Source organism: Pseudomonas sp. C2B4, assembly GCF_013359695.1.
GTDB lineage: Bacteria > Pseudomonadota > Gammaproteobacteria > Pseudomonadales > Pseudomonadaceae > Aquipseudomonas.
This window is the reverse complement of record NZ_JABFMU010000030.1, coordinates 1-54,874: the sequence shown is the minus strand read 5'-3', so window position 1 is coordinate 54,874 and position 54,874 is coordinate 1. Positions and strand designations below refer to the sequence as shown.

The following is a 54,874-nucleotide window of genomic DNA, read 5'->3' as shown; positions in this document are numbered from 1 at the left end:
TTGCAATAAGTGAACGGTCTCCTGCAGGAGCGAGCCTGCTCGCGATAGTCTCAAGGGCACCGCGCTCATCCAGAATGCACGCGTTATCGTTTATGCCCATCGCGAGCAGGCTCGCTCCTACAGGGGCATTAACCAAACAACCAATATCCCAATAACGTCAACACGACTACCGCCAACACCGGGCGCAGTACTCGGTAGCCCTTGGGGTTGCGACGCTTCCACTGCTTGACCACGCCACTGATCCGGTCGCTGGAGTTCTTGCTCCAGGCGTAAGCCTGATTGATGCCGCCAACACGTTCGTCATCGAGGTTTTGCGGCGCGGTGGCGCGGCCTAAAAAAGCACTGATCGAACGGTTGATGCGAGTCATCAAGCGGTTGCTCAGCGGTCGCTCGATATCGCAGAACAGGATGACCCGAGTCTTGTCGGTTTCGTTCTTGACCCAGTGCACATAGGTCTCATCGAACATCACGTCTTCGCCGTCGCGCCAGGCGTACTCCTGACCGTCGACAAAGATGCGGCAATCATCGGAGTTGGGTGTCGACAGGCCCAGGTGATAACGCAGGGAACCGGCAAACGGATCGCGGTGCGGGTTGAGGTGACTGCCGCCTGGCAAGAGCGCAAACATGGCCCCCTTGACGTTGGGAATACCGCTGACCAGGGACACGGTTTTGGGGCACAGCAGATTCGCTGAAGGCAGTGGTTTGTCATACCACTTGAGGTAAAAACGCTTCCAGCCTTTCTTGAAGAACGAGCCGAAACCGGCGTCGTTGTTCTTTTCGGCGGCGCGAATATAGCCTTCGTCGAACAGGTGCATCGCTTCGTCGCGAATGACTTCCCAATTATCCTTGAGCACATCCAGCTCAGGGAACTTGCTGCGGTCCAGATAAGGTTTGGAAGGTACGCCGGAGAAGAGGTACATCAACGCGTTATAGGGGGCGAACAGTGCCGAATGGTTGACGAACTGGCGCAGAACCGGCAACCGCGCCTTGCCGCGTAAATGCACATAGAGCGTACTGCCGAGAAACAGCAGCAACAGCGACGCCTTTGCGGCAAAGGAAAAGGTCATCAACAACTCCCTGATAATGGACACTTTACACAACGCCATTTACCCGACGTTGCAGCCGGCATGATAAACACTACCCACTTCGGGAAAAACCCGCCTGTTCCAACATTCACTCTTGAGGATTGTGTAATAAAACCCTTTTACCAGGGTCCAGCTGAACGCCCGCTGATCCGGGTCACCTATCCCGGTTCAGACTGATGTTCGGCGTATCGCGGACGCGGCCTGCCCGCGATACGCCTGATTTGGTAACCCTCCCCTTACTGCTGGTTTTCCTGCTCGGTAAACAGATCGCTGAACAGCATGCTCGACAGGTAACGCTCCCCGGAATCCGGCAGGATCACCACGATTGTCTTGCCCTGCATTTCCGGGGTCTCGGCCAATCGGACCGCCACAGCCATCGCTGCGCCGCAGGAGATACCGCACAGAATCCCTTCTTCCTGCATCAGACGCAGGGCCATGGCCTTGGATTCTTCGTCGCTGACCAATTCCACCCGGTCGACGATCGACAGGTCCAGGTTCCTTGGCACAAAACCGGCACCGATACCCTGGATCTTGTGCGGGCTCGGCTTGATCTCTTCACCGGCCAACGCCTGTGTAATCACCGGCGATACGGCGGGTTCCACTGCCACCGAGATGATCGGTTTACCTTGCGTATTCTTGATATACCTCGAAACGCCGGTGATGGTTCCACCCGTTCCGACGCCTGACACCAGGACATCAACGGCACCATCGGTGTCGTTCCAGATCTCGGGTCCGGTGGTCTTTTCGTGGATGGCAGGGTTGGCCGGATTATCGAACTGCGCCGGCATGAAGTATTTGGACGGATCGCTGGCAACGATTTCAGCGGCCTTCTCGATGGCGCCCTTCATGCCCTTGGCCGGCTCGGTCAGCACCAGCTCGGCGCCCAGTGCCTTGAGCACCTTGCGTCGTTCGATGCTCATGGACGACGGCATGGTCAGCATCAATTTATAGCCCCGCGCGGCGGCGACGAAGGCCAGGCCAATGCCGGTATTGCCGGAGGTCGGTTCGACAATGGTCATGCCAGGCTTGAGTTTGCCGGTGCTTTCGGCGTCCCAGATCATGTTTGCGCCAATCCGGCATTTCACCGAATAACCCGGGTTGCGCCCTTCGATCTTGGCCAGAATGGTCACACCGCGCGGGGCGATACGGTTGATCTGCACCAGCGGCGTGTTGCCGATGGAATGGGCGTTGTCTGCGAAAATACGACTCATGGCTGGGTCCTTGATACAGCATTTATTAAGCGCATCAAGGTATGCCTGTTGCCCTTGGGCGTCCAGTCAGGTCGAACGTCCAGTTGTCAGCGCAGTCAATGGCTTTAGATCGCCAGAGATTTGCCACCATGAAACGTCGATACCGCTGGCCTTTATGGACGTTCGCCGGCCTCGTTGTGTTGCTGATTACCCTGCACTTCGCGCTGCCCTGGCTGGTGCGCGATTACCTCAATGACAAACTGGCGAACATGGGGGATTACCGCGGTCAGATTGCGGACGTGGACCTGGCCCTGTGGCGCGGAGCCTACAAAATCAACGGCCTTAAAATCGTCAAGGTCGACGGCAAGGTCCCCGTGCCGTTCGTCAACGCGCCATTGATCGACCTTTCGGTCAGTTGGCACTCCCTCTGGCACGACCATGCGGTGGTGGCCGAAGTGCAGTTCATCAATCCCGAAGTGAATTTCGTCGACGGCGGCGCCAATAAACAAAACTCCCAGACAGGTGAAGGTACCGACTGGCGTGCGCAATTGGGAAAACTGCTGCCCATCACCTTGAACGAAGTGCGGATCGATGACGGCAAAATCAGCTTTCGCAACTTCAATTCCAAGCCACCGGTAAACATGAACGTCACCAAGGTTGATGCCAGCATCTACAACCTGACCAATGTGGTCGACACCAAAGGCAAGCGAGACGCCCGTTTCGAAGGCAAGGCCCTGCTATTGGGCCATGCGCCGCTGGAAACCAATGCGACGTTCGACCCGCTAAGCAACTTCGAGGACTTCGAATTTCGCCTGCGAGCCCGGGACATCGAACTCAAGCGCATGAACGACTTCGCCTCGGCCTATGGCAAGTTCGACTTCAATGCCGGCCACGGCGATGTGGTGATCGAGGCGAAGGCCCAAAAAGCCAAATTGACTGGCTACATCAAACCGCTGTTGAGGGATGTCGACGTGTTCAATTGGCAGCAGGACGTGGAAAACAAGGACAAGGGGATATTCCGCTCCATCTGGGAAGCCATCGTCGGCGGCTCCGAAACCGTACTGAAAAACCAGGGCAAGAACCAGTTTGCCACCCGTGTCGAACTCAGAGGCAACGTCCACCGGCGAGATATCAGCGCGTTCCAGGCGTTTTTGCAGATTTTGCGCAATGGATTCATCGAGGCCTTCAACGCGCGTTATGAACGACCGAAACCGGATGCCGGTTAACGTTTGCGCGTAACGGTATAACGGCCCGTCTCTTCAGCGGCCCGTGGCAGTCTGGATTGCTGTTGCAAGTAGTCCCAGCCCAGACATGCCAGGGCCAATGAACGCGGTACCGCTTCCCGACCGCTGCTGTATCGGCTGATGCTACGGGTACTGACCCCCAATGCTTCAGCGGCCTGATTGAGCGGTAATCCGGTGCGAGCGCGCCAGTCGATGAAAATCCGGGTGTTTTCGTCGGATGCGTTTTGCGCGAGCGCATCCAGATACAGGGTGTCAGCGCCGATCTGGATATCCAGTTCGGGCCATTCGACACACCAACCATCATCTCCCAGTGTGGCCCCTTCGAAAGCGCTCCCCAGCAATGGTTGCAACCCCGGAAAAGCCTCCAGGTCACGGCTCAAATCAAGGGTCATTTGTTGACCGTCGATAAAGGTCAGCGCCAGGCGGTAATCATTCAGCGCCCGCACCGCCGACAGCCTCGGTCGTTTCATGGGTAGCATCGTTTCCAATCCTCCAGCAATTGCGCCTGATGGGCCCTGACCCATTCCAGCGCCTCCTTGATAATCAGCGGCGGTGCCTTGCCCATCATCACCTCAACGGTTTCCAGGCTCAGCATGACATCCAGCCCGCCACCGGTCAGGTGGACGTGGGGCGGCGGATGGTCCTTTTCACGCAACTGAATGCGGTATGTATCTCGAAATCGGTATTTAGTAGACATGTTTTCGCAAGCTATCGCCAAAATGGCGATAGCTCAATGCTGGCCCGCCGCCGAGACTGAGTCAAGATGTGACGCTCCATTCAGAGACTGAATAAGCCGTCTGCGTTCACAGTCGACCGGACACCGCGTTATAGTCAGGCCTGACTATTTATTGCGCCCCGCCCTGCCTCGTTCAGGTCGGCATTATCGTTCGAGGATTAGCAGATGAAGTTCGAAGGCACCCAGGCCTACGTCGCCACCGATGACCTGAAGCTGGCGGTCAACGCCGCCATCACCCTGGAGCGACCATTGCTGGTCAAGGGCGAGCCGGGCACCGGCAAGACCATGCTCGCCGAGCAACTGGCCGAATCCTTTGGCGCCAAGCTGATTACCTGGCACATCAAGTCCACCACCAAGGCCCATCAAGGCCTCTACGAGTACGACGCGGTCAGCCGTCTGCGTGATTCGCAACTGGGCAACGAAAAAGTCCACGACGTTCGCAACTATCTGAAAAAGGGCAAGCTCTGGGAAGCGTTCGAGTCCGACGAACGGGTGATCCTGCTGATCGACGAAATCGACAAGGCCGACATCGAGTTTCCCAACGACCTGCTGCAAGAACTCGACAAGATGGAGTTCTACGTTTACGAGATCGACGAGACCATCAAGGCCAAGAAACGCCCGATCATCATCATTACCTCGAACAACGAAAAAGAGCTGCCGGACGCCTTCCTGCGCCGTTGCTTCTTCCACTACATCGCCTTCCCGGACCGCGTCACGCTGCAGAAAATCGTCGACGTTCACTACCCGGACATCAAGAAAGACCTGGTCAGCGAAGCGCTGGACGTGTTCTTCGACGTGCGCAAGGTGCCGGGCCTGAAGAAGAAGCCCTCGACCTCTGAACTGGTGGACTGGCTCAAGCTGCTGATGGCGGACAACATTGGCGAAGCGGTACTGCGTGAACGTGATCCGACCAAGGCCATCCCGCCGCTGGCCGGCGCTTTGGTGAAGAACGAACAGGACGTGCAATTGCTTGAGCGCCTGGCGTTCATGAGCCGTCGCGGCTCTCGATAAGCACCACTAAACAGGGCTCAGCACCATGTTGCTCAACCTCTTCAATGAAATGCGCGCAGCCAAGGTACCGGTTTCGGTGCGCGAGCTGCTGGACCTGATCAATGCGCTGAAACAGCGCGTGACCTTCGCCGACATGGATGAGTTCTACTACTTGTCCCGGGCGATTCTGGTGAAGGACGAACGACATTTCGACAAGTTCGACCGGGCTTTTGGCGCCTACTTCAACGGCCTGGAAAAACTCGACGACCACTTGCAGGCGCTGATTCCGGAGGACTGGCTGCGCAAGGAGTTCGAACGCTCCCTGACCGATGAAGAGCGGGCGGCGATCCAGTCCCTCGGCGGCCTGGACAAGTTGATCGAAGAGTTCAAGAAACGCCTGGAAGAACAGAAGGAACGCCATGCCGGCGGCAACAAGTGGATCGGCACCGGTGGTACCAGCCCATTCGGTTCCGGCGGTTTCAACCCGGAAGGCATTCGGGTCGGCGACGCCGGCAAGCGCCAGGGCAGAGCCGCCAAGGTCTGGGATCAACGCGAGTACAAGAACCTCGACGACTCAGTGGAACTGGGCACGCGCAACATCAAGGTCGCCCTGCGTCGTCTGCGCAAGTTCGCCCGCCAGGGTGCGGCGGAAGAGCTGGACATCGATGGCACCATCGACCACACCGCCAAGGATGCCGGATTGCTGAATATCCAGATGCGTCCGGAACGACGCAATACGGTCAAGCTGTTGCTGCTGTTCGACATCGGCGGTTCGATGGACGCCCACGTGAAGATCTGCGAAGAGCTGTTCTCGGCCTGCAAGACCGAGTTCAAGCATCTGGAGTACTTCTACTTCCACAACTTCATTTATGAGTCGGTGTGGAAAAACAACATGCGCCGCACGTCCGAGCGCACCTCGACCATGGACCTGCTGCACAAGTATGGCGCCGACTACAAAGTGATCTTCATCGGCGACGCCGCCATGGCGCCCTATGAGATTACCCAGGCCGGCGGCAGCGTCGAACACTGGAACGAAGAAGCCGGTTACGTTTGGATGCAGCGTTTCAAGGAGAAGTACAAGAAGCTCATCTGGATCAACCCGTACCCGAAAGACACCTGGGGCTATACCTCGTCGACCAATATCGTGCGGGATTTGATCGAAGACCAGATGTATCCGCTGACGTTGCGGGGGCTTGAGGAAGGGATGCGGTTTCTTTCCAAGTAAGCACGGTTGTTGTCTGTGATGCCGCCTTCGCGAGCAGGCTCGCTCCCACAATGGATCCTTGTTGTACACGAGATCCCTGTGGGAGCGAGCCTGCTCGCGAAGCTTTTTAACGGTTCAAAAACCTCTGCAGATACTCGACGTGTTCGCAATGCGCCACCTCCTGCACCACCGGCCGCAATCGCACCTGTGCCCCCGGCAGGCACTGAGCCAGACGAGCTAACGCCAACGGCGTCAACGCCCCCAAACGTGGATAACCGCCAATGGTCTGCCGATCATTGAGTAATACAATCGGCTGCCCGTCCGGTGGCACCTGGACCGCGCCCAGCGGGATGCCTTCGGAAATCATCGGTTTACCCTGATACTGCAACGCCGTACCCAACAGGCGAATACCCATCCGGTCGGCACGGCTGTCGAGGTTCCAAACACTGTTGAACGCATCGAACAGGCTTTGCCCGCTGAATTCACCGATCTGCGCCCCGAGTACCACGTCCAAAGGCGCATCAAGGTTCAGGTCCGGCCGCTGCTCTGCCGACAACTCCCGCAGCAACATCACCGAATTGCCCGAATAGCTCAAACTCGCGCCTTTGCTCAGGGCCCGGCCCATGCCATCCAGACCGCCGAGTTCCTCACGGACCACCGTCGCACTGCTGCCCAAGACTTTCGGCGCATCGAAACCACCCGGCGCGGCCAGATAGGCGCGAGCACCGAGCAATGGCTGCGTGAATTGCAAACGCTGGCCTTTGAGCAGCCTGAAACTGCGCCACGGCACCAACGGTTCGCCATCCACCTGAGCCCCCAAATCCGCCCCGGCCAGCGCCAACACGCAATCGTCTTCTGCCAGGACGGTGAACCCGCCGAGGGCGATTTCGATCACCGGGACGCCCAACCCGTTACCCAGCAACCAGTTGGCCCAGGACATCGAGCGCCAATCCAGCCCGCCACCCTGGGTCACACCCAGATGGCGTACGCCGAAACGGCCAGCGTCCTGCAACAGGCACAGCGGCGTGCTCGCTTCAATCGTCAAACGGCTCATACCTGGGCCTCCAGTGGCGTGTCGTCACCGCCCAGGTTGATGAATTCTGCGTGCCCGACCGCTTCAAAGCGCACGGTGTCGCCCGGTTGCATCAGGCTGTAGCCGTCGCGGTTACGGTCGAACAACTTGGCCGGAGTGCGGCCGATCAGATTCCAGCCGCCCGGCGACACCACTGGGTACGCGGCCGTCTGCCGTTCGGCGATGCCGACACTGCCGGCGGCGACTTTCTTGCGTGGCGTGCTCAGACGCGGCGCAGCAAGCACCTCTTCCACCAGCCCCATGAAGGCGAACCCCGGTGCGAAGCCCAGGGCGAACACCTGATACTCACGCTCGCTGTGACGGCGGATGACGTCCTCTACTGCCAATCCGCTGCGCTGTGACAACAGGCTCAGTTCCGGACCGACACTCAAGTCGTACCACACTGGCAACACATGGCAGGTGCCACGGGTACGCGCGTTGGGCGACAGGTCGATGAACGCTTCGGCGATCAATTCCCGAGCCTGGGTCGGACACAACGCGGTCAGGTCGTAATGCACCATCAGAGTCGTGTACGACGGCACCAGATCGATGAGGTGTTCACCAAACGCCGTCCGCAGGCTTTCACTGGCCGCCAGCATCCACGGCATGTTGGCTTCGGCGATTTCATCGAACAGACGCACCATCAGGCAATCGAGCGCGACCACTTCCACCCGCAAATTCATGACGCGCCCTGCTCATTCAAGGCCTGGCGGATACGCTGCACAGCCGCGACCGAACTGGCGTTGTCGCCGTGCACGCAAAGGGTGTTGGCCTGCAAATGCAGCGCGCTGCCGTCGCTGGCGGTGAGGTGGTCGCCTCGGGCAATGATCAACGCCTGCTCGATGATCTTTTCCGGGTCATGATGCACTGCCCCCGGCAGGCTTCGCGAGACCAGCATACCGGCGCTGTCATAGGCGCGGTCGGCGAAGGCCTCGAACCACAGGGTCACGCCGTACTCATCGCCCAGTTGCTGCGCGGCACTGTTGTCGCGGGTGGCCATCAGCATCAGCGGCAAGCTGCGGTCATAAGCGGCCACGGCCTGCAGCACCGCACGCAACTGCGCCGGGTTGGCCATCATGTCGTTGTACATCGCACCGTGGGGTTTGACGTAGCTGACCCGGCCGCCCTGGGCCCGGCAGATGCCGTCAAGGGCGCCGATCTGGTAATGCAGAATGTCCTGGAGTTCCTGCGTGGCGTAGGCCATGGAGCGGCGGCCGAACCCCACCAGGTCCTGATAGGCCGGATGCGCGCCGATCTGCACGCCGTGGCTGAGGGCGAGGCTGACAGTCTTGCGCATGATGCTCGGGTCGCCGGCATGGAAACCGCAAGCAATGTTGGCGCAGTCGATGAAGGGCATGACTTCCGCGTCCAGACCCATGGTCCAGTTACCGAAACTCTCGCCGATGTCGCAGTTCAATAGCAGGCGGCTCACGATGAACACTCCTGTAGGCTTTATTCTTTTTAGCTGCGGGACATATCTGTAAGACATGCCCGCAGATTATCCATTACTGGGCGTCGAGTTGCTTGCCACGGGTTTCCGGCAGGCTCAGGGCAGCGAGGATCACCACGCCATAGGACACCGCCGCAAAGGCCCCGATACCCACGCTCAGCGGCACGGTCTGGCTGAGCAGGCCGATCAGCAGCGGGAACAGCGCCGCCAGCGCCCGGCCGATGTTGTAGCAGAAACCCTGGCCTGAGCCGCGAATCCGCGTTGGAAACAGCTCGGTCAGGAATGCACCCATGCCGCTGAAAATCCCCGAGGCGAAGAAGCCCAGCGGGAAGCCCAACCACAACATCACACCGTTACTGACCGGCATTTGCGTGTACAGCAAGACGATGGTGAACGAGCCGACCGCGAACAGGATGAAGTTCTTTTTACGCCCGAGGATGTCAGTCAAATAGGCGCTGATGACGTAGCCGACGTAGGAACCGACGATCACCATCGCCAGATAACCCCCGGTGCCGAGTACGCTCAGGCCGCGTTCGTTCTTCAGAAAAGTCGGCAGCCAGGACGTAATCGCGTAGTAGCCGCCCAGCGCGCCGGTGGTCAGCAACGAAGCGCGGATCGTGGTGAACAGCATGCCCGGAGCAAAAATCTCGTAGAACTTCGAGGGGTTGCTCGGCGCTTCCTTGGCCTTGGCTTCGCGGTAGATTTCCGGGTCCTTGACCAGGCGACGGACAAAGATCACGAACACCGCTGGCACCAGGCCGAGGATGAACAGTGCGCGCCAGGCGTCTTCCGGCGGCATGATCGAAAACAGCAGCGCATAGAGAATCGCCGTCAGGCCCCAGCCCAATGCCCAACCGGATTGCACCATGCCGACCGCCTTGCCGCGGTCCTGGGCACGAATCACTTCGCCGATCAGCACCGCGCCAGCCGTCCACTCACCGCCGAAACCGAAGCCCATCAAGGTGCGTGCGATCAGCAATTGCTCGTAGTTCTGGGCGAAACCGCAGAGGAAGGTAAAGAAGGCAAACCACAATACCGTCAGTTGCAGCGTGCGAACGCGGCCGATGCGATCGGAGAGAATCCCCGCGACCCAGCCACCGATGGCCGACGCGATCAGCGTACTGGTGTGAATCAGCCCGGCCTGGCCGGTGGTGATGCCCCACATGGCAATCAGGGTCGGCACCACGAAGCTGAGCATCTGGGTGTCCATGCCGTCCAGGCCATAGCCGATCTTGCAGCTCCAGAAGGTGCGGCGCTCCTGCTGATTGATGTTGCGATACCAGTCGAAAGGTCCGGGACGAGTCGTGGCTTTCGGAATGGCGGTGGTGTCGGGCGCACTCATGGCAAATCTCCGCGCTGATTTTATTGGTATTGTTCTGAGCCCCGACGACGCCTATCGTGGGAACCGGATGGCCTGATTCTTGGGCGCACTGCCCTGCCGCGTCCAACTAATAAAAACCCGCCTTAGGCATAAGAAATCTTTATCCCCATGAACCTGAAGTTTCTCGAAACCTTTGTCTGGGTCGCCCGACTCAAGAGTTTCCGCCTCACCGCCGACAAGCTCTTCACCACCCAGGCGTCGATTTCCAGCCGCATCGCCGTACTCGAAGGAGAACTCGGGGTGAAGCTGTTCCTGCGCGATTCGCGCGGTGTGAGCCTGACGCCGGAAGGCTTGAAAGTGCTCGATTACGCCGAGCAGATGATGGACACCATGCAGGCGCTCAAACAGTCGATCGAGACCCGCTCAAGCAAGGCCGGGCGCGTGCGCATCGGCGTGATGGACACCGTGATCCATACCTGGCTCAGCCCGTTGGTGGCGCAGATGACCGATCACTACCCCCTGGTGGAAATCGAATTGGTCGCCGATACCTCGCTCAACCTCTGCGATCAGCTGCAAAAAGGCTTTCTCGATGTGATTCTGCAAACCGACCTGTTGCGCCAGGAAAGCGTGCGCAGCCTGGAACTGGCCAGCCACCCCATGGGCTGGATCGTTGCCAGCAACTCGCTGTACAACCGGGAGTATTCAGGCGTCGCCGATCTGGCGAATGAGCGGATCATTACTTATTCGAAGAACTCCCATCCGCATCAGGAAGTGCTCGCCCTGATGCAGGCCAACGGCGTGGTGTCGCCAAGGCTGAACTGCGTGAATTCGGTGTCGGCGATTACCCGGTTGCTGCGTGATGGTTTCGGTATTGGTGCCCTGCCACCCGTGCTGGTGGCCGAGGAGCTGGCGCGCGGGGAATTGACCCTGCTGGCCATCGATCAACGCCCGCCGAACCTGCAGGTAGTGGTGTCGTGGCGAGTGGGTGTGGAATGGGTCGAGGAGATTGTGGCGTTGTGTCAGCAGGTGCTGGAGGGCTATGCGCGTCGGGTGGGTGAGAATTACATCATCCTGGCTGATTGAGCGCACCTTGTGGCGAGGGGATTTATCCCCGTTGGGCTGCGCAGCGGCCCCACAACCAGCCACCCCGGAAACCCAGGTAAATCGCGCTCGCCAGTTTTACGACTGCTGCGCAGCCGAACGGGGATAAATCCCCTCGCCACATAAATCCCCTCGCCACAAGAACCGCGTCAGTCTTTACAGCCCCCGCAAATCCCGCTCTTCAATCGGCCGGCTTTGGCGCAGGCGCTTGCCGCCCAGTACGACCCAGTCGATCAGGCGGAACAGGCACTCGATACCGAACGACAAGAGCAAGGCTCCGCTCATGCCCCAGATCATCGCTTCCGGCGTCAACAGAAGCTGGTAGCTGTAGCCATTCCAGGTTTCCTTGCGAATGTCCTGATCAGCGGCCAGCACCACTTGCAGGACGCGGATGTACCACGGCCCCTGCATCGCCTGGAACTGCTTGTCCAGGGCCTGCTGGCGGGTCAGCAGATTGTTCAGGCTTTCGGCATCGCTGCGGAAGATCGGGTCTTCGCTGGCACGGTAATGGGCCACCAGTGCCTGCATGTCGCCCTTGAAGAATTGATTGGCCGTGCCTTGAAATCCGCTCAAGCCGGCCTGCGCTTCAACCAGATGCGCTTCGACCCGCTTGGCGTAATCATTGATGAACCCCGGCACCTGGACTCCGATCAACAATCCCGCCGCGAACAACACCAGCCGTAGATAACTGAGCAACATGGGGAGCAGATCCTTATTAGGTCATGCCCTGGCTGACGCATTCACCGCGTCGCCACAGGCTCCATTGACCCGGTTCGTAGCGGGTCCAGGTTTCGTTTTCGGTCAAGGGTTCGGTAGCGATCACCGTGACCACGTCGTTGGGCGTGGTTTCGGCCTGGAAATCGACAATGACGTCGACATCCTTCAGGCGCGCCGGGCCGAACGGGGCACGACGGGTGATCTGCGCCAATTTGGTCGAGCAATAGCAGAACAGCCAGTCGCCGTCGCTGAGCAGGCAGTTGAACACGCCTTTGCTGCGGTACTCGGCGCAGGCGGCGACCAGGTCCGGCAGCAGCTCTTCGACCTCCACCGGCTCGGGGAAGGCCGCACGCACGCGGTTGAGCAAATCGCAGAACGCCGCTTCGCTATCGGTGTCGCCCACGGGACGGTAGAAGCTGGTGCCCGGCTGAAAATCCGCCAACTGGCCGTTATGGGCAAAACACCAGTTGCGCCCCCACAACTCGCGCACGAACGGATGGGTGTTGGACAAACAGACCTTGCCGACATTGGCCTGGCGAATGTGCCCGATCACCACTTCGCTCTTGATCGGGTAGCGCTGCACCAGGTTCGCGACTTCCGACTCGCTGCTGGCCGCCGGGTCCTGAAACAGGCGCAAGCCCCGGCCTTCATAGAAGCCGATGCCCCAACCGTCACGGTGCGGACCGGTGCGCCCGCCGCGCTGCATCAGCCCGGTGAAGCTGAACACAATATCGGTCGGGACATTGGCGCTCATGCCCAATAACTCACACATGCTCGGACTCTCGCTTCAAGCCAGGGGCAAAGTTACAAACGGGGTTCGACCCGCATACGCTGGGGATTGCTCGGCACAGGCGGTCGGCCGTAGCGATCATCACCGGCACCGCCGAATGGATGCTCTTCTTCCGCTTCGTCGGCACGGGCCGCGGCCTTGGCAGCAGCAGCCTGTTCCTTGCGCGCATTGGCGGCGCGTTCGATGGGGAAGCGAATCGCGACGAATACCAGGTAGATGCCGAACGCGATCATGCCGTACATGAACAGATCGGAAATGGCCCGCCATGCGTTGTTACCGACCTTGAACAACAGGTCCAGGGCGGTAATGGCGATGGCCGGGGCGACCTTTTCCTTCACCGGGTCGATGATGGTCGGGCTGAACAGCAACACCGCCATCAGCACTCGCAGCGGTTCACGCAGCCAGCGCCACATCCAGCGGGTGATGCGCATCCACACCAACAGGCAGCCCAAAGCGGCAAAGGCGTAGAGGCCCCAAGCGATCAGATAGTCGTTCTCGGTCATGGTGTCCATGGCAAGGCAGGCAAAGAGGCGCTTATGATAACGGCTTTTCGCATGTCAGGCTTGCCCAATGCCAGTCGGTCGAGCATCCCCCCCTGTGGGAGCGAGCCTGCTCGCGAAGGCGGTGTGTCAAACAACAGAGATGTTTGATGTGCGACCCTCTTCGCGAGCAGGCTCGCTCCCACTGGTTGCGAAACCCCTATTTCGTATATTGATCGAGAGTCCTTCATGCCCCTATCCGCCAACGTTTCCGACGCCCCGATCGCCCGCAAGGCCGAAGGTGATGACCCGTATGCCTGGCTGCAGGAGCGCGACACCGCTGCGGTGCTCGACTACCTGAAGGCTGAAAACACCTATCAGGAGGCCCAAACCGCCGACCAGGCCGGGCTGCGTGAAACCCTGTTCGAGGAGATCAAGGGGCGGATTCTCGAAACCGACCTGTCCCTGCCCTCGCCTTGGGGGCCGTACTTGTATTACACGCGCACCACGGCGGGCGACGAATACGCCCGGCACTACCGCTGCCCGCGTCCGGCTGACGACAGCCTGAAACTCGATGAAAGCCAGGAACAACTGCTGCTGGACCCGAACGAGCTGGCCAAAGGCGGCTTCTTTTCCCTCGGTGCCTTCAGCATCAGCCCGGACCATCAGCGCCTGGCCTACAGCATCGATTCCACAGGCGATGAGATCTACACCCTGTTCGTGAAGGAATTGTCCGACGGTCGCGTCAGTGAACTGGAGTTCCAGGACTGTGACGGCAGCATGACCTGGGCCAACGACAGCCTGACCCTGTTTTTCGGCGAGCTGGACGACACCCATCGCCCGCACAAGCTGTTCCGCTATCGACTGGACGGCACAGCGGCCGAAGAAGTGTTCCATGAGTCGGATGGCCGCTTCTTCATGCACTGCTACCGTGCAAGTTCCGAGCAGCAGTTGCTGCTGTCTCTGGGCAGCAAGACCACCAGCGAAGTCTGGGTGCTGGATGCCAACCAGCCGCAGCAAGCCTTTACCTGCATCGCGCCACGGGTCGAAGACCATGAATACGATGTCGACCACGGCGCCCTGGACGGCCAATGGACCTGGTTCATTCGCACCAACCGTGACGGCATCAACTTTGCCCTGTACACCGCCGTCGATACCGGCGTCGCCCCCCTCGAATCCGCCTGGCAAAACCTGATCCCCCATAGCGACACCGTGATGATCGAAGGCATGAGCCTGAACGCTGGCGCCATGACCCTGAGCCTGCGCGAAGGTGGCTTGCCGATCATTGAAGTCTACCCACAGGACTTGCCGAGCTACCGGGTGCAACTGCCGGATGCGGCCTATAGCCTGCACGTGCAGAACAGCCTGGAATTCGTCAGCGAGCGCATTCGCCTGCGCTACGAAGCGCTGAACCGCCCAGCGCAGATCCGTCAGCTGGAACTGGTCAACGGTGAGCAGAAAGTCCTCAAGGAAACCCCGGTGCTCGGCCCGTTCGATGCCGATGCCTACGTCAGCCAGCGTTTGTGGGCCACGGCGCCCGACGGTACGAAAGTGCCAATCAGCCTGGTGGTCAAGCGCGAAGCGCTCGGCAAGCCGACGCCGCTTTATCTGTATGGCTACGGCGCCTATGGCGAAAGCCTCGACCCGTGGTTCTCCCACGCGCGCCTGAGCCTGCTCGATCGCGGCATGGCATTTGCCATCGCTCACGTGCGCGGCGGCGGTGAGCTGGGTGAAGCCTGGTATCGCTCCGGCAAGCAGGAGCACAAGCACAACACCTTCAGCGACTTCATCGCCTGCGCCGAACACCTGATCGCCAATGGCTTCACCACCGCGCCGCAACTGGCGATCAGCGGTGGCAGTGCCGGTGGCCTGTTGATCGGGGCGGTGCTCAACCAACGACCGGAATTGTTCGGCGCCGCGATTGCCGAAGTGCCGTTCGTCGATGTGCTCAACACCATGCTCGATCCGGACCTGCCATTGACCGTCACCGAGTACGACGAGTGGGGCAACCCTGAAGAACCGGACGTCCATGATCGGATCAAGGCCTACGCCCCGTACGAAAACGTCACTGCGCAAGCGTATCCCGCCACATTGGTGATCGCCGGCTACAACGACAGTCGCGTTCAGTACTGGGAAGCGGCCAAGTGGGTGGCCAAGTTGCGTGCGACCAAAACCGACACCAACCCCCTGCTGCTCAAGACCGAACTGGGCGCCGGGCATGGCGGGATGAGTGGTCGATACCAGGGATTGCGTGACGTAGCACTCGAATATGCATTTTTGTTCAAGGTTTTGGGCATTGCGTGAGGAACTTGGCCCGATGACTCGGTCTTAAGATCACTCATTCCCTGTGGGAGCGGCGGTGCGACGATTCGACTTGCCCGCGATGACGCCAGCACAATCAACATCATCGTTGCCTGTGACACCGCCATCGCGAGCAGGCTCGCTCCCACAAGGGATTGTGGGCATCCAAACCCCGGAAACCCGACACAACAATAAAGACTGCACGACATGTCAGAACCGACTCATCTGAACAACGAAATCCGCGACTGGCTGATGGACTGCGGCCTGTTCAACCAGCTGCTGCCGGCGGACTTCGCCGCGGCCTCCGGTTATTTCAGTATCAGCACCATTGCCCAGGGCGAAGAGATTTTCCACGAGGGCGATGCCGGCAGCTTCATGTGCATCATCCATACGGGCCAGGTGGCCGTGCAGAAGACCACCAGCGACGGCCAGCAGGTGACCATTGCCACGTTGCGCAGTGGCCGCTCGTTCGGCGAAATGGCCGTGCTCGATGGCGAACGCCGTTCAGCCAGCTGCGTGGCGGCGAGCCACTGCCAGTTGCTCAACCTGGGCAAGGATTCCCTGGAGAAGATGCTCAACGATGCGCCGAAAATCGCCGCCAAGATCATCCGCGCCCTTGCCGTGTCCCTCTCCAAGCGTTTGCGCATGGCCGACGGGCAACTGCTTTCGCAGCAGGTCTAGCCCCCCGGCGACTTGACCTTCGGCGGATTCTGCTCGATCCCCGGCACCGGCTGATCTTTGGTCGGCGGGCTGGGCATCTCGATGGGCACCAATGGCGGACCACCGCTGCCGGGGCCGACTTTGGGCAGGGGCGCAGGGGTGATCTGCGGATACGGCGTGGGCGTTGCGGTGCCAGGCGAACCGGGCATCGGTGCAGGACTGACGGGCGTGGTTTGCAACGGTTGGGCCTGCGCTGCAGTAATCGAGAGCGCGGCCAGGGCAATGACCGTTAGAATGGTGCGCTTCATCAATGGCTCCGTTGGCCTTGTTGTCATTTGCAGGCTACTCCCAACTGCGTCCGTTTGCCTTCCCCCTGCTGCCATTTTCTCCTCAAGTGAGCCCCATGAAACGTTTCGTTCTGCTCGACACCACCCCTATTCCCGAGAACGGCGGTGCCCTGTGCCTGTTCGAATACGGCGAGGATTTCGTCATCAAGATCCAGGGTGGTGACGGCGGACAACTGATGAACACGCGCATGCACGGTTCCGAGGATGCCCTGGCGGAAATCCCCTGCCGCAAAGTCGCCGGGCGCCCGAATTCCCGGGTGTTGATTGGTGGCCTGGGCATGGGCTTTACCCTCGCCTCGGCGCTCAAGCATTTGGGCAAGACGGCTGAAGTGGTGGTCGCTGAACTGGTGCCCGGCGTGGTGGAATGGAATCGCGGGCCATTGGGCGAGAAAGCCGGAAACCCGCTACTTGATCCGCGCACCGTCATTCGCATGGAAGACGTGGCCAAGGTGCTGCAGGCCGAGCCGCAAGGTTTCGATGCGATCATGCTCGATGTCGATAATGGCCCCGAAGGCCTGACCCAGAAAGCCAACAGCTGGCTGTATTCCGCCGGGGGCCTGAGTGCCTGCGCCAAGGCCTTGCGGCCAAAAGGCGTGCTGGCGGTCTGGTCGGCCAGCGCCGACCGGCAGTTTTCCGACAAACTGAAGAAAGCCGGGTTCAAGGCTGAGGAAGTGCAGGTCTTCGCCCACGGCAACAAGGGCACCCGCCACACCATCTGGATTGCCGAGAAGCTCAAGGGCTAGGCTAAACTTCACTCATAACCGTCATTTAGTCTTTTTACAAAGGTGAACCCATGAGTTCGTCCACCCCAACCAACACGTCGAAGCTCGATCGCATCCTCGCCGACAACCAGCGCGACAAGGAAATGGGCTACCGCGACAAGGCCCTGAAAATGTACCCGCACGTCTGCGGCCGCTGCGCCCGTGAGTTCTCCGGCAAGCGCCTGAGCGAATTGACCGTGCACCACCGCGACCACAACCACGACAACAACCCGCAGGACGGCTCGAACTGGGAACTGTTGTGCCTGTATTGCCACGACAATGAACATTCGCGTTACACCGACCAACAGTATTTCGGCGAAGGCTCGCTGAGCACGCCGAAGATTGCCAAGGCGACGCATAACCCGTTTGCGGCGTTGGCCGGGTTGATGAAGAAAGACGACTGAAGACTTTCAGCGACTGGGCCGGCCCCTTCGAGAGCAGGCTCGCTCCCACAGTGATTTTGTGTACACCACATATCCCATGTGGGAGCGAGCCTGCTCGCGAAGGCGGTATTACTGAAGCAACTCGGTATCAAGGACCTTGGAAGAATCGCCAATAACGCTTTCCGAGAGCTGCACAAAATCCTTGGTATCCAGGCTCCCCAACCGCATCGCCCCGCGCAACACATCATCCAGTGAACGCTTGTTACGGGTCTTCAGTCGGATCTCGCGATCCAGTTCCTGCAACAACACCACCGCTTTTGAAATCTGCGCCGGGCTGACCTGCTCGCCGCGCAAGGTCGTGACTTTCTGCCCATCCTTCGCCAAACGCCCCTGCAAACTCTGGTAACGCTCGTCACTCATGCCGCCGGCGCGGCGTATCAGTTCGATGGCGTAATACTCGGCAAAGCCTTCGCTGATCCAGTCACTGCGCTGCCGATCGTTGATCCGCCCGAACAGTTGCGCCAACTCGCGCACCAGCGCACTGGTGCCGCTTTCGCTGACCAGCGGCAAGCGGCTGTTCAGGTAAATGGACTCGTGCGCCGCAAGACTGCCGCGCCACATCGGATCGCTGGCGCCGACAATCAACAGCTTGGTGGGATGACGAGGAAACACGGCTTGCACTTGCGGCCAGACAAAGGTCAGCAGTGTCAGCACATCCATACGCCGCATGCCCTGCCCCTGGGGCGAGGCCACGGTGACTTCGGTTTCTCCCAGGCGGGTGCGACGACTGCCCAGGTGGCCGGCGAGCATCCAGCCGGTGGGCCGGTCGAACAAGCGGGAGACGTTGTCGATGCGGAATTTGTTCTTGCCGACTCGCGGCCAGGCGGTTTCGACGCTTTTCCAGCCGCTGGGCAACTCGAATTCGAGGCGTGAGACCAGCTCGATACCATCCTGCTGATCAAGTTTGGCCGGCGGCACCAAATCGTCACCGCGCAGCAACGCCCAGGTCGGGGTCATGCGCGTGTCGAAGCCGCCGCTTTTACGGCTGTGGCTGATGCGCACGCGATAGGTCAGGCTGGCCCTGTCGTTGGCTGGGCGCCAGACCCCTCGGGCCTGCTCGCCCGGTGTCAGCTGCCACTGGCCGTCGGCCTTGAAATCGCTGTAATGACTGCCGTCACCCAGGTTGAAGTCCAGGCTGCGGACCGCCGAGCCTTGCGCCAGCGTGAGGCGCACTTCAGCCTGGTCGCTTTGCGGCAACAGGCGTACGTGGTAATCCAGGTCGACTTTTTTCGCCGCCCACACAGGCGAACTCAGGGTCAGTAGCCCAACGACCAACGCCCGCTGCCATCCCCCAGCCATACACACTCCTTGGTGAAACAAGAACCCGCTGGACGTTTAACCGGCCCTGAAAATCAGGTGATCTTCCCAGTCATCTTCGGGGACGCTGCCTTCGGCGAGCATGCGACCGGACTGGGAAATGCGTTCGTGATGCACCGCATCGCGATCACCGCACACCAGGTGATGCCACAGCGGCAAGTCCTTGCCCTCGCTGACCAGGCGATAACCGCAGGTCGGCGGCAGCCATTTGAATTCGTCGGCCTTGCCCGGCGTGAGCTGGATGCAGTCCGGCACCGAGTCGCGACGGTTCGGGTAATCGCTGCACTGGCAGGTTTTCAGGTCCAGCAGTTTGCAGGCGATACGCGTGTAATAGACGCTGTTGTCGTCTTCATCTTCGAGCTTTTGCAGGCAGCACAGGCCGCAACCGTCGCACAGCGATTCCCATTCCTCCTGATCGAGTTGATCGAGGGTTTTGCGTATCCAGAACGGTTCGACTTTGGCGGCCATGGCTCAAGCATCTACATCAGGTGGTGAAAAGGCCGCCAGTCTAGTGCCAGCGGCCTTGCGGGCCAAGCACTGGCGACTGCCGGTAGATCGGGGCTTGTCAGTTTTTGCATCGCCAAGTAGCTTTGCCAGTCGCAAGGAGCCAAACCTGCGTGCCATTAACGCCCGATCGCGTTGCATTGCGGTGAATTGCCACGGCTCTCGACAAACCTTATCGCTCAGCCCAACTGTGCCCGCAGGTTTCAGACTTCCCTCACTTTAAAACGTAGCAAGGAATCTCTTGATGAGTGCAAACCCACGCGTTGCCGATTTCGCCATCCACCCTCAGTTTACCGATCGCTGGTCGCCTCGCGCCTTCACCGGTGAAACCATCCCCGAGGAAACCCTGCTGAGCTTCTTCGAAGCCGCACGCTGGGCGCCGTCGGCGTATAACTCGCAACCTTGGCGCTTTCTCTACGCGCGTCGCGACACGCCGAACTGGGAGCGTTTCCTGGGCCTGCTGAACGAGTTCAACCGTAGCTGGGCGCAACATGCCTCGGCACTGGTGATCGTGATCTCCAAGACCACCTTCGCGGTGCCTGGCGCCAGCGAAGAAACCCCGGCCCTGTGGCACACCTTCGACACCGGTTCGGCCTGGGGCCACCTGGCACTGCAAGCAAGCATCAGCGGCTGGCACACCCATGGCATGGCCGGTTTTGATCAGGAACTGACCCGCAAGGAGCTGAACATTCCCGAGGGCTATGCCCTGCACGCCGCCGTGGCGATCGGCAAACTGGGTGACAAAGCAACGCTGGCCGAGTACCTGCAAGCCCGTGAAGAGCCAAGCCCGCGTCGTCCGCTGAGCGAACTGGCTGCCGAGGGTGATTTCACTCTTTAAGCCACACCGCAAACCAATGTGGGAGCGAGCCTGCTCGCGAAGACGGCATGCCAGTCGAAACCTATAGTGACTGACACTCCGCTTTCGCGAGCAGGTTCGCTCCCACAGCTGATTCTGGCGGACTCAATAGCCGCGATTGAAATCCACTTCCCCGCGCAACGCCTCACCCGCCTGATACGCCCGCAGGTTTTCGACAAACAGCTTCACCATCAAGGATGGCGAAGTCGGCGCCGAACTGTGGCCGGTCAGCAGCAGACCCCAAGCGGTCCAGAACGGATGACGCTGCGGTAACGGCTCCTGACGGCAAACATCAATCACCGCCCCGGCCAGATGCCCTTCTTTCAAGGCTTCCACGAGATCCGCATCGACCACCGCCACGCCGCGCCCCACGTTGATGAACAATCCAGTCGGTTTGAATTGCTTGAACAGCGCTGCATTGTAGATATCGTGGGTGTTCGGGGTATTTGGCAGCAGATTCACGACGTAATCCACCTGCCCCACCAAGCGTGGCAAGTCGGCCAGCGAGCCGACTTCAGCAAACGGTGCTTGCTCGCGGGCTTCACTGGCGATGCCATACAGCTCGACACCAAAGGGGACGAGGAACTGCGCCACCGTCTGCCCGATATCACCGGTGCCGACGATCAGCACCTTGCGCCCCGCCAGACTCTGGCCATGGCGACTGTCCCATTTGCGCTCGACCTGGCTGACCAGCCGCGCCAGCACTTCACGTTCATGTCCGAGCATGTAGGTGAGCACGTACTCCGCCATGACCTGGCCAAAAATCCCTACCGCGCGTGTCAGGCGATAGTTACGCGGCAGGCCATCGGCCAGCAGCGGCGTGATGCCCGCCCAGGTCGATTGCAGCCAGTGTGGCTGGTGGCCTTGACGCAGCAGGGTCGCCAGCAGGTCGGGCTGGCCGAGCCAGACCGGACATTCGGCGGCCTGGCGGGCCAGTTCGGCGGAGTCACCGCTGGTCAGCACTTCCAGCTCCGGCGCTGCCTCGCGCAGCAGTTGGGCGTACACAGGGTGGTCGTGTTCAGCAATCAGAACGCGCATGCTTCAACCTTTCAAAAAACGCTGCAAACGGCCGCCGATGCAAAGTTGCTGCATCGGTGTGGCCATCGCCAAAATCATTCCAGTGTTTCACAAAGGCTCTGAACAGAGCCTTCCTGGCATCAGACCGGGTCGTTGCGTCGCAACAACTCTTCCGGCAAGTGCTCGATGTACTCTTCTTCGGCCGGCGGCATTTGCAGGTGGTAACCCTGCTTCTCGAGGTTCTCCAGCACGACGGTGATGTCCTCGCGCGACAGCTTGCGCTCGGGGGTCAGCACCAGGTCAAAAGCATGGATGGCTTTACCGAAGGCGGCCATCAGGGGTTCCGGTACACGCTCCAGTGCGTCGCTTTTGAGCACATAGAGGTACATTTCGTTTTTCTTCGAACTACGGTAGATAGAGCAAATACGTTTCAAGGCTGTTCTCCGGCGGTGACCAGGCTGTCGAGCAGCGCCTGGCCCATCAATTCGCGGCGCCAGCCACGCAATGAATCAGGCAATTGGTAAGGTCCATTGGGGAAGCCGCTCTTGAGCAGCGCCTCCAGGGTTTTCTTGCGCAGCATCAGCTCTGGCGCAATGTTCAGGCGCTCGGCCTCGGCCTGGCCGATGGCTTTCATCTGCTTGAGCAGTGCGGCGGCATCCACCGGCAGCGGCTCCGGCACGGCGGGCGGCCATTGATCAGGCGACACACTGCCAGAGCGCTTGATCAGATCAAGCAGAAATTCGCCGTCCTGACGCACGGTCCGCGGGTGCATGTCTTCTATTTTCGCCAATGCACCGAGGTTGTCCGGTTGCGTACGCGCCAGAGGCCACAGCGAATGCTCGCGGATGATCCGGTTGCGCGGCAGATCACGGGCACGGGCCTCTGTCTCACGCCAGGCACAGAGTTCACGCAATACGGCAAGTTGTGCGCGGGACAGTTTCCAGGCCAGCTTGGCATCGCGATAGACCTCGTACGGATCGGTCTCGCGGCGCAGGTTGGCCACCAGCTCGGCACCGTCTTCCAGGACCCAGGCGTATTTCGCTTCGGAAAGCTTCGGACGCAGCTGTATGAAAACCTCCGCCAGATGCACGGCATCTTCAGCGGCATAGCTGATCTGTGTTTCGGAAAGCGGACGTTGCAGCCAGTCGGAACGGGTTTCGCCTTTGGGCAAGTCGATACCAAGCACTTCCTGCACGAGCCGTGAATAGCCCATGGAAAAACCCAGGTTCAGGTAAGCGGCAGCCAGTTGCGTGTCGAACAACGGCGCCGGCAGGCTGCCGGTCAGGCGCAACAGGACTTCCAGGTCTTCGCTGCAGGCATGGAGGACCTTGACCACCGCCGGGTTTTCCAGCAACACGGCAAGAGGTTGCCAGTTGTCGATGGTCAGGGGGTCAATCAGGTAGGCGCGCGTGCCGTCGCCGACCTGTAACAGGCCAGCAATCGGATAGAAGGTGTCGACCCGCATGAATTCGGTGTCGAGGGCAACGTAGGGCAGCTGCTGCCATTCGGCGCAAAACCGGCCGAGGCTATCGTTGTCGCGAATCCAGTGAATATCGATGGCCACACGGCTCTCCCTTGAAGAATGGCGCGCAGTATATATCGCCACCAGCGATTTCCGCGCATCCACTGAACAAGAGCTTTAGCGAAAATACCTGCTTAACAAAAAGAATAGTCCGACAAAGCCGAGCTAACCGACCTTGCGCAACACGTAAACCCGCATTGGCGCGCAACCGGGCAGAAAATCCTGATGGCTGAGCAAACGAAAGCCCGCCCGCTTGAACTCGGTTTCCACTTCAATCCTGCTCACCAGTGGTCGGTCTGCGAGCCCCTCCACGTCGGCATGCCGAGCCTTGAAACGACCACCGGCTCGCACTGCCACAATCACCGTATCGCGACTGACCCGGTGAAACTCGCCAAGCATTGCCAAACGATGATCAGGGTTGGCGATGTGTTGAAACAGTTGCATGCAAAAAATGCAGTCAACCGCATTCTCCGAAAGGCCAATGGAGAAGGCTGAACCTTGAAAGGTTCTGACCCGCCTCAACAGACTCGGTGAATGGTGGGTTCGGGCATGGTCGAGCATGCTCTGGGAGGGATCGGATGCCAGAATCACCCGGTTCGCGTGCTCGGCCAGCATCGGCCAGAAGCGTCCGACACCGCACGCCACATCGAGGATCAGCCCAGGCTCGCCCGCGACCTTGAGTGCATGACGCACCAGTTGTTCCTCACGCCAGAGTGCCAACCGCCCGGTCAGGGTCTGCGCGCGCGGCTGTGAACAGACGCGGGCGTGTTCCTGGTCGTAGCGCCGGACAAACTCAAGCTCAATAGCGGATGGACACTGGGCAGACATGTTCTATAGCTCTTGGGGATCCCTTGACTGGCCGCCGGTGAGCGGCCGTTGCGTGAAAATAAGACCGGCGCATCATTCCTTGGCCAACACGCCGTCGATTACCGCGCCACGGCAACCGGCAAACATATCCAGATCCTGGTTGTAGACCTTGCTGCTGACCTCCAGCAGCCCCAGCATCGAATGGAACAGATTGTCCTGGCTCAGCGGCTTTTCACGGCTCAGTTGCAGGCAATGGGTGTCCACTGAAAATGATTTTTGATAGCTGTCAGAGAACCAGGCCAGCATCGCCACATGCTTCTGTTGATCCGGCGCAAGCATGTAAGGCGTGCCGTGCAGGAACAGGTTGTACTCACCCAGGGATTCACCGTGATCCGACAGGTACAGCATCGCGGTATCGACCTTGTCCTGGTTGCTGCGCAGCAGATCGATCAGGGTCGACAGCACATGATCGGTGTAGACCAGTGTGTTGTCGTAGCCGTTGACGATACTTTCGCGACTGCAATTGTTCAGCGCATTGCTTTCACAGACCGGGGTAAAGCGTTCGTACTCTTTCGGGTAGCGTTTGAAGTATTCCGGGCCGTGACTGCCCATCTGGTGCAACACCAGGACCGTGTCTTTATCCAGGTTATCGATAAAGTGCTGCAGACCTTGCAGGAGGATTTCATCGCGGCATTCACTGTTGGCGCACAACACCGGGTCTTTCAGGTTGCTGACATCGTCGAGTGTCACCCGGTCGCAAGTACCTTTGCAGCCGGACTGGTTGTCGCGCCAGATCACATCAAGCCCGGCACGCTTGAGCACATCCAGCAAGCCTTCTTCATTTTTCGCCTTGCTGGCGTTGTAATCCTTGCGACCCATATTGGAAAACATGCAGGGCACCGATACGGCGGTTTCCGTGCCGCAGGAATGCACATCGGTAAACGCGATCAGACCTGCCTCTTTTTCCAGTTTTGGCGTGGTGTCGCGGTCATAACCGAGGATTCCGAAGTTCTCCGCCCGGGCACTTTCGCCCACCACCAATACCGTCAGGGATTTGCGGCCATGGTTTTGCCAGGCAGGATTTCGCTGGGCGTCTTCACCGACTTTGACGAAAGGTTGTCGCGCAGAAGCGACCTGCTCACGCAAGTAACCGAATGAAGCACCAATGTAGTTGCTTGGCACCACCATCAGGCGCAACTCATGGTGGTTGCGAAACAGCGACGAAAGGCCCTGATAATTAATCAGTGCCACACCACCAATCACCGCCACCGATGCGACACTCACCACAACCTTACTTAATAATTCACGATGCCAACGACGATAGTTAACTGGCGTCTTCCACAACACCCACGATGGCAAAACACCAAGCAGCACAATATAAAACAGCAACTTTATCGACAGTAAGCCACGCACTTCCGTGACATTGGTTTCAGCAAAGTTGCGCAGCATGCCAGCGTCGATCAATACACCATATTGGCTCATGAAGTACGCCACGCCTGCACTGATCATGAACAACAATGTCAGGGCCGGCTTCATCAGGGGACGGAACGCCAGCAGGGTAAGCACAATATTGAAGGCCGCGAGGATCATCGCCCCGAACGCCAGGCGCATGACGATGCCCCTGCCGTCTGCCGCAGTGATTTCAAACAGGTGTTGCCATAACACCAAATTGAAGGCAGTCAATAAAAAGGCGCTGGCAATCAGTGTCATCCACTCCGGGCGCACGGCTTTAATCTTCAACATGATGATTGGCTGTTCCTGAAAAGAAGTGCCCTCGGCAAATGTGAAAATTTCATTTACCGTGACAACACTAACTTTAGGCAGACGACCATCAATTTTTTGTGAAAAAGAAGCCAACGATTAGTTGGCCTTTTAGATTCTTATGAAAGTTCCGGATTATTTGAGAATGATTCAGCTCGGGTTCAGGTCATTCCAATACGCCCGCTCCAGGGAGCTGTGCCCGATAGTGTGCCCGCATCATCCAAACGGCTGATACACCATCACGAGCAAGCTCGCCCCTACACGCCGATGGCGGTCTTGGTGTACGACTCGCGATCGATGTCGAGAATCTCTACACACAACTGGACCTCAACGCCCGCCGGCCATTCACACAGATCCTTCACCACCGCCAGCAGGCTTGCGGACAACTGCTGCTTGATCTGCGGTGAACGCCCGCTCAACAGTGCCAGCTTCACATGCACGAACGCCCGCTCCGCCAATGCGGTACCGACCTTGAACGTCTCGACCTTCACCGCGCGACTCTTGATGTCGAACTCGGCACCGAACTGGCCAGACCCCACCAACGCATTATTGAGCCGTATCAACGCCACATCGGCATTCAGATCTGGCAGGTTGGCGGTGTATTCCAGGTGCAGGTGAGGCATGGCGTAACTCCTGTAGGTTGGTAAAAAGGTCGTACATGTAACAAAGCGCTGCCCTATTCACTGGGGCAGCGACAGCAGATTGCGCTCTCCCATGAACGTTTCAAGTCGTGAGCGCAGCCAGCGTTCGGCAGGATCGCTGTCGACATGACTGAGCCAGACCATGGACAGCTCAAGGGTCGGGGTCTTGAAGGGAAATGCCTCCTTGTACAACTGGCCGGACGCCGCCATCGCCTCGGCGGTGTAATCCGGCAGGCTGGCGATCAGATCCGTCCCGGCCAGCAACGCCGGCAACGAACTGTATTGCGGCACCGAAAGCACCACCTGACGAGAACGACCGATCTGGGCCAGCCATTCATCGGCGAACCCGCTGACATTGGCGATATGGGACACCAGCACATGCGGCCGCGAGCAGTATTCGTCGAGGGTCAGTGGTGTATCGGACGCATCGGCACGCAGCACACTGGGATAGATGTGTCGCAACAATTTGCGCTTGGCATTGGCCGGCAGACCGCGACTCTGGGTAATACCTACTGTTATATCGCCTGACGCCAGCAAATCGGAAATCCGCCAGTGATCGACATTCTGCACCACGAACACCACCTTCGGCGCCTCCTGGCGCAGCGCGTGCAGGAACGGCGGTAACAGTCCGTATTCGACATCGTCAGACATGCCGATACGAAATGTCATGGTGCTGCTGCTCGGGTCGAAGTCATGGGTGAGGCTCAACGCCACCGACAACGAATCCAGCGCCGGCGACAGGTGCCGAAAGATTTCTTCGGCCCGGGCCGTTGGCTCCATGCGATGACCGACGCGAATGAACAACGGATCGTTGAACATCGTACGCAAGCGGTTGAGTGCCGAACTGATGGTGGGCTGCCCGAGAAACAACTTCTTGGCCACCTTGGTGACATTGCGCTCAAGCATCAGCGTTTCAAACACCACCATCAGGTTGATGTCGGCCTTGCGTAGTTCGTTGCGATTCATCCATTGCCCCCGCGCCCATTCACTAGCGACAGTGTAGGGAGGTGTCGCAACCGGCGTCTATGCGACTGAAGGCGTGCCGCAAGTATTTTGCGTTTAATGCAAATGCGAGCACGCGACGCGTCCTACATCCTCTTCCTGATTCAGTTGCTCATCTGGCGGGAACGACAGGCGTTCCTAAGCTCAGGAAGTGCCGGGCGATACCGGCCTGGTTACTCACAATCCATCAAACTAAAGGAGCAGCCTGATGGCTAGAGATAAAGCAAAAGACGACAAACACTTCAACTGCACCCAGCCTCACGAAGCCGACTACGTTGCCGGTCTTTACCCTCACGCCAAGGAAGAGGTCAAAACCTTCCTGGCATCGGCCTGCAAGGATAAATCCCTGCACAACTCTACCCACAAAGACGTCTACGATCTGATCAAAAGAAAGCTGGGCCACTCGCAACCCTGAGGCCGCCCGACTGAAATGAAGCTGCTCTTGCAGAGCAGCTTCACCGCGCCGAGCCTAAATTTCCTTGATAGGGGTCTGATCGCAAGTCCCTTTGATCAAATTGATCGCATGCACGCAATCCGACCGGTTGACGTAAGCCTCGCCACTGGCAATCGTTTCATGATTTCCCGCCCGTAAACGCCACCGCCACTGGCCTTTACCGGTCAGAAGGGTGCCACGGGTTTGCCTGTAGATCTCAAAATACATGGGTCGCTCCTTGCGATTGCTGTTTACGACAGGCCTGTGACCTGCGAAGGCCAGAGTAGAAGAAGATTTTTGGAGATGGAGGGATTGAGTGTCAGGGATTATTTCGAGGAGAACCCCTTTAGACTCAAGGCGCGCAGGGAATTCGGAGGTCAGTAAATAAAGTGACTGGGAGAGGTAAGTTTTCCCATGAATCGGCATATTTTTCTTACACGGGATTGATGCTTGATCTGACGCTCAACGCTCCGACAGAAAAGCCGAAAACAAAAAAGCCCCGTAACTTTTCAGCTACGGGGCTTTTTCTATGTATGGCGGAGAGATAGGGATTCGAACCCTAGGTACCGGTGAAGGTACAACGGATTTCGAATCCGTCCCATTCGGCCACTCTGGCATCTCTCCAACGGCGCGCATCATAACAACACTTTCGCTGGAAGCGAACCCCCTTTCGCGAAATATTTCTGTGCTATCAGATGCTTGCGTCGGTTAAAGCGGTACGCCCAGACGATTGGCCACTTCTTCGTAGGCTTCGATGACGTCACCGAGGCCCTGACGGAAGCGGTCCTTGTCCATTTTCTTCTTGGTGTCCTTGTCCCAGAGGCGGCAGCCGTCCGGGCTGAACTCGTCACCCAGTACGATGGAGCCATCGCTGAACACGCCGAATTCCAGCTTGAAGTCCACCAGCAGCAGGCCGGCGTCGTCGAACAGCTTGGTCAGTACTTCGTTGACCTTGAGCGACAGCTCCTTCATGCGGACCAGTTGCTCGGCGGTGCCCCAACCGAATGCCACGACGTGGGATTCGTTGATGAACGGGTCGCCCTTGGCGTCGTCTTTCAGGAACAGTTCGAAGGTGTAAGGGTTGAGCTTCATGCCCTCTTCAACGCCCAGGCGCTTGACCAGGCTGCCGGCAGCGTAGTTACGCACGACGCACTCGACCGGAATCATGTCCAGCTTCTTCACCAGGCACTCGTTGTCGCCCAGCAGTTTGTCGAATTGAGTCGGCACGCCGGCTGCTTCGAGTTTCTGCATGATGAAGGCATTGAACTTGTTGTTCACCATGCCTTTGCGGTCGAGCTGCTCGATGCGCTTGCCGTCGAACGCCGAGGTGTCGTTGCGAAACAGCAGGATCAAGCGGTCAGCGTCGTCGGTCTTGTAAACCGACTTGGCTTTGCCGCGGTAGAGTTCTTCACGTTTTTCCATGATGGGCTCCGCTTGCTAAGTAGATGGGCTAGGCGATGTATCGCCAGTCGAGCCCTGAATCTTGATCGGCCAGTTGCAGCCAGTCCGGGTCGCACCCGAGGGTGTCGACAAAACATTGCCGGGCCAGCTGCGGCAGGTTGTTCTTGCTGCTCAGATGGGCCAGGACCAGGTGTTGCAGGCCTTGCCAGCCCAACTCGGCCACCAGGAATGCCGCCTGATGGTTGTTCAAATGTCCCAGTTCGCCGCCCACCCGCTGCTTGAGAAAGTACGGGTAGTGACCGCGAGCCAGCATGTCACGGCAATGGTTGGCCTCGATCATCAATGCATCGAGATCCCGATAGCCGTCCAGCACCTTGCTGCAATACGAGCCCAGGTCGGTCAACAGGCCAAAGCGCCGCTCACCGTCACTGAACACATATTGCGTCGGCTCCTGCGCATCGTGGGCCACGGCAATGACACCAATGCTCAAGTCGCCGATCTGCAATTGCTCACCCCCCGCCAGGAAGCCTGCGGGTTCGATGGGCTTACGCATGCCGCGCAGTGTCCCACGACTGAGGTGGACAGGCAGATTGTAGCGCCGAGACAGCAAACCCACGCCATGCACGTGGTCGGCATGTTCGTGGGTCACGAGTATCGCGCTCAGCTGCGCAGGGTTGACACCCAGGCGCAGCAGGCGTTTTTCGGTTTCCCGCAGGGAGAAACCACAATCCACCAGCACATACGTATCAGCGCTGGCTATCAGCGTGCCGTTCCCTTGGCTACCGCTGCCGAGAACGGCAAAACGCATGTGATCAGCCCAGATTGTCCTGAATCACAGTCAACACTTTACGCGCCACGTCAGCTGGCGCCACAGTGTTGATGTTCTTTTCCACGGTGACCTGGACGCTCTCGCCGACCTTGCTCAGGCGGACCTGATAACGCTCGGCGCGGGCTTCAACTTCTTCCTTGTCCGGCTTGCTGCCAAACAGACCACTGAAGAAACCTGGCTTGTCATCCTTCTTCTCGGCCTTCTCGGCCAAGTTGATGTAGTACAGGCCCAGGCTGCGGTTGATGTCTTCAACACGCCATTCGCCCTGCTCCAGCGCACGGCCGACGCTCGACCAGGCACGATCCAGGTCGGAGCCGACGTTCAGGACAGGGTTACCACTGCCGTCCACGCTCAGGCTGACACGGCTTGGGGTGTCGAAATCACGGGAGGCCAGCATGGAGACCGAACCGCCCTTCTCCGAGATGCGGCTCATGCTCGCGAGCATGTCGTCGACCAGAGCTGCGTCCAGGCCGGTATTGACCGAGCGATTGGTGAAGGCGACGTCGGCGGTGCTGCCGGCAGGACGCTCGGCGCTGACCACGTAGACTTCACTGGTGTTGCGTTGCACGCCGGGCTCGATACGCACCCGCACGCGAGTCTCGCTATCGGTGGCGACGCCCGCCGCGCTGAGGCGCTTGGCCATGGCTGCCGACAGCTCATCGGAATGCTGCCAGGTCGTGGTGAACTCGCCGGTTTGCGGGCGCTGTTCATCCAGTCGGAAACCGTTGTCCTGGAAGAACTGCACAGCCACGGGCCAGACTTCAGCCGGCGGGTTCTGCGCCAGGATCGAACGCGAATCGCCGCTCTTCTGCAGGGAGTAGGCGCTGGCGTCAGCTGAAGCCGACAATGGCTGCGGCCGAGGAACGATGTATTCACCTTTGACGGTGTCATCGGCCACATTGCGAGGGATCGGCAGCAGCGGGTCCAGACGCTTGGCGGTCTGGACATCCGGCGGCAGTTGCATCGGTGCAGTCTGTTGCGCTTCCAGGTAGTCGCTACCACGGTCACGGAAATAACCTTCCGGGCCCCAGATCCATCCGCAGCCACTGGTGCTGGAGATAATCAAGGCAAGTGCGGAAAGTCCGGCCATTCGCTTCATGCGTTGTACTTCCTCAATTAAACCAGGACGCCGGACAAGCGCATGGCCTGACGCAGCGGTTCGTGACACTCGGCGCTGAGCCAGGTGAGCGGCAGACGGATACCGTCCGGCATCAAGCCCATTTCATGCAGCGCCCATTTCACGGGAATAGGGTTGGATTCGATAAACAGGGTTTTATTGAGTGGCATCAGCTTTTCATGAATGGCACGTGCCTTCTCGGCGTCACCGTTCAAAGCGGCGATGCACAGGTCGGCCATGTCGCGCGGGGCAACGTTGGCGGTGACCGAAATATTGCCCTTGCCGCCCAGCAGGATCAGCTCGACCGCGGTGGCATCGTCACCGGAAATCACCAGGAAATTGCTGCTGACACCATCGATGATCGCTTTGGCGCGCGCCAGGTCGCCGGTGGCTTCCTTGATGCCGATGATGTTCTTGACGGTCGACAGACGGATCACGGTCTCGGCCTGCATGTCGCACGCGGTGCGACCTGGCACGTTGTAGAGGATCTGCGGGATGTCGACGGCTTCGGCAATGGCCTTGAAGTGCTGGTACAGGCCTTCCTGGGTCGGCTTGTTGTAGTACGGCGTGACCAGCAGGCACGCATCGGCGCCGGCGGTTTTCGCGTTGGTCGTCAGCTCGATGGCTTCGCGGGTCGAGTTGGCGCCAGTACCGGCGATCACCGGAATGCGGCCATTGACCTGCTTCACGACGCGACGGATGACTTCGATGTGTTCATTCACATCAAGGGTGGCCGATTCACCTGTAGTGCCGACCGCCACGATGGCGTGGGTGCCGTTTTGCAGGTGAAAGTCCACCAGTTTGCTCAGGCTGTCCCAGTCGAGATTACCTTGTGCATCCATGGGTGTGACCAGTGCCACCATACTGCCCGCAATCATGCAACCGCTCCTGCCGGAAAAAGAGAGCCGTAATGGTACTGGCGCCAAGATGCTTGTACAAGCGAAGTACTGCGCTGCCGCCATTCCCCTTGGCGCTGCTTTTCGCTACCCTTCAGACTTTGATCGGTACTGACCGGCTCGTCCGTCGGGTTTCAGCCTCCATTTTCGGCATCACAAGCCCCATTCCTGCGTTGCCAGCGCCCGCTCCTGCCATACTGGAGCACGTTGCAACCGGTGTCTGGAGCTTTCTGAGTTCGCATCCGCAGGTTTGCCCCCGGTAAAACAAGCCGACAAAAGTACCGACCGCTCATCGCTTTAGGAATGCTGCATGTCCACCCCCACAGTTCGCGAACAATTCCTTGTCATCAGTGCCCTTGGCGCCAACCCCATGGAGCTGACTAACGTCCTGTGCCGCGCCAGCCATGAAAACCGCTGCGCCGTGGTCACCTCTCGCCTGACCCGTCATGGCGAGTGCAGTGCGCTGGTCCTTGAAGTCTCCGGCAGCTGGGACGCCCTGGCGCGCCTGGAAGGCAGCCTGCCAGTGCTGGCAAAGCGGCACGCCTTCACCGTCAATGTGGTACGCAGCGCCGCCCTGGAGAATCGCCCCCAGGCCTTGCCCTATGTGGCCTATGTCAGCTCGGCCTACCGCTCGGACATCATCAACGAGCTGTGCCAGTTCTTCATGGACCACAACGTCGAGCTGGAAAACCTGACGTGCGACACGTATCAGGCACCGCAAACCGGCGGCACCATGCTCAATGCCACGTTCACCGTGACCTTGCCGGCCGGCGTACAAATCAGCTGGTTGCGTGATCAGTTCCTGGATTTCGCCGATGCGCTGAACCTGGATGCCCTGATCGAACCGTGGCGCCCACAAAACCCAATGTAAGGAAGCTTCCATGGCTGTTGCCATTGACCAACCGGTTGCCGATTTCGAAGCCCCCGCCACCAGCGGGCAAACCGTCAGCCTGGCGGCCCTCAAAGGCAAGCAGGTAGTGATCTACTTCTATCCGAAGGACAGCACACCGGGCTGCACGACCCAGGGTCAGGGCTTTCGCGATCAACTTGAAGCCTTCAAAGCGGCAAATACTGAAGTGTTCGGCGTGTCCCGCGACAGCCTGAAATCCCACGAGAACTTCAAGGCCAAGCAAGCATTCACGTTCGAGCTGATCAGCGACAAGGAAGAGGCGCTTTGCCAACTCTTCGACGTGATCAAATTGAAAAAGCTGTACGGCAAGGAATACATGGGCGTGGATCGCAGCACGTTCCTGATCGACAAGAACGGCGTGTTGCGTCAGGAATGGCGCGGCGTGAAGGTGCCGGGGCATGTTGATGCTGTTTTGGCAGCGGCTCAGGCCCTCAACAAAGCCTGAATTTTTGGCGCCGGTCCTGGCGCCTTCCCGAGCAGGCTCGGTCCCACATTGGATTTGTGTTCACCACGAACCACCTGTGGGAGCGAGCCTGCTCGCGAAGAGGCTATCAACCTCACCGAACAAATCAGACCCAACCGTTACAGCAACGGCGCCACCACCGGCTCCTTGCGCGGCCACGCGTCCAGCACAGCTTTAAACAGGGTCGCCAGGGGAATCGCGAAGAACACGCCCCAGAACCCCCACAACCCGCCAAACAGCAGCACCGCACAGATGATCGCCACCGGATGCAGATTGACCGCCTCCGAGAACAGCAACGGCACCAGCACGTTGCCATCGAGCGTCTGGATGATCCCGTAAACCGCCATCAAATAGATGAACTGATCGCTCCAGCCCCACTGGAACAAAGCAATCAGCAACACTGGCACGGTCACCACAACAGCCCCGACGTAGGGCACCACCACCGACACCCCCACCAGCAACGCCAACAGCGCCGCATAATTGAGTTCCAGGACGACAAAAGCGATGTAGGTCACGCCACCGCAAATGAAGATCTCGATGACCTTGCCGCGAATGTAGTTGGCGATCTGCCGGTTCATTTCATGGGCGACACGGGTGATCAGCGCTCGCTCGCGGGGCAGGTAACCGCGTACCCACTGGCCGATCATCGCCCGGTCCTTCAGGAAGAAGAAAACCAGAATCGGCACCAATACCAGATAGATCATGATGTTGACCAACAGCGGCAGGCTCGACAGCGAGAACGTCAGCGCCCACTGCCCGAACTTGCCGATCTCGCCCCGCGCCACTTCGATGGCCTGCAGCACCTGCTCGTCGGACACCAGGTGCGGATAGCGCTCCGGCAGCAGCAATAGCAGCGATTGCCACTTGGCGAGCATGCCTGGCAACTCGTTGAACAAGGTGATCAACTGATGCCACAGCAGCGGCACCACCACCACGATGAAAACCAGCAACACGCCCATGAACAGCGCAAAGACCAGCCCCACCGCGGCCCCGCCGGGCACGCGCAGTCGCTCGAGGGTCAGCACCAGCCCCTGCATCAGGTACGCCAGCACCATCCCCGCCAGCACCGGCGCCAGCATGCCACCCAGCGTCAGCACGGCGGTGAACGTCAGGAACAGCAAAACTGCCAGAACCACGGCTTCTTCATCGGAGAAGTAACGCTGAATCCAGTCGCGTAACACTTTGAACATCAATAATCCTTAAGAACAAATGCCGCAGGTTTCAGGCCTTTTTCAGCCAGTAGCGGTACACGCCAGCCTCATCTTCTTCACGAAGCAGCGTATGACCGGCCAATCGGGCAAAGGTGCGAAAGTCGCGCTGCGATCCCCCATCGGTGGCGATCACCTTGAGCACTGCACCACTGCCCATCCGGTTAAGCTCCATCTTGGCCTTGAGTAACGGCAACGGGCAATTCAAGCCACTGGCGTCCAATTCAACGTCATGGGCTACAGCGTCAGTCATTGCATCACTCCGGTTCAGGTGGTTGAGTGGCCTAGAATATCTGGTCGCAAGGCTGGTGTCCGGCTACAGTAAGGTCTTTGTCGACTAAGGCTCTGTGCATGACTTTTCTGCGCCCTACCCTGCTGACGCTCGCTTGCCTGCTCGCCTCACCGGGCTTCGCCGACGATCTGCCGTCACTCGGCGACGCCAGTTCTGCCATTGTCTCGCCGCAGCAGGAATACCAGTTGGGCCGCGCATGGCTGGCGCTTCTGCGCAGCCAGGTGTCACAACTCAACGATCCACAGCTCAAGGACTATGTCGAATCCAGCGTTTACCGGCTGGTAGAGACCAGCCAGGTCAATGACCGGCGCCTGGAATTCATCCTGATCAACAGCCCGCAGCTCAACGCCTTCGCAGCACCCGGGGGCATTGTCGGGGTCAACGGTGGCTTGTTCCTGAACGCTCAGACTGAAGGCGAATATGCCTCGGTACTGGCTCACGAATTGGCTCACTTGTCGCAGCGCCACTTCGCCCGTGGCGTCGAAGCCCAACAGCGCATGCAAGTACCGATGATGGCCGCGCTGCTGGCCGGGATCGTGATTGCAGCAGCAGGCGCCGGCGACGCCGGGATCGCCGCCATCGCGGGCACTCAGGCGGCGGCCATTCAGGAACAGCGGCGGTTCTCGCGCCAAAACGAACAGGAAGCTGACCGCATCGGCCTTCTCAATCTGGAGAAGGCCGGTTACGACCCGCGCTCGATGCCCACCATGTTCGAGCGCCTGGGGCGTCAGTACCGCTTCGATGCCAAGCCACCGGAGTTCCTGCTGACTCACCCGGTAACCGAATCCCGGATTGCCGACACCCGTAACCGCGCTGAACAGGCTCCACAAGGCGGTATCGAGGATTCACTGCGCTATCAATTGATTCGCGCACGGGTGCAACTGATCTATGAGGAAACGCCTGGATTGGGTGCCAAGCGCTTCCGGGCGCAACTGGATGAAAATCCGAAAAGCGATGTTGCTCGCTATGGCTTGGCGATCGCCCAGATCAAGGGCGGCCAATTGAACGAAGCGCGGGAAAACCTCAAGCTGCTGCTGGCCAAATCGCCGAACGAGATCATTTACAACCTCGCGCAAATCGATCTGGATATCACCAACAATCGCCTTTCGGATGCGCAGTCCCGAGTGGACCGGATGCTGACTCAGTATCCCGGCAACTATCCGCTCAATCAGGTACGCGTCGATCTGCTGCTGAAACAGAACCGTGCCGCCGATGCCGAAAAAGCGCTCGAAGGCTTGCTCAAATCGCGCCCGGATGATCCGGACGTGTGGTATCAGGTGGCCGAGACTCGCGGCCTGTCAGGCAACATCATTGGCTTGCATCAGGCACGTGCAGAGTACTTCGCCCTGGTCGGCGATTATCGTCAGGCCATCCAGCAGCTGGATTTCGCCAAGCGCAAGGCTGGCAGCAACTTCCCACTGTCGTCACGCATCGATGCCCGCCAGCGGGAGCTGATGGAGCAGGAACGCATGATCAAGGACATGATGGGCTGACCGTTTCGGAAACGGTCAATTTCTGGCACAAAAAAACCGCCTCTTGCGAGGCGGTTTTTTTATTCAGCCGACAACTGGATCATTCGGCCAGTTTGAAGGTAATGAAGCTGGCGCGATTTTGACGCAGCACCCGCATCGACACCGAGCGATTCTTCGGCAACGCCTTGGCGATGTCAGTGAATTGCTTGGTGGACTCGATGGCTTGATTGTTCAAATGAGTAATGATGTCACCTGGCTGCAAGCCGATCATCGCAGCAGGCCCTTCCTGAACCTCCTTGATCAGCACACCGCCTTTTAGGTCGTAGGTTTTCTTCTGCTCGGCGGTCAGTTCGACGACCGAAACACCGAGACGATTGCTGCTGCTCTCGACGCTCGATTTCGGCAAAGCATCCAGCTCCTTGTCTTCGTCAGGAATGGCACCGACCGTCAGCTCGACATTTTTGCGTTTGCCTTCACGAATCACGTCCAGATTGGCCTTGGAGCCAGCTTTCAGTGCACCGACCAGATGCGGTAGATCGGCGGACATCACGATCGGTTGACCATTCATGCTCAGGATCACGTCGCCCACTTGCAGGCCACCCTTGGCTGCCGGACCGTCATCCTGGATCTGAGCGACCAGCGCACCGGCCGGTTTCTCCAGACCGAACGACTCGGCCAGATCCTTGTTCACTTCCTGGATCACCACGCCCAACCAGCCACGACTGACTTTGCCACCGCTTTTGAGCTGATTCGAAACATCCATGGCCACGTCGATAGGAATCGCGAACGACACGCCCATGAAGCCACCGGAGCGGGTGTAGATCTGCGAGTTGATCCCGACCACTTCGCCATTCAGGTTGAACAGCGGTCCACCGGAGTTACCCGGGTTGATCGGCACGTCGGTCTGGATGAACGGCACATAGTTTTCGTTCGGCAGGCTGCGACCGACGGCACTGACGATGCCTTGGGTCACCGTGTGGTCAAAGCCAAACGGTGAGCCGATTGCCACGACCCATTGGCCGGCTTTCAGGTCCTGGGATTTGCCGAGCTTCAGGACCGGCAGATCCTTGCCTTCGATTTTCAACAAGGCCACGTCAGAGCGCGGGTCAGTGCCGATCAGCTTGGCCTTCATTTCACTGCGGTCAGCGAGGCGCACGAGAATCTCGTCGGCATCGGCAATCACGTGGTTGTTGGTCAGGATGTAACCATCCGGGGAAATGATGAAACCCGACCCCAGGGATTGAGCTTCACGCTGGCGATCACCACGAGGCGTGCGCGGCTGTGGCGGCATCCCTCGCTCGAAAAACTCGCGCAGCATCGGCGGCAAGCCTTCGAGATCAGGCATCTGCTGATTCACTTTGCGATCCGGCAGTTTCTGTGTGGTACTGATATTCACCACGGCGGGCGAGGCCTGCTCGACCAGCTGCGTGAAGTCAGGCAATTCGACCGCTTGCGCAGCGACCGCCTGACCGAGCACCAGCACGGTGGCAAAAATGGAGAGATAAGACTTCAAACGTGGTATCGACATACGGCTCCCGTTACGACGAGCATGGTTAAGCGATATGGATCAAGGAACACCGGGAAAGATACGCCGGTATTTTTGTTCCGGGAACAACAAACAAGGCCAGAGCCGAGGGGCTCTGACCTATAAAAAATTCCGGGGGGATTTGCAAACTGAAATGCTCACGAAACATTTCGATCTCAGCTCACTGCTGGGTGGCTGCAGCGGCATCGGTACGCATGGATAACGCAATCCGTTCAGCGGTGCCAGCCGGGATCTCACCAACCACGGTCACCATCATTTCGCCTTGCGGGGTGGTCAGGCGCCGGGAAACCGCAACGGTAGGCCCCAGCTGAGTACGGGTGTCGATGACTGCAGCGCCATTCAACTGCTCCAGGAACACCGAAAAACGCGCCAGGCCATCGTCATACAGCAAGCTACTGACCTGGGTTTTGGTCTCGGGATCCTTGCGTGCGGTACTGCTGGTCAACTCAAAACCAGGAGGCAACCAGTCCGAATGCCACTCTTGTGCCGCTTTTACCGCCGAAGCCTTATTGCTTTCGAGGTTGACTACTTTGCAATCAGCGCCAGGCTGCAATTCACTGTCGGAGGGAACATCCGCGGTATCCAGTTGCGTGAACTGGAATCGCTCCAACAATCGCCCTTTGTCATCGAGCAACAATGATTTGAGTGGCAGGCCGGTTTCTTTGTCCAGATGCAGTTCAAAGCCATAGCGGTGCTGATCGCGAGGCGTCAGCGAAACAATCACTGCCGCACGCCCGGCCACACGCGACTTGCCGATGACGGCAAGGTCGTACCAATTCTTGAGCTTTTGTGGATCGAGTGCGCGAGCTGCGGAGTTTGGAGAGTCTCCCAGCCCTGCGATCAGGTTGCCGCTGACGCATTGAGTATGCCCATCAATGCGTACGACCTCCTGTGCCGAGCCATCGAGCTGGAGTAAACGCTCGCGGACCTTCCCATCCTGGACGCGGTGCCAGATGTTGTGGGTAGAAAAACTACCGTTACGCTCGTAGATGAATGTACCGCGAAAGCTTTGCTGCTGCTCGGCTTGACCAAGACGGGTCAACCAGTCCTGGGCTTCATCGGCGTGGGCTGGCACGACAAACCAGCCACCAAGCAGAAGCGTAAGTAGAGGTATGGCGCGCATGATCCTCCTTAGCGGTTTTCCAGGCTCGCTGCACGAGCGTAAGGCAGAGCGCTCTCAGTACCTTTCAGTGCAGCCTGTTGAGCATGTTGGCGCAAGTAGCCTGGCAGACGTTGATCGTGCCAGCCTGGCTGACCTTGCAGTACGCCATTGGCCATAGGACCGGTGGCTTCCGAACTCTCATTGTAGCCTGCCAAAACAGCGGGGCCCTTGATTTGAGGAGCGGCCAGATTCTGTTGGCTGGATTGCTGCGCCAATTCGACACCAGCGATTTCGTCCTGGTTGTACAGACGAACACCTGCCAGTACAGCAACGGTAACCGAAGCAGCGACAGCCAGGCGCCCCAGGCTACGCCATGGACCACGGGTGGCTTTTGCCGGCACGGCTTCGTCAGCCAGGGCTGCAGAGACGGCCGCCGCAATATCCAGTCGTGGAAGCAGCAGATCCTTGTGCATCGCTGCCCGAGCGATCTGATAACGAGCCCAGGTTTCACGGGTTTCAACATCGTCGCAGGCACTGAGTACCCGACGCAATTCCAATTCGTCCGCTTCGTTATCCATCACTGCGGACAGCGATTCCTGCAGGGCTTCACGACTCATGGCGTTCCTCTCTTGGCTGTCGCCGCTGTCTTTAGTTTTCCTGCAACAACGGCTGCAGGGCTTTATCGATGGCCTCCCGGGCGCGGAAAATCCGGGAGCGCACGGTGCCTACCGGACACTGCATGACGCTCGCAATGTCCTCGTAACTCAGACCATCGAATTCACGTAAAGTTAGAGCCGTACGCAAATCTTCCGGTAGTTGCTGAATGGTTCGATGGACGGTGCCTTCGATCTCATCCCGCAGCAAAGCTCGTTCTGGCGACTCGAGATCCTTGAGGCCATGATCGCCATCGTAGAACTCTGCATCTTCGGAACTGACATCGCTATCCGGCGGCCGACGGCCGCGTGAAACCAGATAGTTTTTCGCCGTGTTGATGGCGATGCGGTAAAGCCACGTATAAAACGCGCTGTCTCCGCGAAAATTTCCTAGCGCACGGTATGCCTTGATGAAAGCTTCCTGCGCCACATCCTGGGCTTCATGGGTGTCGTGCACAAAACGCACGATCAACCCGAGAATTTTGTGCTGGTATTTCAGCACTAGCAGATCGAACGCACGCTTGTCGCCGCGCTGAACGCGTTCGACCAGCTGCTGATCCTCTTCCTGGGTTAGCATGAACACTCCTCGATAAGCTCGAAGGAGGCTTGCATAACTAAACGACCGGACTTGCAAACATAGACTCGGGCTTTTCGCAAAAGTTCTCCCCCTCCAGGCAAGTTTCCTGCGGGCTCTGATTCGGCACGCACGAAAAGCGCAGCGCGAGATAACCCGGCTGCGCGAATAATCTTGTCATCGGATTCGCCGGCATGGATCCAACCGCAGATCCCGCTCTGAAGCCGACACTGTCCCTTTTATCAGGCAACCGTCTATTGATCTTGGGCCTTTGGCAAAAGTTCCAAATATTTATAGCTGCGCGAAACCGACATTGTGCAACCGTGCAGTGAAAAAGACTGTTAAATCCGCGATACAGTGCTGTTGTCAGCAAATCGCTCAAAAAAACATCCGACGAAGCGTCGGGTCTTTTCCGTCACAGTAGTTTCACAATGCCATATGAGCTCGGCTATTGTGCCGCTCCCCCCCTCTATATACTAGTGGGCTGTGCGGTTGCCTGACCTTGCCTTCCAGATGTCCAGCGCCTACCCCGACCTGGGTCGCTTTGAGCGGAATCCTGAAATGAGCCAACAGTTTCAACACGATGTTCTGGTAATTGGCAGCGGTGCTGCCGGCTTGAGCCTTGCGCTGACCTTGCCCGATCATTTGCGCATCGCCGTACTGAGCAAAGGCGACCTCGCCAACGGCTCGACTTTCTGGGCCCAGGGCGGTGTTGCGGCCGTCCTGGACGATACCGACACCGTGGAATCCCACGTCGATGACACCCTCAATGCCGGCGGCGGGCTGTGCCATGAAGACGCCGTGCGCTTTACCGTCGAGCACAGTAAAGAGGCGATCCAATGGCTGATCGATCAGGGCGTTCCCTTTACCCGCGATGAACAGTCCGGCAGCGAAGACGGCGGATTCGAATTCCACCTGACCCGAGAAGGCGGTCACAGTCATCGACGTATCATCCACGCCGCCGATGCCACCGGTGCGGCCATTTTCAGAACGTTGCTCACCCAGGCCAGACAACGGCCGAACATCGAACTGCTGGAACAGCGGGTGGCGATCGACCTGATCACGACAAAACGTCTGGGCCTGGAAGGCAATCGCTGCCTGGGTGCTTATGTACTCAATCGCGGCACGGGCGAAGTCGACACCTATGGCGCCCGTTTCGTGATCCTCGCCTCCGGCGGCGCGGCCAAGGTCTACCTCTACACCAGCAATCCCGATGGCGCCTGCGGTGACGGCATCGCCATGGCCTGGCGCTCGGGCTGCCGGGTCGCGAATCTGGAATTCAACCAGTTCCACCCCACCTGCCTCTATCACCCGCAAGCCAAGAGTTTCCTGATCACCGAAGCCCTGCGTGGTGAAGGTGCGCACCTGAAACTGCCCAACGGCGAACGGTTCATGCAGCGCTTTGACCCTCGGGCCGAACTGGCGCCGCGGGATATCGTCGCCCGCGCCATCGACCATGAAATGAAGCGCCTGGGCGTCGATTGCGTCTATCTGGACATCAGCCACAAATCCGAAGCGTTCATCAAGACACACTTTCCGACGGTGTACGAACGCTGCCTCGAATTTTCCATCGACATCACGCGACAACCGATTCCGGTGGTTCCGGCGGCGCACTACACCTGCGGCGGCGTCATGGTCGACCAGCAAGGTCGCACCGACGTGCCCGGGCTCTATGCGATTGGCGAAACCAGCTTCACCGGCCTGCACGGTGCCAACCGCATGGCCAGCAATTCATTGCTGGAATGTTTCGTTTACGCCCGTTCGGCGGCGGCAGACATTCTGGAACAGTTGCCACAGGTTGCAGCGCCCGTCGCCCTGCCCGCTTGGGATGCGAGCCAGGTGACCGACTCCGATGAAGACGTGATCATCGCGCACAACTGGGATGAACTGCGACGCTTCATGTGGGACTACGTCGGCATCGTGCGCACCAACAAGCGCCTGCAGCGGGCCCAGCATCGGGTACGCTTGTTGCTCGATGAAATCGACGAGTTCTATAGCAATTACAAGGTCAGCCGGGACTTGATCGAGTTGCGCAACCTGGCCCAAGTGGCCGAGCTGATGATCCTGTCGGCCATGGAGCGCAAGGAGAGTCGTGGCCTGCATTACACCCTCGACTATCCGAACATGCTGCCTGTTGCCCTGGATACTATTCTGGTGCCGCCCACCTACGCCGACTGAACTTGAGCCGAACCCGCAGGCGTCGGTGCACATCCGCCGCCTGCGAATCCCGGGGCACGCATACCGCCCTGACTCGCCGTTCACCCCGCAATCGAAAACGCAGCACCACGACCAGTGGCAACGCCAGGCTGTCCGGCAGCAGTTGCACCGGCTGCCATCCCTGCGACTCACTCCATAACTGCCAGCCCTCGGCGTCACGCCGCAAGCCGCGGAACGCCTGCGGATGCGTCAGCCGTATCTGGCGCGGCAGCGCCCAAACGCCATGCAACAGACAGCACAAGGCACCGAGCAAAAGGGCCCAGATCGGCAGATTGAGAAGAAACAGCGAACCCAGTGCGAGCAACTGGGCGAAGGAATATGCCGCCAGCAACTGCCCCGAGGCATGCCAGCGGCATTCGAACGAATTACTTGGGCTGGACACGATCCAGAATCATGCGAACCATGCGTTGAAGCTCTGGATCTTCCGATTCGGAACGTTCCATGAACCAGCCGAACATGTCCTGATCTTCGCATTCGAGCAACCTGACGTAGCAGGCCCGATCAACGTCGTTGAGGTGCGGATAGACCTCTTTCACAAACGGCACCAGCAACACGTCAAGCTCAAGCATGCCGCGGCGGCTGTGCCAGTAGAGGCGATTCAGTTCAACATCTTCGACCATGGAGCGCTCCTCAAATAGGCCGCAAGTATACAGCCCCACGCCTCATCGAACAGTCGGCTTTGGTCGGTCACCGACGATCCTTTGTGAACTACCCATTTCGAAGGCGCCCCCTTATCATGTCCGCCAGACTTTTTACCCTGCGATGACCCATGGCCGATTCTGCTTTTTTCTGCACGCTGCCTCATGAAGGTGTTCTGGCGGTCCGCGGCGCGGATGCCAGTAAGTTCCTGCAAGGGCAATTGACCTGCAACCTCAACTACCTGAGCGATACCCAGGCCAGCCTCGGCGCGCGCTGCACGCAGAAAGGCCGGATGCAATCGAGTTTCCGCATCCTGCTCGACGGTGACGGCGTGCTCCTGGCCATGGCCAGCGAACTGCTGGAGCCGCAATTGGCGGACCTGAAAAAATACGCGGTGTTCTCCAAATCAAAATTGACCGATGAAAGCGCCGCCTGGGTCCGCTTCGGCGTCGATCAGGGTGATGCTGCACTCAGTAGCCTCGGGCTTGAGCTACCGGCGGACACCGACAGCGTCGTGCGCCATGACGGTCTGATCGCCGTTCGCGTTTCGCCCGGTCGCGCCGAACTCTGGGCCGCTGCCGATCAGGCCGACACGATCAAGGGCAAGCTGGCCGCCCTGTTGGCCGAAGGCGATCTGAATCAATGGCTGCTGGGCCAGATCCGCGCCGGGATCGGCCAGGTGATGCCGGGCACCCGCGAGCTGTTCATCCCGCAGATGCTCAACTTGCAAGCCGTTGGCGGCGTGAGCTTCAAGAAAGGCTGTTACACCGGCCAGGAAATCGTCGCGCGCATGCAGTACCTGGGCAAACTCAAGCGCCGCCTGTATCGCGTACAACTGGACGCCGGTGACCTGCCTGAACCGGGAACCCAGCTGTTCGCCCCAAGCCATGCCAGCTCGATCGGTGAAGTGGTACTGGCTGCCCAAGCCGGACAGCACATTGAACTGCTGGCGGTGTTGCAAGCCGAAGCGGCAGAAGCCGGCGATATCCATGTGGGCGCGCTCGATGGGCCAGCCTTGCATTTGCTCGATTTGCCTTACGAACTGGACCGCGACCGCGAAATCCAGCGTTAACCGCCGTACTTTTTGCGACACCTAGAGAAACGAAATGAGTGAGCTGGCGGAAAAGGTCCAACAGGATTTGGTTGAGGCCATCGATAACGATGACCTGGTTCTGCCGACACTGCCGGAAGTGGCCTTGCAGATTCGCAAGGCCGCTGAAGACCCGGAAATCAGCATCAGCACCCTGAGCAAAGTGATCGGTCGCGATACCGCCCTGTCGGCGCGCCTGATCAAAGTGGTCAATAGCCCTTTGCTGCGCGCGACCCAGGAAGTCACCGACCTGCACACGGCGATCACGCGCCTGGGCATCAACTACAGCAGCAACCTGGCCATCGGCCTGGTCATGGAACAGATTTTCCATGCCCGCTCCGAGGTGGTGGAACAGAAGATGCGCGAAGTCTGGCGCAAGAGCCTGGAAATCGCCGGGGTCAGCTATTCGTTGTGCCGCAGCTACACCCAGCTCAAGCCTGATCAGGCGGCGCTTGGCGGGCTGGTGCATCAGATCGGTGTACTGCCGATCCTGACCTATGCCGAGGATCACTATGAACTGCTGTCCGATCCGGTCAGCCTGAACCACGTGATCGAGCACATTCATCCATTGCTTGGCGACAAGTTGCTCAGGGTCTGGGAGTTTCCGGAGATGCTGGTGCAAGTGCCACGGCAGTACCTGAACTTCAAACGACAGTCGGCGCAGATCGATTACGTCGATCTGGTGCAGGTGGCCAGCCTGTATTGCCACAAAGACACCGACCACCCGCTCTCGCGAATCGATCCTTTCAGCGTGCCGGCCTTCATCAAGCTCGGGATCGATCCCGACAACAAGGCGATGTGTGCTGACCTGGAAGAAACGCGTTCGATGTTTTATTGATCCTGGACCGCGTCGCCCCCTTCGCGAGCAGGCTCGCTCCCACATGGGATCCATGCAGCACCACACACCTCTGTGGGAGCGAGCCTGCTCGCGAAGGGGGCAGGCCAGACACCATCACTCCCCGGCAATAAAACTCACCCGCACCTTCAACCCCCGGTGCTCGCCATCGTGCAGGCTGATCTGCGCCAGGTGCGCGCGGCAGATCTCGCCGACAATCGCCAATCCCAAGCCTGATCCGGCCACTTGCTGGTTGCGCCGGTAGAAACGCTCGAACACCCGCTCGCGCTCTTCCAGGGGAATGCCCGGGCCATCGTCCTCGACCTCCAGCACCGCAGGCGCCGAAACCCGCAGGATGACATTGCCGCCGGGGGGCGTATGGGCCAGCGCGTTGTCCACCAGATTACTCAACAGTTCGTTCAACAAGGTCGGCTCGCCCCGCAGCCATATCGGCTCGTCCGCTTCCAGTGCGAGCGCCACGCCGCGTTTATGGGCCAGCGGCGCCATGGCCATCCCCAGTTCACGGGCCAACTGGCTCAGATCGAGCAACTGCGCGCCCCCTTCGGCAATCGCCCGGGCGCCATTCTCGACCCGTGCCAGTGAAAGCAACTGATTGGCCAAGTGGGTCAAGCGATCGGTGCTCTGGGCGGCGGTCTCCAGGGTATTGCGCCAGGTATCGGGTTCGCTCGCCCGCATGCCAAGCTCAAGGCGCGCCTTGAGGGCTGCCAGCGGTGTGCGCAATTCATGGGCGGCATCGGCGATAAATTGCGCCTGACGCTCGAACTGCTCACGCAGGCGTTCCGTAAAGTGATTGAGTGCACGCACCAAGGGCCACAACTCGCGCTGCACTTCCACCAACGGCAAAGGACGAAGGTCGTCGGATTGCCGCTCTTCCACCGCTGTCCGCAAGCGCTCCAACGGACGCAACGCCGCGCTGACAGCAAACCACACCAGCAGCAGCGCACCGACCGCCAGCATGCCCAGGCGCAGCAAGGTATCCGCCGCCAGGCTGCGCGCCATGCTCACCCGCGCCTCATCGGTTTCCGCCACGCGAATTTCCGCCATGCCATTCATGTTCGGCTCGCTGACCGGCTTGAGCAGGCTGACCACCCGCACGTTCTGCCCGCGATACGTGGCGTTGTAAAAACGCGCCAGTGCCGGGTAGTCATCGGTACGCGGCGTTCCCGGCGGGGGCGCGGGAAGGTTTTCGTAACCGGAAATCAGGTTCTGGTGGATGTCGTTGACCAGGTAAAAAATTCGTCCGGCGCTGTCGTAGGCAAAGGTATCCAGCGCCACGTAAGGCACATCGGCACTGAGCGTTCCGTCACGCTGGGAGACGCCCGCTGCGATGGTTCGTGCCGACGCCAGCAAGGTCCGGTCATAGGCCGTATCGGCGGCTTCGCGACCGTTCCAGTAGGCGCTCAAGCCACTGGCCAGCATCAACACCACCAGCAACAGCGCCAGGTTCCACAGCAACCGCCAACGCAGACTGCTGGGCTTATGCATCGCGGCTTTCCAGCAAGTAGCCGAGGCCGCGGAAGGTCACGATCGCGACCGGTTGACCGTCAAGTTTCTTGCGCAAGCGGTGCACGTAGATTTCGATGGCGTCGGGGCTGGCCTCTTCGTCGAGACCAAAAACCTGGGAGGCCAGCTGCTCCTTGCTCATGACCCGGCCGGGACGCGCAATCAGGGCCTCGAGCACCGCCTGCTCGCGGGAGGTCAGGGTCAACAATTCTTCGCCGAGGGTGAAGCGCCGGGTATCGAGGTCATAGGCCAGTACCCCGCAGCGCTGCACACGCTCGCCGCCCAACACGCTACGGCGCAGCAACGCTTTGACCCGGGCTTCGAGTTCGGTCAATTCGAAAGGCTTGGCCAGGTAATCGTCGGCGCCCAGGTTGAGGCCATGGACCCGATCCTTGACATCACTGCGCGCGGTCAACATCAGCACCGGCAGGTTCTTGCCCCGCGCGCGCAGACGCGCCAGTACTTCAAAACCATCCATGCGCGGCAGGCCGACATCGAGAATCGCCATGGCGTATTCCTCGCTGCCCAACGCGAGATCGGCGGCCACGCCATCGTGCAGCACGTCCACGGTCAACCCGGTGCTCTTGAGCGCCTGGGCAACACTTTCGGCGAGCTGCAGATGATCTTCGACGAGCAGAACACGCATGGATCTTTACCTCATTCAGGGATGGTCAACGCCATTCTTTGGCGCGGAGTTTACAGCCACCTCCGCTGCTGTGAAGCCCAAAAAAACCGTGTAAGCCCGATGAAAGGTTAGCGAAAGGTTGGCTGGTTAGAGTCGAGTTACGGAATGTTTCAAGTTCCGTCGCTGCTGCCAAACAGCGATCCGAAAAACGCCTCGAAGCGTTTTCGACAAATAAGAACAATAAACGGAGTAAGTCACCCATGCAGTCCTTGCAGACCCAGGCTATCGCGCCTGCCCGCCTCTCCCGTTTCAGCAACACCGCCCTTGCCAGTGCCGCCGCGCTTGCCGGTTTTTCGCCGCTGAGCCAGGCCGACTTCATCGAAGACAGTTCGGCCACCTTCGAAACCCGCAACATGTACTTCAACCGCGATTTTCGCGACGGCACCAGCGCCCAGCAGTCCAAGCGTGACGAGTGGGCCCAGGGTTTCATGCTCAATCTGCAATCAGGTTACACCGACGGCACCGTGGGGTTCGGAGTCGATGCGTTGGGCATGCTGGGGGTCAAGCTCGATTCCAGTCCTGATCGCACCGGCACCGGCCTGCTGCCGACCCACGACGACGGACGCGCAGCTGACGAATACTCCAAACTGGGCCTGACCGGCAAAGTGAAAATCTCCGCCACCGAACTGAAAATCGGCAGCCTGATTCCGGAACTGCCAATCCTCAAGCCAAACGATGGGCGCATCCTGCCGCAGACGTTTGAAGGCGGCCTGCTGACCTCCAAAGAGATCAAGAACCTGACCTTCACCGGCGGACGCCTGGAGAAAGCCAAGGACCGCGACAGCACTGACTTCGAGGACATCGCCCTCAACAACAAGAACAGTCGTTTCGCCGGTACGGTGGCCGGCAAGCATTTCGACTTTGGCGGCGTGGACTACAAGTTCACCGACAAAATCACCGGCAGCTACCACTTCGCGCAGCTCGATGAAGTCTACAACCAGCACTTCCTGGGTGTGATTGCCTCGCAGCCATTCGGACCGGGTACGATCGGTACCGATTTGCGCCTGGCCATCAGTGACGACGAGGGCGCAGCCCGTGGCGGCAAGATCGATAACCAATCCCTCAACGGCCTGGTGAGTTATGCCTTGAGCGGACACAAGTTCAGCGCCGGCTATCAGCACATGTCCGGCGACAGCGCGTTCCCCTATGTGGATGGCGCCGACCCGTACCTGGTCAACTTCGTGCAAATCAACGACTTTGCCGGCGCCGAAGAGCGCTCATGGCAGGCACGTTACGACTTCGACTTCGCCAAACTCGGCGTTCCCGGCCTGAGTTTCATGAGCCGTTACTTGAGCGGTGACAACATCAAACTCAAGAACGGTGACGAAGGCAAAGAGTGGGAGCGCAACACCGAGATCAAATATGTCGTGCAAAGTGGCGCCCTCAAGGACGTCGCCGTACGCCTGCGCAATGCCACTTACCGTTCCAACTACTCTGCTCGCGATGCCGATGAAGTGCGTCTGCTGGTGAGCTATAGCGTTGCCCTTTGGTAATTCAGTACGTCCATAACAACAACTCCCAAGGAGACTTGAATGAACCTGTCAATGCGTAAAATCGCTCTCGCCGCCAGCTGCGTGCTGTTCGCCGGCCAACTGATGGCCGAGCCAAAGCGCCCGGAATGCATCGCCCCGGCCTCCCCTGGCGGTGGCTTCGACCTGACCTGCAAACTGGCGCAAAGCGCGCTGGTCAACGAAAAACTGCTGACCAAACCGATGCGCGTGACCTACATGCCCGGCGGTGTCGGCGCGGTGGCCTACAACGCGGTGGTCGCCCAACGCCCGGCGGATGCGGGCACGCTGGTGGCCTGGTCCAGCGGTTCGCTGCTGAACCTGGCGCAAGGCAAGTTCGGTCGTTTCGATGAAACCAACGTGCGCTGGCTCGCTGCCGTCGGTACCAGCTACGGCGCCATCGCGGTGAAAAGCGATTCGCCCTACAAGACCCTGGACGATCTGGTGCAGGCGCTGAAGAAAGATCCGAGCAAAGTGGTGATCGGTTCAGGCGGCACCGTGGGCAGCCAGGACTGGATGCAGACCGCGCTGATCGCTAAAGCCGCGGGTATCAATCCGCGTGACTTGCGTTACGTCGCCCTCGAAGGTGGCGGTGAAATCGCCACTGCCCTGCTCGGCGGTCACATCCAGGTCGGCAGCACCGACATCTCCGACTCCATGCCGCACATCCAGAGCGGCGACATGCGTCTGCTGGCGGTGTTCTCCGAAAAGCGCCTGGACGAGCCGGAAATGAAGGACATTCCGACCGCCAAAGAGCAAGGCTATGACATCGTCTGGCCGGTGGTTCGTGGCTTCTACCTGGGGCCAAAAGTCAGCGATGAAGACTACGCCTGGTGGAAAAACTCCTTCGACAAACTGCTGGCGTCCGAAGAGTTCGCCAAGCTGCGCGACCAGCGTGAACTGTTCCCGTTCGCCATGACCGGCCAGGAACTGGACACCTACGTGAAGAAGCAGGTCGCGGACTACAAGGTGCTGGCCAAAGAGTTCGGCCTGATTCAGTGATCGTCTCTGTCTAGCGGCCACGGTCCCGTCTTGCGGGGCCGTGGCACAGGAGTTTCCCATGCTCTTACAACGCCTTTTTGCTTCGGTGCTGTTGCTGGCCTGTCTCAGCCTGGTGCTGATGGCCTGGCCCTATCAGGCACCTTTTTCCTATGAACCGATCGGTCCTCGGGCCTTCCCTCTGCTGATGCTGGGGCTGATGGGCCTGGCGCTGGTGTACATGGTGTACCGCCCTTCACCGATCAAGCACACCGATGAAGATCCGCCGATGGACCGCGAAACCCTGACCAAGATCGGTGTTTGCGTGCTGTTGCTGCTGGTCTTCGCCGGGCTGTTCGAACCCCTGGGCTTCATCCTCAGCAGCATGCTGGTCGGCATCCCGATGGCGCGCCTGTATGGCGGACGCTGGTTGCCGGGCGCGGTGATCATCAGCCTGATGAGCGTCGGCCTGTACCTGCTGTTCGACAAAGTCATGGACGTGCCACTGCCTCTGGGCCTGCTCGACGTTCTGGAGAACTGATATGGATACGCTTGGTTATTTGAGTCACGGCTTCGGCGTCGCACTGACCCCTTACAACCTGGTGACCGCGCTCAGCGGCACCCTGATCGGCACCATCGTTGGCCTGTTGCCGGGGTTAGGGCCGATCAACGGCGTGGCGTTGCTGATCCCGATCGCCTTCGCCCTGGGCCTGCCGCCGGAATCGGCGCTGATCCTGCTGGCAGCGGTGTACCTGGGTTGCGAATACGGCGGCCGGATCAGCTCGATCCTGCTGAACATTCCGGGCGAAGCGTCCACTGTGATGACCACCCTCGACGGTTACCCGATGGCCCGCCAGGGCCTGGCCGGTGTGGCGCTGTCGCTGTCGGCCTGGAGTTCATTCATCGGCGCTTTCATTGCGACCTGCGGCATGGTGGTGTTCGCGCCGATGCTGGCGAAGTGGGCGATTGCCTTCGGCCCGGCGGAATACTTCGTGTTGATGGTGTTTGCGATTGTCTGCCTCGGCGGCATGGCGGGCGACCGTCCCCTGAAGACATTCATCGCGGCGTTGATCGGGCTGTTCCTGTCGACCGTCGGCATCGATGCCAACAGCGGCGTGTATCGCTTCACCGGCGACAACATCCACCTCACCGACGGCATTCAATTCGTGGTGCTGGTGCTGGGCCTGTTCTCCATCAGCGAAATCCTCTTGCTGCTGGAAAAAACCCACCGTGGCCAGGAAGCCTTCCAGGCCACCGGGCGGATGCTGTTCAACTTCAAGGAAGCCGCGTCGGTGTTCTGGGTGAACATGCGTTGCGGTGTGCTCGGTTTCATCATGGGCGTGCTGCCGGGTGCCGGTGCGACACTGGCCAGCGCCGTGGCCTACATGACCGAAAAACGCATTGCCGGGCCGAACGGCAAATTCGGCCAGGGCGACAAGCGTGGCCTGGCGGCTCCGGAAACCGCCATCGGTGCTGAAGCCTGCGGCGCACTGGTGCCGATGCTGACCCTCGGCGTTCCGGGTTCGGGCACCACGGCAGTGATGATCGGCGCGCTGTCGCTGTACAACATCACCCCGGGCCCGCTGCTGTTCCAACAGCAACCGGACATCGTCTGGGGCCTGATCGCGTCGTTGTTCATCGCCAACATCATGCTGGTGATCCTCAACATCCCGATGATCCGCATCTTCACCAAAATCCTCGCCGTGCCGAACTGGGCGCTGGTGCCGATGATCGCGATCATCACCGCCATTGGCGTGTACGCGGTGCATGCCACCACCTTCGACCTGTTCCTGATGATCGGCATCGGCATCTTCGGTTACATCCTGCGCAAGCTGGACTTCCCGCTGTCGCCGGTACTGCTGGGCTTCATCCTCGGCGGTTTGATGGAACAAAACCTGCGTCGGGCCTTGTCGATTTCCAACGGTTCCCTGGACATTCTCTGGTCGAGCGGAATCACCGTCGGTGTCTGGGGGTTGATCGTGGTGATGTTGCTGGTGCCGATCCTGCGGATCTGGCGCAAGCGTTCGGTTGCCCGGCGCGTTATCGCCGATGTCTGATCGAACACCCTTCAAAGCCTGGTGGGGCACACCACTGGTCGGCCTGCTGGGCGGTTACCTCGCCAGCCAGGTCGGCTGGCCGCTGCCGTGGATGGTCGGCTCGTTGCTGGCGATCATCCTCGTGCGCTGCCTGACACCCTGGCAATTGGCGGAAATCCCTGGCGGCCGCAAGTGCGGCCAGTGGATTGTCGGCATCGGCATCGGCCTGCACTTCACCCCGGTGGTGATGGAGCAGGTTTTGAGTCATTTCGGCCTGATTTTCTTCGGTGCACTGGTCACCAGTCTGTCGGCGGTGGTCGGGGTCTGGTTGATGCGGCGCACCGGCGAAGATCGCGCCACAGCGTTCTTCTCGAGCATGCCCGGTGGCTCCGGGGAGATGGTCAACCTCGGCGCCCGTAACGGCGCGGTGCTCAGCCGTGTCGCGGCGGGACAGAGTTTGCGGGTGTTGGTGGTCGTTCTCTGTGTGCCGGCCGCATTCAAATACCTGTTGGGCGACGGCACGCCCATCTCCCACGCCGGCAGCATCGATTGGCGCTGGCTGGCGTTTTTGTTTCCTGCTGGCGCAGTCGTGGCCTGGATCTGGGAGCGCCTGCGTCAACCCAACCCATGGCTGTTCGGGCCGTTGCTGGTGAGTGCAGCGGTCAGCATCGGCTGGGATTTACACATCGGATTGCCCAACGGTGGCAGCCAGATTGGCCAATGGCTGATCGGCAGCGGTCTGGGCTGTCACTTCAATCGACAGTTTTTCCGCCGCGCGCCCTCGTTCATGGGCCGCACTTTGATCGGCACGGTGTTGACCATGTTGATTGCGACGGCGGCGGCATTGGGCTTGAGCGCCCTGACCCACCTGGATCTGCGTTCGCTGACCCTGGGCATGATGCCCGGCGGTATTGCGGAGATGAGCCTGACGGCGGAGACCCTGCAACTGTCGGTACCGCTGGTGACGGCAATGCAGGTGATGCGGTTGCTGTTTGTGTTGTTTCTGGCGGAGCCGTTGTTCAAGTACTGGAACCGGGGTCCGGATTCAGTCTGATAGACCGAGTCAAGTCCTTCGCGAGCAGGCTCGCTCCCACAGGGTTCGCGTGTTCCTTGTGGGAGCGAGCCTGCTCGCGTAGCTTTTTCAGAGGTTCGGCAATCGCCACTCGATCGGCGTCTCGCCGTTCTGCTCCAGGAACTTGTTGGTCCGGCTGAAGTGCCCGCAACCCAGGAAGCCACGATAGGCCGACAACGGTGACGGGTGCACCGAGGTCAGCACCAGGTGCTTGGTGGCGTCGATCAGCTTCTGCTTGCTCTGGGCATGGGCGCCCCACAGCATGAACACCAGGTGCGGTTGCCTTTGGCTGACCACTTCAATGATCCGATCCGTGAAAAACTGCCAGCCCTTGTCCTTGTGCGCATTGGCGTTGGCGCGCTCGACTGTCATGGTGGTGTTGAGCATCAGCACGCCCTGTTCCGCCCAGCTCTGCAGGTAACCGTGGTTGGGGATGTCGATGTTCAGGTCGCGCTTCAACTCTTTATAGATGTTCACCAGCGACGGCGGTGCCGGTACGCCCGGTTGCACCGAGAAGCACAAACCATGAGCCTGGCCCGGGCCGTGATACGGGTCCTGACCGAGGATGACCACCTTGACCTTGTCCAGCGGCGTCGAGTTCAGGGCGTTGAAAATCATCGGGCCCGGTGGATAGATTTCCTTGCCGGCCGCCCGCTCCTGTTGCAGGAAATTTCGCAACTCTGCCATGTAAGGCTGGTCGAATTCGGCACGCAGTGCCTCCTTCCAGCTCGGTTCGAGTTTGATACGGTCGTCAGCAGTCATGGTCACATCCGGCAAAAACAATGGGGCGAACCCTAAGAAGGCCGACCACGCTTGTCAATTGATCTGACGCAGATCCGGCACTTTCCCGCACAGCGATCATACTTAACCCTCAAATTCCCGATCGAGGTCACGATGAATCTGCACTTCGAAGAACTCACCGGCACCGACGGCGCCCGCATCGGCGTTGCCACCCTCGATGCCGAAAAGTCGCTCAACGCCCTGTCATTGCCGATGATCAACGCCCTGCGCGATCGACTGGACGCCTGGGCCAAGGAGCCGCAAATCGTCTGCGTATTGTTGCGCGGCAACGGCGCCAAGGCCTTTTGCGCCGGCGGCGAAGTGCGCAGTCTGGTGGAGGCCTGTCGCGCCCACCCGGGCGAAGTGCCCACCTTGGCCGCGCACTTTTTCAACTCGGAATATCGCCTGGACTTCAGCCTGCACACTTACCCCAAGCCGCTGATCTGCTGGGGACACGGTTATGTACTCGGCGGCGGTATGGGCCTGCTGCAAGGCGCGAGCATTCGCATTGTCACGCCGAGCAGTCGACTGGCAATGCCGGAGATCAGCATCGGCCTGTACCCTGACGTCGGCGCCAGCTGGTTCCTGTCGCGCCTGCCCGGCAAGCTCGGGCTGTTCCTCGGCCTGACCGGCGCCCATATGAACGGTCGCGACGCCATTGACCTGGATCTGGCCGACCGTTTCCTGCTGGATGAGCAACAGGAAAAGCTCATCGAAGGCTTGTTGCAATTGAACTGGCAGGAACAGACGCCGATGCAGCTCAACAGCCTGCTCAAGGCCCTGCAGCAGGAAGCCGTCGACCAGATGCCCGAAGCCCAGTGGCTGCCGCGACGCCAGCGTATCGATGAACTGCTGGATGTCAGCGATGTACGATGTGCCTGGAAAGCCATCAGTGCGTTGCGCGATCACACCGACCTCCTGCTCAGCCGCGCCGCGCGGACCATGAGCGAAGGCTCGCCGCTGACCGCTCGTCTGGTGTGGGAACAGATCGTCCGCGCCCGGCATCTGTCGCTGGCGCAGGTTTTTCAGATGGAATACACCCTGAGCCTCAATTGCTGCCGCCATCCGGAATTCAGCGAAGGGGTGCGTGCGCGGTTGATCGACAAGGATCAGAAACCGCACTGGCACTGGCCGGATATCAACAAAGTGCCGGATGCCGTGGTGGAGGCGCATTTCAAAAAGGTTTGGGAAGGCCGGCATCCGTTGGCGGATCTATCAGAGTACTGATAACAACTGTGGGAGCGAGCCTGCTCGCGAAGAGGGAGTGTCAGACGCCATTAGTGCTGTCTGATACGC

Annotated in this window: 59 protein-coding genes and 1 tRNA gene; 22 read left to right on the top strand and 38 right to left on the bottom strand. The window is 59.5% G+C overall.

The window, feature by feature from the left end; translation table 11 throughout:
- Nucleotides 1-128: 128 nt before the first annotated feature.
- Nucleotides 129-1,067 carry an aspartyl/asparaginyl beta-hydroxylase domain-containing protein gene (locus tag HNQ83_RS18940; protein WP_175390341.1) on the bottom strand — a complete coding sequence of 313 codons (939 nt, stop codon included), beginning with the start codon at nt 1,065-1,067 and terminating at the stop codon, nt 129-131.
- A gap of 254 nt (nt 1,068-1,321) precedes the next feature.
- Complete coding sequence (gene cysK / locus HNQ83_RS18935) at nt 1,322-2,296, bottom strand: cysteine synthase A (RefSeq protein WP_175390340.1); 975 nt, start codon at nt 2,294-2,296, stop codon at nt 1,322-1,324.
- A gap of 128 nt (nt 2,297-2,424) precedes the next feature.
- Between cysK and HNQ83_RS18930 the strand changes: the two genes are divergently transcribed.
- On the top strand, nt 2,425-3,501 hold the full coding sequence (locus HNQ83_RS18930; RefSeq protein ID WP_175390339.1) for a DUF748 domain-containing protein: 1,077 nt from the start codon (nt 2,425-2,427) through the stop codon (nt 3,499-3,501).
- On the opposite strand, the gene HNQ83_RS18925 is transcribed toward HNQ83_RS18930, so the two are convergent.
- Together HNQ83_RS18925 and HNQ83_RS18920 are read right to left on the bottom strand one after the other, a co-directional pair.
- Nucleotides 3,498-3,998 (bottom strand): DUF2442 domain-containing protein, encoded by a 501-nt coding sequence (locus HNQ83_RS18925; RefSeq protein WP_175390338.1) that lies wholly within the window; start codon nt 3,996-3,998, stop codon nt 3,498-3,500. The genes HNQ83_RS18930 and HNQ83_RS18925 overlap by 4 nt on opposite strands.
- The gene (locus tag HNQ83_RS18920) at nt 3,986-4,216 is read right to left on the bottom strand and encodes a DUF4160 domain-containing protein (RefSeq protein WP_175390337.1); all 231 of its coding nucleotides are present in this window, start codon (nt 4,214-4,216) and stop codon (nt 3,986-3,988) included. The genes HNQ83_RS18925 and HNQ83_RS18920 overlap by 13 nt, the downstream gene beginning before the upstream one ends.
- Before the next feature lie 204 nt (nt 4,217-4,420).
- Between HNQ83_RS18920 and HNQ83_RS18915 the strand changes: the two genes are divergently transcribed.
- Entirely contained in the window at nt 4,421-5,266 is an 846-nt protein-coding gene (locus HNQ83_RS18915) for a MoxR family ATPase (RefSeq protein ID WP_175390336.1), read from the top strand.
- A 25-nt stretch (nt 5,267-5,291) separates the two neighbouring features.
- Nucleotides 5,292-6,470: a VWA domain-containing protein gene (locus HNQ83_RS18910; protein WP_175390335.1), complete on the top strand. Its 1,179-nt coding sequence runs from the start codon at nt 5,292-5,294 to the stop codon at nt 6,468-6,470.
- Between the two features lie 106 nt (nt 6,471-6,576).
- On the opposite strand, the gene HNQ83_RS18905 is transcribed toward HNQ83_RS18910, so the two are convergent.
- From HNQ83_RS18905 to HNQ83_RS18890, 4 genes are all read right to left on the bottom strand, one after another.
- Nucleotides 6,577-7,503, bottom strand: coding sequence for a biotin-dependent carboxyltransferase family protein (locus tag HNQ83_RS18905; protein ID WP_175390334.1), 927 nt, complete (start codon nt 7,501-7,503; stop codon nt 6,577-6,579).
- Entirely contained in the window at nt 7,500-8,204 is a 705-nt protein-coding gene (gene pxpB, locus HNQ83_RS18900; RefSeq protein WP_175390333.1) for a 5-oxoprolinase subunit PxpB, read from the bottom strand. Before pxpB ends, HNQ83_RS18905 begins: the two co-directional genes overlap by 4 nt.
- On the bottom strand, nt 8,201-8,953 hold the full coding sequence (locus HNQ83_RS18895; RefSeq protein WP_175390332.1) for a 5-oxoprolinase subunit PxpA: 753 nt from the start codon (nt 8,951-8,953) through the stop codon (nt 8,201-8,203). Before HNQ83_RS18895 ends, pxpB begins: the two co-directional genes overlap by 4 nt.
- A 73-nt stretch (nt 8,954-9,026) precedes the next feature.
- Complete coding sequence (locus HNQ83_RS18890) at nt 9,027-10,313, bottom strand: MFS transporter (RefSeq protein ID WP_175390331.1); 1,287 nt, start codon at nt 10,311-10,313, stop codon at nt 9,027-9,029.
- 147 nt (nt 10,314-10,460) lie between these two features.
- On the opposite strand from HNQ83_RS18890, the gene HNQ83_RS18885 reads away from it, so the two are divergent.
- Nucleotides 10,461-11,375, top strand: a complete 915-nt coding sequence (locus HNQ83_RS18885) for a LysR family transcriptional regulator (protein ID WP_175390330.1) — start codon at nt 10,461-10,463, stop codon at nt 11,373-11,375.
- Nucleotides 11,376-11,549: 174 nt separating this feature from the next.
- On the opposite strand, the gene HNQ83_RS18880 is transcribed toward HNQ83_RS18885, so the two are convergent.
- Genes HNQ83_RS18880 through HNQ83_RS18870 form a run of 3 tightly spaced genes read right to left on the bottom strand, consistent with a single transcriptional unit; the run spans nt 11,550 to nt 13,412 of the window.
- On the bottom strand, nt 11,550-12,092 hold the full coding sequence (locus tag HNQ83_RS18880; RefSeq protein ID WP_175390329.1) for a DUF2937 family protein: 543 nt from the start codon (nt 12,090-12,092) through the stop codon (nt 11,550-11,552).
- 16 nt (nt 12,093-12,108) lie between these two features.
- Entirely contained in the window at nt 12,109-12,882 is a 774-nt protein-coding gene (locus HNQ83_RS18875) for a class II glutamine amidotransferase (RefSeq protein ID WP_175390328.1), read from the bottom strand.
- A 32-nt stretch (nt 12,883-12,914) separates the two neighbouring features.
- Nucleotides 12,915-13,412, bottom strand: coding sequence for an MFS transporter (locus HNQ83_RS18870; protein ID WP_175390327.1), 498 nt, complete (start codon nt 13,410-13,412; stop codon nt 12,915-12,917).
- Nucleotides 13,413-13,628: 216 nt separating this feature from the next.
- Here HNQ83_RS18870 and HNQ83_RS18865 point away from each other — a divergent pair, with 216 nt between their 5' ends.
- Complete coding sequence (locus HNQ83_RS18865; protein WP_175390326.1) at nt 13,629-15,683, top strand: S9 family peptidase; 2,055 nt, start codon at nt 13,629-13,631, stop codon at nt 15,681-15,683.
- A gap of 204 nt (nt 15,684-15,887) precedes the next feature.
- On the top strand, nt 15,888-16,361 hold the full coding sequence (locus HNQ83_RS18860; RefSeq protein ID WP_175390325.1) for a cyclic nucleotide-binding domain-containing protein: 474 nt from the start codon (nt 15,888-15,890) through the stop codon (nt 16,359-16,361).
- Here the strand turns inward: HNQ83_RS18860 and HNQ83_RS18855 are convergent.
- Complete coding sequence (locus HNQ83_RS18855; protein ID WP_175390324.1) at nt 16,358-16,648, bottom strand: hypothetical protein; 291 nt, start codon at nt 16,646-16,648, stop codon at nt 16,358-16,360. The two genes, HNQ83_RS18860 and HNQ83_RS18855, sit on opposite strands and share 4 nt — an antisense overlap.
- A 95-nt stretch (nt 16,649-16,743) precedes the next feature.
- Here HNQ83_RS18855 and HNQ83_RS18850 point away from each other — a divergent pair, with 95 nt between their 5' ends.
- Nucleotides 16,744-17,430: a spermidine synthase gene (locus HNQ83_RS18850; protein ID WP_007898703.1), complete on the top strand. Its 687-nt coding sequence runs from the start codon at nt 16,744-16,746 to the stop codon at nt 17,428-17,430.
- A 50-nt stretch (nt 17,431-17,480) separates the two neighbouring features.
- Nucleotides 17,481-17,852 carry a YajD family HNH nuclease gene (locus tag HNQ83_RS18845; protein ID WP_008034789.1) on the top strand — a complete coding sequence of 124 codons (372 nt, stop codon included), beginning with the start codon at nt 17,481-17,483 and terminating at the stop codon, nt 17,850-17,852.
- Between the two features lie 108 nt (nt 17,853-17,960).
- Here the strand turns inward: HNQ83_RS18845 and HNQ83_RS18840 are convergent, their stop codons facing one another.
- Complete coding sequence (locus HNQ83_RS18840) at nt 17,961-19,190, bottom strand: hypothetical protein (RefSeq protein ID WP_175390323.1); 1,230 nt, start codon at nt 19,188-19,190, stop codon at nt 17,961-17,963.
- 36 nt (nt 19,191-19,226) lie between these two features.
- Entirely contained in the window at nt 19,227-19,676 is a 450-nt protein-coding gene (locus HNQ83_RS18835; protein WP_095195502.1) for a YcgN family cysteine cluster protein, read from the bottom strand.
- A gap of 280 nt (nt 19,677-19,956) precedes the next feature.
- Here HNQ83_RS18835 and HNQ83_RS18830 point away from each other — a divergent pair, with 280 nt between their 5' ends.
- Entirely contained in the window at nt 19,957-20,550 is a 594-nt protein-coding gene (locus HNQ83_RS18830) for a nitroreductase family protein (protein ID WP_175390322.1), read from the top strand.
- 123 nt (nt 20,551-20,673) lie between these two features.
- Here the strand turns inward: HNQ83_RS18830 and HNQ83_RS18825 are convergent, their stop codons facing one another.
- The 7 genes from HNQ83_RS18825 to HNQ83_RS18795 form a co-directional block, all read right to left on the bottom strand.
- The gene (locus HNQ83_RS18825) at nt 20,674-21,606 is read right to left on the bottom strand and encodes a D-2-hydroxyacid dehydrogenase (protein WP_175390321.1); all 933 of its coding nucleotides are present in this window, start codon (nt 21,604-21,606) and stop codon (nt 20,674-20,676) included.
- A gap of 119 nt (nt 21,607-21,725) precedes the next feature.
- Nucleotides 21,726-22,019 (bottom strand): YcgL domain-containing protein, encoded by a 294-nt coding sequence (locus HNQ83_RS18820; RefSeq protein WP_175390320.1) that lies wholly within the window; start codon nt 22,017-22,019, stop codon nt 21,726-21,728.
- The gene (gene rnd / locus HNQ83_RS18815; protein ID WP_175390319.1) at nt 22,016-23,149 is read right to left on the bottom strand and encodes a ribonuclease D; all 1,134 of its coding nucleotides are present in this window, start codon (nt 23,147-23,149) and stop codon (nt 22,016-22,018) included. The genes HNQ83_RS18820 and rnd overlap by 4 nt, the downstream gene beginning before the upstream one ends.
- A 123-nt stretch (nt 23,150-23,272) precedes the next feature.
- On the bottom strand, nt 23,273-23,935 hold the full coding sequence (locus HNQ83_RS18810; protein ID WP_175390318.1) for a class I SAM-dependent methyltransferase: 663 nt from the start codon (nt 23,933-23,935) through the stop codon (nt 23,273-23,275).
- A gap of 72 nt (nt 23,936-24,007) precedes the next feature.
- Nucleotides 24,008-25,657, bottom strand: coding sequence for a phosphoethanolamine transferase (locus tag HNQ83_RS18805; RefSeq protein WP_175390317.1), 1,650 nt, complete (start codon nt 25,655-25,657; stop codon nt 24,008-24,010).
- Nucleotides 25,658-25,932: 275 nt separating this feature from the next.
- The gene (locus HNQ83_RS18800) at nt 25,933-26,298 is read right to left on the bottom strand and encodes a 5-carboxymethyl-2-hydroxymuconate Delta-isomerase (RefSeq protein ID WP_175390316.1); all 366 of its coding nucleotides are present in this window, start codon (nt 26,296-26,298) and stop codon (nt 25,933-25,935) included.
- Between the two features lie 57 nt (nt 26,299-26,355).
- The gene (locus HNQ83_RS18795) at nt 26,356-27,282 is read right to left on the bottom strand and encodes a LysR substrate-binding domain-containing protein (RefSeq protein ID WP_175390315.1); all 927 of its coding nucleotides are present in this window, start codon (nt 27,280-27,282) and stop codon (nt 26,356-26,358) included.
- A 244-nt stretch (nt 27,283-27,526) separates the two neighbouring features.
- Here HNQ83_RS18795 and HNQ83_RS18790 point away from each other — a divergent pair, with 244 nt between their 5' ends.
- Nucleotides 27,527-27,733 carry a hypothetical protein gene (locus tag HNQ83_RS18790; RefSeq protein WP_160108636.1) on the top strand — a complete coding sequence of 69 codons (207 nt, stop codon included), beginning with the start codon at nt 27,527-27,529 and terminating at the stop codon, nt 27,731-27,733.
- Nucleotides 27,734-27,787: 54 nt separating this feature from the next.
- Here HNQ83_RS18790 and HNQ83_RS18785 read toward each other — a convergent pair whose 3' ends face one another.
- The 6 genes from HNQ83_RS18785 to dapA form a co-directional block, all read right to left on the bottom strand.
- Entirely contained in the window at nt 27,788-27,979 is a 192-nt protein-coding gene (locus HNQ83_RS18785) for a DUF1508 domain-containing protein (RefSeq protein WP_175390314.1), read from the bottom strand.
- Nucleotides 27,980-28,285: 306 nt separating this feature from the next.
- Nucleotides 28,286-28,375 (bottom strand) — tRNA-Ser (locus tag HNQ83_RS18780).
- An 84-nt stretch (nt 28,376-28,459) separates the two neighbouring features.
- The gene (gene purC, locus HNQ83_RS18775) at nt 28,460-29,173 is read right to left on the bottom strand and encodes a phosphoribosylaminoimidazolesuccinocarboxamide synthase (RefSeq protein ID WP_175390313.1); all 714 of its coding nucleotides are present in this window, start codon (nt 29,171-29,173) and stop codon (nt 28,460-28,462) included.
- 28 nt (nt 29,174-29,201) lie between these two features.
- On the bottom strand, nt 29,202-29,960 hold the full coding sequence (locus HNQ83_RS18770) for an MBL fold metallo-hydrolase (RefSeq protein ID WP_175390312.1): 759 nt from the start codon (nt 29,958-29,960) through the stop codon (nt 29,202-29,204).
- Nucleotides 29,961-29,964: 4 nt separating this feature from the next.
- A complete protein-coding gene (gene bamC / locus HNQ83_RS18765; RefSeq protein WP_175390311.1) occupies nt 29,965-31,080 on the bottom strand; it encodes an outer membrane protein assembly factor BamC in 1,116 nt (371 codons plus the stop codon).
- 17 nt (nt 31,081-31,097) lie between these two features.
- Nucleotides 31,098-31,976: a 4-hydroxy-tetrahydrodipicolinate synthase gene (dapA, locus tag HNQ83_RS18760; RefSeq protein WP_175390310.1), complete on the bottom strand. Its 879-nt coding sequence runs from the start codon at nt 31,974-31,976 to the stop codon at nt 31,098-31,100.
- A gap of 328 nt (nt 31,977-32,304) precedes the next feature.
- On the opposite strand from dapA, the gene HNQ83_RS18755 reads away from it, so the two are divergent.
- Nucleotides 32,305-32,865 (top strand): glycine cleavage system protein R, encoded by a 561-nt coding sequence (locus HNQ83_RS18755; RefSeq protein WP_056856013.1) that lies wholly within the window; start codon nt 32,305-32,307, stop codon nt 32,863-32,865.
- Nucleotides 32,866-32,875: 10 nt separating this feature from the next.
- The gene (locus tag HNQ83_RS18750; RefSeq protein WP_175390309.1) at nt 32,876-33,349 is read left to right on the top strand and encodes a peroxiredoxin; all 474 of its coding nucleotides are present in this window, start codon (nt 32,876-32,878) and stop codon (nt 33,347-33,349) included.
- 137 nt (nt 33,350-33,486) lie between these two features.
- Here the strand turns inward: HNQ83_RS18750 and HNQ83_RS18745 are convergent, their stop codons facing one another.
- Together HNQ83_RS18745 and HNQ83_RS18740 are read right to left on the bottom strand one after the other, a co-directional pair.
- A complete protein-coding gene (locus HNQ83_RS18745) occupies nt 33,487-34,557 on the bottom strand; it encodes an AI-2E family transporter (protein ID WP_175390308.1) in 1,071 nt (356 codons plus the stop codon).
- Between the two features lie 31 nt (nt 34,558-34,588).
- A complete protein-coding gene (locus tag HNQ83_RS18740; RefSeq protein ID WP_175390307.1) occupies nt 34,589-34,828 on the bottom strand; it encodes a sulfurtransferase TusA family protein in 240 nt (79 codons plus the stop codon).
- A gap of 98 nt (nt 34,829-34,926) precedes the next feature.
- On the opposite strand from HNQ83_RS18740, the gene HNQ83_RS18735 reads away from it, so the two are divergent.
- The gene (locus HNQ83_RS18735) at nt 34,927-36,360 is read left to right on the top strand and encodes a M48 family metalloprotease (RefSeq protein ID WP_175390306.1); all 1,434 of its coding nucleotides are present in this window, start codon (nt 34,927-34,929) and stop codon (nt 36,358-36,360) included.
- A 79-nt stretch (nt 36,361-36,439) separates the two neighbouring features.
- Here HNQ83_RS18735 and HNQ83_RS18730 read toward each other — a convergent pair whose 3' ends face one another.
- The 4 genes from HNQ83_RS18730 to rpoE form a co-directional block, all read right to left on the bottom strand.
- Nucleotides 36,440-37,867: a DegQ family serine endoprotease gene (locus HNQ83_RS18730; protein WP_175390305.1), complete on the bottom strand. Its 1,428-nt coding sequence runs from the start codon at nt 37,865-37,867 to the stop codon at nt 36,440-36,442.
- Nucleotides 37,868-38,045: 178 nt separating this feature from the next.
- Entirely contained in the window at nt 38,046-39,008 is a 963-nt protein-coding gene (locus tag HNQ83_RS18725; protein ID WP_175390304.1) for a MucB/RseB C-terminal domain-containing protein, read from the bottom strand.
- Nucleotides 39,009-39,016: 8 nt separating this feature from the next.
- The gene (locus HNQ83_RS18720; protein WP_175390303.1) at nt 39,017-39,604 is read right to left on the bottom strand and encodes a sigma-E factor negative regulatory protein; all 588 of its coding nucleotides are present in this window, start codon (nt 39,602-39,604) and stop codon (nt 39,017-39,019) included.
- 31 nt (nt 39,605-39,635) lie between these two features.
- Nucleotides 39,636-40,217, bottom strand: a complete 582-nt coding sequence (gene rpoE, locus HNQ83_RS18715) for an RNA polymerase sigma factor RpoE (protein ID WP_003172477.1) — start codon at nt 40,215-40,217, stop codon at nt 39,636-39,638.
- A gap of 558 nt (nt 40,218-40,775) precedes the next feature.
- On the opposite strand from rpoE, the gene nadB reads away from it, so the two are divergent.
- Entirely contained in the window at nt 40,776-42,392 is a 1,617-nt protein-coding gene (nadB, locus tag HNQ83_RS18710) for an L-aspartate oxidase (RefSeq protein WP_175390302.1), read from the top strand.
- Here the strand turns inward: nadB and HNQ83_RS18705 are convergent.
- Nucleotides 42,361-42,813, bottom strand: a complete 453-nt coding sequence (locus HNQ83_RS18705) for a protein YgfX (RefSeq protein ID WP_175390301.1) — start codon at nt 42,811-42,813, stop codon at nt 42,361-42,363. The genes nadB and HNQ83_RS18705 overlap by 32 nt on opposite strands.
- Nucleotides 42,797-43,051 (bottom strand): succinate dehydrogenase assembly factor 2, encoded by a 255-nt coding sequence (locus tag HNQ83_RS18700; protein ID WP_007930227.1) that lies wholly within the window; start codon nt 43,049-43,051, stop codon nt 42,797-42,799. The genes HNQ83_RS18705 and HNQ83_RS18700 overlap by 17 nt, the downstream gene beginning before the upstream one ends.
- A 149-nt stretch (nt 43,052-43,200) precedes the next feature.
- Here HNQ83_RS18700 and HNQ83_RS18695 point away from each other — a divergent pair, with 149 nt between their 5' ends.
- Complete coding sequence (locus HNQ83_RS18695) at nt 43,201-44,142, top strand: folate-binding protein YgfZ (RefSeq protein ID WP_175390300.1); 942 nt, start codon at nt 43,201-43,203, stop codon at nt 44,140-44,142.
- Between the two features lie 34 nt (nt 44,143-44,176).
- Complete coding sequence (locus tag HNQ83_RS18690; protein ID WP_175390299.1) at nt 44,177-44,998, top strand: HDOD domain-containing protein; 822 nt, start codon at nt 44,177-44,179, stop codon at nt 44,996-44,998.
- Between the two features lie 114 nt (nt 44,999-45,112).
- Here the strand turns inward: HNQ83_RS18690 and HNQ83_RS18685 are convergent, their stop codons facing one another.
- Both HNQ83_RS18685 and HNQ83_RS18680 read right to left on the bottom strand, forming a co-directional pair.
- The gene (locus HNQ83_RS18685) at nt 45,113-46,501 is read right to left on the bottom strand and encodes a sensor histidine kinase (RefSeq protein WP_175390298.1); all 1,389 of its coding nucleotides are present in this window, start codon (nt 46,499-46,501) and stop codon (nt 45,113-45,115) included.
- A complete protein-coding gene (locus tag HNQ83_RS18680) occupies nt 46,494-47,165 on the bottom strand; it encodes a response regulator (protein WP_175390297.1) in 672 nt (223 codons plus the stop codon). Before HNQ83_RS18680 ends, HNQ83_RS18685 begins: the two co-directional genes overlap by 8 nt.
- A gap of 239 nt (nt 47,166-47,404) precedes the next feature.
- On the opposite strand from HNQ83_RS18680, the gene HNQ83_RS18675 reads away from it, so the two are divergent.
- The 5 genes from HNQ83_RS18675 to HNQ83_RS18655 are packed head-to-tail and all read left to right on the top strand — an operon-like array spanning nt 47,405 to nt 52,780.
- Nucleotides 47,405-48,697: an OprD family porin gene (locus HNQ83_RS18675; RefSeq protein ID WP_175390296.1), complete on the top strand. Its 1,293-nt coding sequence runs from the start codon at nt 47,405-47,407 to the stop codon at nt 48,695-48,697.
- Between the two features lie 39 nt (nt 48,698-48,736).
- Nucleotides 48,737-49,714, top strand: coding sequence for a tripartite tricarboxylate transporter substrate binding protein (locus HNQ83_RS18670; protein WP_175390295.1), 978 nt, complete (start codon nt 48,737-48,739; stop codon nt 49,712-49,714).
- A gap of 58 nt (nt 49,715-49,772) precedes the next feature.
- The gene (locus HNQ83_RS18665) at nt 49,773-50,231 is read left to right on the top strand and encodes a tripartite tricarboxylate transporter TctB family protein (RefSeq protein ID WP_175390294.1); all 459 of its coding nucleotides are present in this window, start codon (nt 49,773-49,775) and stop codon (nt 50,229-50,231) included.
- 1 nt (nt 50,232) lies between these two features.
- On the top strand, nt 50,233-51,747 hold the full coding sequence (locus tag HNQ83_RS18660) for a tripartite tricarboxylate transporter permease (protein ID WP_175390293.1): 1,515 nt from the start codon (nt 50,233-50,235) through the stop codon (nt 51,745-51,747).
- On the top strand, nt 51,740-52,780 hold the full coding sequence (locus HNQ83_RS18655; protein WP_175390292.1) for an AbrB family transcriptional regulator: 1,041 nt from the start codon (nt 51,740-51,742) through the stop codon (nt 52,778-52,780). Before HNQ83_RS18660 ends, HNQ83_RS18655 begins: the two co-directional genes overlap by 8 nt.
- An 87-nt stretch (nt 52,781-52,867) precedes the next feature.
- Here HNQ83_RS18655 and ung read toward each other — a convergent pair whose 3' ends face one another.
- Nucleotides 52,868-53,560: a uracil-DNA glycosylase gene (gene ung, locus HNQ83_RS18650; protein WP_175390291.1), complete on the bottom strand. Its 693-nt coding sequence runs from the start codon at nt 53,558-53,560 to the stop codon at nt 52,868-52,870.
- Between the two features lie 132 nt (nt 53,561-53,692).
- On the opposite strand from ung, the gene HNQ83_RS18645 reads away from it, so the two are divergent.
- Nucleotides 53,693-54,805, top strand: a complete 1,113-nt coding sequence (locus tag HNQ83_RS18645; RefSeq protein ID WP_175390290.1) for an enoyl-CoA hydratase/isomerase family protein — start codon at nt 53,693-53,695, stop codon at nt 54,803-54,805.
- Nucleotides 54,806-54,874 lie beyond the last annotated feature (69 nt).

Bases quoted from the DNA above. Each gene is read 5' to 3' on its own strand.
- HNQ83_RS18940 (WP_175390341.1), bottom strand. From the start codon at position 1,067: ATGACCTTTTCCTTTGCCGCAAAGGCGTCGCTGTTGCTGCTGTTTCTC.
- cysK (WP_175390340.1), bottom strand. From the start codon at position 2,296: ATGAGTCGTATTTTCGCAGACAACGCCCATTCCATCGGCAACACGCCG.
- HNQ83_RS18930 (WP_175390339.1), top strand. From the start codon at position 2,425: ATGAAACGTCGATACCGCTGGCCTTTATGGACGTTCGCCGGCCTCGTT.
- HNQ83_RS18925 (WP_175390338.1), bottom strand. From the start codon at position 3,998: ATGCTACCCATGAAACGACCGAGGCTGTCGGCGGTGCGGGCGCTGAAT.
- HNQ83_RS18920 (WP_175390337.1), bottom strand. From the start codon at position 4,216: ATGTCTACTAAATACCGATTTCGAGATACATACCGCATTCAGTTGCGT.
- HNQ83_RS18915 (WP_175390336.1), top strand. From the start codon at position 4,421: ATGAAGTTCGAAGGCACCCAGGCCTACGTCGCCACCGATGACCTGAAG.
- HNQ83_RS18910 (WP_175390335.1), top strand. From the start codon at position 5,292: ATGTTGCTCAACCTCTTCAATGAAATGCGCGCAGCCAAGGTACCGGTT.
- HNQ83_RS18905 (WP_175390334.1), bottom strand. From the start codon at position 7,503: ATGAGCCGTTTGACGATTGAAGCGAGCACGCCGCTGTGCCTGTTGCAG.
- pxpB (WP_175390333.1), bottom strand. From the start codon at position 8,204: ATGAATTTGCGGGTGGAAGTGGTCGCGCTCGATTGCCTGATGGTGCGT.
- HNQ83_RS18890 (WP_175390331.1), bottom strand. From the start codon at position 10,313: ATGAGTGCGCCCGACACCACCGCCATTCCGAAAGCCACGACTCGTCCC.
- HNQ83_RS18885 (WP_175390330.1), top strand. From the start codon at position 10,461: ATGAACCTGAAGTTTCTCGAAACCTTTGTCTGGGTCGCCCGACTCAAG.
- HNQ83_RS18880 (WP_175390329.1), bottom strand. From the start codon at position 12,092: ATGTTGCTCAGTTATCTACGGCTGGTGTTGTTCGCGGCGGGATTGTTG.
- HNQ83_RS18875 (WP_175390328.1), bottom strand. From the start codon at position 12,882: ATGTGTGAGTTATTGGGCATGAGCGCCAATGTCCCGACCGATATTGTG.
- HNQ83_RS18870 (WP_175390327.1), bottom strand. From the start codon at position 13,412: ATGGACACCATGACCGAGAACGACTATCTGATCGCTTGGGGCCTCTAC.
- HNQ83_RS18865 (WP_175390326.1), top strand. From the start codon at position 13,629: ATGCCCCTATCCGCCAACGTTTCCGACGCCCCGATCGCCCGCAAGGCC.
- HNQ83_RS18860 (WP_175390325.1), top strand. From the start codon at position 15,888: ATGTCAGAACCGACTCATCTGAACAACGAAATCCGCGACTGGCTGATG.
- HNQ83_RS18855 (WP_175390324.1), bottom strand. From the start codon at position 16,648: ATGAAGCGCACCATTCTAACGGTCATTGCCCTGGCCGCGCTCTCGATT.
- HNQ83_RS18850 (WP_007898703.1), top strand. From the start codon at position 16,744: ATGAAACGTTTCGTTCTGCTCGACACCACCCCTATTCCCGAGAACGGC.
- HNQ83_RS18845 (WP_008034789.1), top strand. From the start codon at position 17,481: ATGAGTTCGTCCACCCCAACCAACACGTCGAAGCTCGATCGCATCCTC.
- HNQ83_RS18840 (WP_175390323.1), bottom strand. From the start codon at position 19,190: ATGGCTGGGGGATGGCAGCGGGCGTTGGTCGTTGGGCTACTGACCCTG.
- HNQ83_RS18835 (WP_095195502.1), bottom strand. From the start codon at position 19,676: ATGGCCGCCAAAGTCGAACCGTTCTGGATACGCAAAACCCTCGATCAA.
- HNQ83_RS18830 (WP_175390322.1), top strand. From the start codon at position 19,957: ATGAGTGCAAACCCACGCGTTGCCGATTTCGCCATCCACCCTCAGTTT.
- HNQ83_RS18825 (WP_175390321.1), bottom strand. From the start codon at position 21,606: ATGCGCGTTCTGATTGCTGAACACGACCACCCTGTGTACGCCCAACTG.
- HNQ83_RS18810 (WP_175390318.1), bottom strand. From the start codon at position 23,935: ATGTCTGCCCAGTGTCCATCCGCTATTGAGCTTGAGTTTGTCCGGCGC.
- HNQ83_RS18805 (WP_175390317.1), bottom strand. From the start codon at position 25,657: ATGTTGAAGATTAAAGCCGTGCGCCCGGAGTGGATGACACTGATTGCC.
- HNQ83_RS18800 (WP_175390316.1), bottom strand. From the start codon at position 26,298: ATGCCTCACCTGCACCTGGAATACACCGCCAACCTGCCAGATCTGAAT.
- HNQ83_RS18795 (WP_175390315.1), bottom strand. From the start codon at position 27,282: ATGAATCGCAACGAACTACGCAAGGCCGACATCAACCTGATGGTGGTG.
- HNQ83_RS18790 (WP_160108636.1), top strand. From the start codon at position 27,527: ATGGCTAGAGATAAAGCAAAAGACGACAAACACTTCAACTGCACCCAG.
- HNQ83_RS18785 (WP_175390314.1), bottom strand. From the start codon at position 27,979: ATGTATTTTGAGATCTACAGGCAAACCCGTGGCACCCTTCTGACCGGT.
- purC (WP_175390313.1), bottom strand. From the start codon at position 29,173: ATGGAAAAACGTGAAGAACTCTACCGCGGCAAAGCCAAGTCGGTTTAC.
- HNQ83_RS18770 (WP_175390312.1), bottom strand. From the start codon at position 29,960: ATGCGTTTTGCCGTTCTCGGCAGCGGTAGCCAAGGGAACGGCACGCTG.
- bamC (WP_175390311.1), bottom strand. From the start codon at position 31,080: ATGAAGCGAATGGCCGGACTTTCCGCACTTGCCTTGATTATCTCCAGC.
- dapA (WP_175390310.1), bottom strand. From the start codon at position 31,976: ATGATTGCGGGCAGTATGGTGGCACTGGTCACACCCATGGATGCACAA.
- HNQ83_RS18755 (WP_056856013.1), top strand. From the start codon at position 32,305: ATGTCCACCCCCACAGTTCGCGAACAATTCCTTGTCATCAGTGCCCTT.
- HNQ83_RS18750 (WP_175390309.1), top strand. From the start codon at position 32,876: ATGGCTGTTGCCATTGACCAACCGGTTGCCGATTTCGAAGCCCCCGCC.
- HNQ83_RS18745 (WP_175390308.1), bottom strand. From the start codon at position 34,557: ATGTTCAAAGTGTTACGCGACTGGATTCAGCGTTACTTCTCCGATGAA.
- HNQ83_RS18740 (WP_175390307.1), bottom strand. From the start codon at position 34,828: ATGACTGACGCTGTAGCCCATGACGTTGAATTGGACGCCAGTGGCTTG.
- HNQ83_RS18735 (WP_175390306.1), top strand. From the start codon at position 34,927: ATGACTTTTCTGCGCCCTACCCTGCTGACGCTCGCTTGCCTGCTCGCC.
- HNQ83_RS18730 (WP_175390305.1), bottom strand. From the start codon at position 37,867: ATGTCGATACCACGTTTGAAGTCTTATCTCTCCATTTTTGCCACCGTG.
- HNQ83_RS18725 (WP_175390304.1), bottom strand. From the start codon at position 39,008: ATGCGCGCCATACCTCTACTTACGCTTCTGCTTGGTGGCTGGTTTGTC.
- HNQ83_RS18720 (WP_175390303.1), bottom strand. From the start codon at position 39,604: ATGAGTCGTGAAGCCCTGCAGGAATCGCTGTCCGCAGTGATGGATAAC.
- rpoE (WP_003172477.1), bottom strand. From the start codon at position 40,217: ATGCTAACCCAGGAAGAGGATCAGCAGCTGGTCGAACGCGTTCAGCGC.
- nadB (WP_175390302.1), top strand. From the start codon at position 40,776: ATGAGCCAACAGTTTCAACACGATGTTCTGGTAATTGGCAGCGGTGCT.
- HNQ83_RS18700 (WP_007930227.1), bottom strand. From the start codon at position 43,051: ATGGTCGAAGATGTTGAACTGAATCGCCTCTACTGGCACAGCCGCCGC.
- HNQ83_RS18695 (WP_175390300.1), top strand. From the start codon at position 43,201: ATGGCCGATTCTGCTTTTTTCTGCACGCTGCCTCATGAAGGTGTTCTG.
- HNQ83_RS18690 (WP_175390299.1), top strand. From the start codon at position 44,177: ATGAGTGAGCTGGCGGAAAAGGTCCAACAGGATTTGGTTGAGGCCATC.
- HNQ83_RS18685 (WP_175390298.1), bottom strand. From the start codon at position 46,501: ATGCATAAGCCCAGCAGTCTGCGTTGGCGGTTGCTGTGGAACCTGGCG.
- HNQ83_RS18680 (WP_175390297.1), bottom strand. From the start codon at position 47,165: ATGCGTGTTCTGCTCGTCGAAGATCATCTGCAGCTCGCCGAAAGTGTT.
- HNQ83_RS18675 (WP_175390296.1), top strand. From the start codon at position 47,405: ATGCAGTCCTTGCAGACCCAGGCTATCGCGCCTGCCCGCCTCTCCCGT.
- HNQ83_RS18670 (WP_175390295.1), top strand. From the start codon at position 48,737: ATGAACCTGTCAATGCGTAAAATCGCTCTCGCCGCCAGCTGCGTGCTG.
- HNQ83_RS18665 (WP_175390294.1), top strand. From the start codon at position 49,773: ATGCTCTTACAACGCCTTTTTGCTTCGGTGCTGTTGCTGGCCTGTCTC.
- HNQ83_RS18660 (WP_175390293.1), top strand. From the start codon at position 50,233: ATGGATACGCTTGGTTATTTGAGTCACGGCTTCGGCGTCGCACTGACC.
- HNQ83_RS18655 (WP_175390292.1), top strand. From the start codon at position 51,740: ATGTCTGATCGAACACCCTTCAAAGCCTGGTGGGGCACACCACTGGTC.
- ung (WP_175390291.1), bottom strand. From the start codon at position 53,560: ATGACTGCTGACGACCGTATCAAACTCGAACCGAGCTGGAAGGAGGCA.
- HNQ83_RS18645 (WP_175390290.1), top strand. From the start codon at position 53,693: ATGAATCTGCACTTCGAAGAACTCACCGGCACCGACGGCGCCCGCATC.